Annotated in this window: 50 protein-coding genes (2 of these 50 running past the window's edge); 18 read left to right on the top strand and 32 right to left on the bottom strand. The window is 63.9% G+C overall.

The window, feature by feature from the left end:
• Nucleotides 1-540, top strand: the end of a protein-coding gene (locus AWC19_RS16705) for an LLM class flavin-dependent oxidoreductase (RefSeq protein WP_158090900.1). Its footprint begins 654 nt before the window's first position; the window shows 540 of its 1,194 coding nt (coding positions 655-1,194); its start codon lies off the left edge, out of view; the stop codon is at nt 538-540.
• 172 nt (nt 541-712) lie between these two features.
• Here AWC19_RS16705 and AWC19_RS16700 read toward each other — a convergent pair whose 3' ends face one another.
• From AWC19_RS16700 to AWC19_RS16690, 3 genes are all read right to left on the bottom strand, one after another.
• The gene (locus AWC19_RS16700) at nt 713-1,777 is read right to left on the bottom strand and encodes a hypothetical protein (protein WP_085079165.1); all 1,065 of its coding nucleotides are present in this window, start codon (nt 1,775-1,777) and stop codon (nt 713-715) included.
• 1 nt (nt 1,778) lies between these two features.
• Nucleotides 1,779-3,413: a PEP-utilizing enzyme gene (locus tag AWC19_RS16695; protein ID WP_142281251.1), complete on the bottom strand. Its 1,635-nt coding sequence runs from the start codon at nt 3,411-3,413 to the stop codon at nt 1,779-1,781.
• Between the two features lie 98 nt (nt 3,414-3,511).
• On the bottom strand, nt 3,512-4,825 hold the full coding sequence (locus AWC19_RS16690; RefSeq protein ID WP_085079163.1) for a protoporphyrinogen/coproporphyrinogen oxidase: 1,314 nt from the start codon (nt 4,823-4,825) through the stop codon (nt 3,512-3,514).
• Between the two features lie 233 nt (nt 4,826-5,058).
• Between AWC19_RS16690 and AWC19_RS16685 the strand changes: the two genes are divergently transcribed.
• The 4 genes from AWC19_RS16685 to AWC19_RS16670 all read left to right on the top strand — a co-directional run bounded on the left by AWC19_RS16685 (nt 5,059) and on the right by AWC19_RS16670 (nt 8,110).
• The gene (locus AWC19_RS16685; protein WP_085079162.1) at nt 5,059-5,664 is read left to right on the top strand and encodes a TetR/AcrR family transcriptional regulator; all 606 of its coding nucleotides are present in this window, start codon (nt 5,059-5,061) and stop codon (nt 5,662-5,664) included.
• Between the two features lie 98 nt (nt 5,665-5,762).
• Entirely contained in the window at nt 5,763-6,533 is a 771-nt protein-coding gene (locus tag AWC19_RS16680) for a hypothetical protein (protein ID WP_142281250.1), read from the top strand.
• A complete protein-coding gene (locus AWC19_RS16675; RefSeq protein ID WP_085079160.1) occupies nt 6,530-7,249 on the top strand; it encodes a hypothetical protein in 720 nt (239 codons plus the stop codon). The genes AWC19_RS16680 and AWC19_RS16675 overlap by 4 nt, the downstream gene beginning before the upstream one ends.
• Nucleotides 7,250-7,366: 117 nt before the next feature.
• Nucleotides 7,367-8,110: a hypothetical protein gene (locus AWC19_RS16670; protein WP_142281249.1), complete on the top strand. Its 744-nt coding sequence runs from the start codon at nt 7,367-7,369 to the stop codon at nt 8,108-8,110.
• Nucleotides 8,111-8,444: 334 nt separating this feature from the next.
• On the opposite strand, the gene AWC19_RS16665 is transcribed toward AWC19_RS16670, so the two are convergent.
• The 4 genes from AWC19_RS16665 to AWC19_RS16650 all read right to left on the bottom strand — a co-directional run bounded on the left by AWC19_RS16665 (nt 8,445) and on the right by AWC19_RS16650 (nt 13,109).
• Nucleotides 8,445-9,248, bottom strand: coding sequence for a CbbQ/NirQ/NorQ/GpvN family protein (locus AWC19_RS16665; protein WP_085079198.1), 804 nt, complete (start codon nt 9,246-9,248; stop codon nt 8,445-8,447).
• Nucleotides 9,249-9,296: 48 nt separating this feature from the next.
• Complete coding sequence (locus tag AWC19_RS16660; RefSeq protein WP_158090899.1) at nt 9,297-10,844, bottom strand: nitric oxide reductase activation protein NorD; 1,548 nt, start codon at nt 10,842-10,844, stop codon at nt 9,297-9,299.
• 214 nt (nt 10,845-11,058) lie between these two features.
• Nucleotides 11,059-12,009 carry a spirocyclase AveC family protein gene (locus AWC19_RS16655; protein ID WP_211284941.1) on the bottom strand — a complete coding sequence of 317 codons (951 nt, stop codon included), beginning with the start codon at nt 12,007-12,009 and terminating at the stop codon, nt 11,059-11,061.
• A 269-nt stretch (nt 12,010-12,278) separates the two neighbouring features.
• Nucleotides 12,279-13,109: a mycofactocin-coupled SDR family oxidoreductase gene (locus AWC19_RS16650; RefSeq protein ID WP_085079156.1), complete on the bottom strand. Its 831-nt coding sequence runs from the start codon at nt 13,107-13,109 to the stop codon at nt 12,279-12,281.
• Nucleotides 13,110-13,301: 192 nt separating this feature from the next.
• Here AWC19_RS16650 and AWC19_RS16645 point away from each other — a divergent pair, with 192 nt between their 5' ends.
• Genes AWC19_RS16645 through AWC19_RS16625 form a run of 5 tightly spaced genes read left to right on the top strand, consistent with a single transcriptional unit; the run spans nt 13,302 to nt 17,317 of the window.
• Nucleotides 13,302-13,775 (top strand): PaaI family thioesterase, encoded by a 474-nt coding sequence (locus AWC19_RS16645; protein ID WP_085079155.1) that lies wholly within the window; start codon nt 13,302-13,304, stop codon nt 13,773-13,775.
• A 54-nt stretch (nt 13,776-13,829) separates the two neighbouring features.
• Complete coding sequence (locus tag AWC19_RS16640; RefSeq protein WP_085079154.1) at nt 13,830-14,249, top strand: nuclear transport factor 2 family protein; 420 nt, start codon at nt 13,830-13,832, stop codon at nt 14,247-14,249.
• Between the two features lie 29 nt (nt 14,250-14,278).
• Complete coding sequence (locus tag AWC19_RS16635) at nt 14,279-15,472, top strand: thiolase family protein (RefSeq protein WP_085079153.1); 1,194 nt, start codon at nt 14,279-14,281, stop codon at nt 15,470-15,472.
• 23 nt (nt 15,473-15,495) lie between these two features.
• The gene (locus tag AWC19_RS16630; protein WP_085079152.1) at nt 15,496-16,263 is read left to right on the top strand and encodes an SDR family NAD(P)-dependent oxidoreductase; all 768 of its coding nucleotides are present in this window, start codon (nt 15,496-15,498) and stop codon (nt 16,261-16,263) included.
• Between the two features lie 7 nt (nt 16,264-16,270).
• Entirely contained in the window at nt 16,271-17,317 is a 1,047-nt protein-coding gene (locus AWC19_RS16625) for an acyl-CoA dehydrogenase family protein (RefSeq protein WP_158090897.1), read from the top strand.
• Between the two features lie 70 nt (nt 17,318-17,387).
• On the opposite strand, the gene AWC19_RS16620 is transcribed toward AWC19_RS16625, so the two are convergent.
• Entirely contained in the window at nt 17,388-18,374 is a 987-nt protein-coding gene (locus tag AWC19_RS16620) for a DUF7065 domain-containing protein (protein ID WP_085079150.1), read from the bottom strand.
• Between the two features lie 31 nt (nt 18,375-18,405).
• Complete coding sequence (locus AWC19_RS16615) at nt 18,406-21,006, bottom strand: PEP/pyruvate-binding domain-containing protein (RefSeq protein ID WP_085079149.1); 2,601 nt, start codon at nt 21,004-21,006, stop codon at nt 18,406-18,408.
• Nucleotides 21,007-21,135: 129 nt separating this feature from the next.
• On the opposite strand from AWC19_RS16615, the gene AWC19_RS16610 reads away from it, so the two are divergent.
• On the top strand, nt 21,136-21,834 hold the full coding sequence (locus tag AWC19_RS16610; RefSeq protein ID WP_085079148.1) for a TetR/AcrR family transcriptional regulator: 699 nt from the start codon (nt 21,136-21,138) through the stop codon (nt 21,832-21,834).
• A gap of 147 nt (nt 21,835-21,981) precedes the next feature.
• On the opposite strand, the gene AWC19_RS16605 is transcribed toward AWC19_RS16610, so the two are convergent.
• The 3 genes from AWC19_RS16605 to AWC19_RS16595 all read right to left on the bottom strand — a co-directional run bounded on the left by AWC19_RS16605 (nt 21,982) and on the right by AWC19_RS16595 (nt 25,947).
• Nucleotides 21,982-23,511, bottom strand: coding sequence for a PEP-utilizing enzyme (locus AWC19_RS16605; protein WP_245849050.1), 1,530 nt, complete (start codon nt 23,509-23,511; stop codon nt 21,982-21,984).
• Nucleotides 23,512-23,804: 293 nt separating this feature from the next.
• Nucleotides 23,805-24,797, bottom strand: a complete 993-nt coding sequence (locus AWC19_RS16600) for a hypothetical protein (protein WP_085079146.1) — start codon at nt 24,795-24,797, stop codon at nt 23,805-23,807.
• Between the two features lie 112 nt (nt 24,798-24,909).
• Complete coding sequence (locus AWC19_RS16595; RefSeq protein WP_372508671.1) at nt 24,910-25,947, bottom strand: hypothetical protein; 1,038 nt, start codon at nt 25,945-25,947, stop codon at nt 24,910-24,912.
• Nucleotides 25,948-26,157: 210 nt separating this feature from the next.
• Here AWC19_RS16595 and AWC19_RS16590 point away from each other — a divergent pair, with 210 nt between their 5' ends.
• Nucleotides 26,158-26,802, top strand: a complete 645-nt coding sequence (locus AWC19_RS16590) for a TetR/AcrR family transcriptional regulator (protein WP_085079144.1) — start codon at nt 26,158-26,160, stop codon at nt 26,800-26,802.
• Nucleotides 26,803-26,814: 12 nt separating this feature from the next.
• Here the strand turns inward: AWC19_RS16590 and AWC19_RS16585 are convergent, their stop codons facing one another.
• The gene (locus AWC19_RS16585; RefSeq protein WP_085079143.1) at nt 26,815-29,685 is read right to left on the bottom strand and encodes an MMPL/RND family transporter; all 2,871 of its coding nucleotides are present in this window, start codon (nt 29,683-29,685) and stop codon (nt 26,815-26,817) included.
• Between the two features lie 349 nt (nt 29,686-30,034).
• The gene (locus AWC19_RS16580) at nt 30,035-30,910 is read right to left on the bottom strand and encodes a hypothetical protein (protein ID WP_142281248.1); all 876 of its coding nucleotides are present in this window, start codon (nt 30,908-30,910) and stop codon (nt 30,035-30,037) included.
• A gap of 265 nt (nt 30,911-31,175) precedes the next feature.
• On the opposite strand from AWC19_RS16580, the gene AWC19_RS16575 reads away from it, so the two are divergent.
• Nucleotides 31,176-31,808, top strand: a complete 633-nt coding sequence (locus tag AWC19_RS16575) for a TetR/AcrR family transcriptional regulator (protein WP_158090896.1) — start codon at nt 31,176-31,178, stop codon at nt 31,806-31,808.
• Nucleotides 31,809-31,843: 35 nt separating this feature from the next.
• Here AWC19_RS16575 and AWC19_RS16570 read toward each other — a convergent pair whose 3' ends face one another.
• Both AWC19_RS16570 and AWC19_RS16565 read right to left on the bottom strand, forming a co-directional pair.
• Nucleotides 31,844-32,890 (bottom strand): hypothetical protein, encoded by a 1,047-nt coding sequence (locus AWC19_RS16570; RefSeq protein ID WP_142281247.1) that lies wholly within the window; start codon nt 32,888-32,890, stop codon nt 31,844-31,846.
• 3 nt (nt 32,891-32,893) lie between these two features.
• A complete protein-coding gene (locus tag AWC19_RS16565) occupies nt 32,894-34,528 on the bottom strand; it encodes a PEP-utilizing enzyme (protein WP_085079139.1) in 1,635 nt (544 codons plus the stop codon).
• 300 nt (nt 34,529-34,828) lie between these two features.
• Between AWC19_RS16565 and AWC19_RS16560 the strand changes: the two genes are divergently transcribed.
• From AWC19_RS16560 to AWC19_RS16550, 3 genes are read left to right on the top strand one after another with little or no spacing between them, the layout of a single operon-like run.
• Nucleotides 34,829-36,169 (top strand): hypothetical protein, encoded by a 1,341-nt coding sequence (locus tag AWC19_RS16560; protein ID WP_085079138.1) that lies wholly within the window; start codon nt 34,829-34,831, stop codon nt 36,167-36,169.
• Nucleotides 36,170-36,221: 52 nt separating this feature from the next.
• Nucleotides 36,222-36,935, top strand: a complete 714-nt coding sequence (locus AWC19_RS16555; RefSeq protein WP_085079137.1) for a hypothetical protein — start codon at nt 36,222-36,224, stop codon at nt 36,933-36,935.
• Entirely contained in the window at nt 36,932-37,795 is an 864-nt protein-coding gene (locus AWC19_RS16550) for a TIGR03620 family F420-dependent LLM class oxidoreductase (RefSeq protein ID WP_308207197.1), read from the top strand. Before AWC19_RS16555 ends, AWC19_RS16550 begins: the two co-directional genes overlap by 4 nt.
• A 42-nt stretch (nt 37,796-37,837) precedes the next feature.
• Here AWC19_RS16550 and AWC19_RS16545 read toward each other — a convergent pair whose 3' ends face one another.
• The 4 genes from AWC19_RS16545 to AWC19_RS16530 all read right to left on the bottom strand — a co-directional run bounded on the left by AWC19_RS16545 (nt 37,838) and on the right by AWC19_RS16530 (nt 42,434).
• A complete protein-coding gene (locus AWC19_RS16545; protein ID WP_085079136.1) occupies nt 37,838-38,728 on the bottom strand; it encodes a hypothetical protein in 891 nt (296 codons plus the stop codon).
• A 248-nt stretch (nt 38,729-38,976) separates the two neighbouring features.
• Nucleotides 38,977-40,131 carry an acyl-CoA dehydrogenase family protein gene (locus tag AWC19_RS16540; RefSeq protein WP_085079135.1) on the bottom strand — a complete coding sequence of 385 codons (1,155 nt, stop codon included), beginning with the start codon at nt 40,129-40,131 and terminating at the stop codon, nt 38,977-38,979.
• A 73-nt stretch (nt 40,132-40,204) separates the two neighbouring features.
• On the bottom strand, nt 40,205-40,813 hold the full coding sequence (locus AWC19_RS16535; RefSeq protein WP_085079134.1) for a MarR family transcriptional regulator: 609 nt from the start codon (nt 40,811-40,813) through the stop codon (nt 40,205-40,207).
• Nucleotides 40,806-42,434: a pyruvate, phosphate dikinase gene (locus AWC19_RS16530; protein WP_085079133.1), complete on the bottom strand. Its 1,629-nt coding sequence runs from the start codon at nt 42,432-42,434 to the stop codon at nt 40,806-40,808. Before AWC19_RS16530 ends, AWC19_RS16535 begins: the two co-directional genes overlap by 8 nt.
• A gap of 1,079 nt (nt 42,435-43,513) precedes the next feature.
• Between AWC19_RS16530 and AWC19_RS16525 the strand changes: the two genes are divergently transcribed.
• On the top strand, nt 43,514-45,217 hold the full coding sequence (locus AWC19_RS16525; protein WP_085079132.1) for a phytoene desaturase family protein: 1,704 nt from the start codon (nt 43,514-43,516) through the stop codon (nt 45,215-45,217).
• Between the two features lie 19 nt (nt 45,218-45,236).
• On the opposite strand, the gene AWC19_RS16520 is transcribed toward AWC19_RS16525, so the two are convergent.
• The 7 genes from AWC19_RS16520 to AWC19_RS16490 all read right to left on the bottom strand — a co-directional run bounded on the left by AWC19_RS16520 (nt 45,237) and on the right by AWC19_RS16490 (nt 51,940).
• Nucleotides 45,237-45,428 (bottom strand): ferredoxin, encoded by a 192-nt coding sequence (locus AWC19_RS16520; protein ID WP_085079131.1) that lies wholly within the window; start codon nt 45,426-45,428, stop codon nt 45,237-45,239.
• Entirely contained in the window at nt 45,428-46,813 is a 1,386-nt protein-coding gene (locus AWC19_RS16515; protein ID WP_085079196.1) for an aldehyde dehydrogenase family protein, read from the bottom strand. Before AWC19_RS16515 ends, AWC19_RS16520 begins: the two co-directional genes overlap by 1 nt.
• A 15-nt stretch (nt 46,814-46,828) precedes the next feature.
• Nucleotides 46,829-47,620 carry a coniferyl-alcohol dehydrogenase gene (locus AWC19_RS16510; RefSeq protein ID WP_085079130.1) on the bottom strand — a complete coding sequence of 264 codons (792 nt, stop codon included), beginning with the start codon at nt 47,618-47,620 and terminating at the stop codon, nt 46,829-46,831.
• Between the two features lie 7 nt (nt 47,621-47,627).
• On the bottom strand, nt 47,628-48,893 hold the full coding sequence (locus tag AWC19_RS16505) for a cytochrome P450 (RefSeq protein ID WP_085079129.1): 1,266 nt from the start codon (nt 48,891-48,893) through the stop codon (nt 47,628-47,630).
• Entirely contained in the window at nt 48,890-50,428 is a 1,539-nt protein-coding gene (locus AWC19_RS16500; RefSeq protein WP_085079128.1) for an acyl-CoA synthetase, read from the bottom strand. Before AWC19_RS16500 ends, AWC19_RS16505 begins: the two co-directional genes overlap by 4 nt.
• Before the next feature lie 4 nt (nt 50,429-50,432).
• Entirely contained in the window at nt 50,433-50,837 is a 405-nt protein-coding gene (locus tag AWC19_RS16495; protein WP_085079127.1) for an SCP2 sterol-binding domain-containing protein, read from the bottom strand.
• A gap of 239 nt (nt 50,838-51,076) precedes the next feature.
• On the bottom strand, nt 51,077-51,940 hold the full coding sequence (locus AWC19_RS16490; protein ID WP_085079126.1) for an SDR family oxidoreductase: 864 nt from the start codon (nt 51,938-51,940) through the stop codon (nt 51,077-51,079).
• Nucleotides 51,941-52,124: 184 nt separating this feature from the next.
• Here AWC19_RS16490 and AWC19_RS16485 point away from each other — a divergent pair, with 184 nt between their 5' ends.
• Nucleotides 52,125-52,688, top strand: coding sequence for a TetR/AcrR family transcriptional regulator (locus AWC19_RS16485; protein WP_085079125.1), 564 nt, complete (start codon nt 52,125-52,127; stop codon nt 52,686-52,688).
• 389 nt (nt 52,689-53,077) lie between these two features.
• On the opposite strand, the gene AWC19_RS16480 is transcribed toward AWC19_RS16485, so the two are convergent.
• The 5 genes from AWC19_RS16480 to AWC19_RS16460 all read right to left on the bottom strand — a co-directional run.
• Entirely contained in the window at nt 53,078-54,286 is a 1,209-nt protein-coding gene (locus AWC19_RS16480; RefSeq protein WP_085079124.1) for an acetyl-CoA C-acetyltransferase, read from the bottom strand.
• Nucleotides 54,283-54,537, bottom strand: coding sequence for a hypothetical protein (locus AWC19_RS16475; RefSeq protein WP_085079123.1), 255 nt, complete (start codon nt 54,535-54,537; stop codon nt 54,283-54,285). The genes AWC19_RS16480 and AWC19_RS16475 overlap by 4 nt, the downstream gene beginning before the upstream one ends.
• A gap of 6 nt (nt 54,538-54,543) precedes the next feature.
• A complete protein-coding gene (locus AWC19_RS16470) occupies nt 54,544-55,074 on the bottom strand; it encodes an aromatic-ring-hydroxylating dioxygenase subunit beta (protein ID WP_085079122.1) in 531 nt (176 codons plus the stop codon).
• The gene (locus tag AWC19_RS16465; RefSeq protein ID WP_211284940.1) at nt 55,071-56,261 is read right to left on the bottom strand and encodes an aromatic ring-hydroxylating oxygenase subunit alpha; all 1,191 of its coding nucleotides are present in this window, start codon (nt 56,259-56,261) and stop codon (nt 55,071-55,073) included. The genes AWC19_RS16470 and AWC19_RS16465 overlap by 4 nt, the downstream gene beginning before the upstream one ends.
• A gap of 77 nt (nt 56,262-56,338) precedes the next feature.
• On the bottom strand, nt 56,339-57,671 hold the 3' portion of the coding sequence (locus tag AWC19_RS16460) for a class I adenylate-forming enzyme family protein (RefSeq protein WP_085079120.1). 317 nt of this gene lie beyond the right edge of the window; only the last 1,333 of its 1,650 coding nucleotides appear in the window; its start codon lies off the right edge, out of view; its stop codon occupies nt 56,339-56,341.

The following is a 57,671-nucleotide window of genomic DNA, read 5'->3' as shown; positions in this document are numbered from 1 at the left end:
CAGGCCGCCGAGCAGATCGCGGGCATGAAGCGGACCCTTGCGCGACTCGGGCGCGATCCCGAAGCGTTCGGCTTCGGCCTGTGGTGGATCTGCCTCATTAACGAGGACCCGACGGCTATCGAGATCGCCATGAAAAACGACTACATTCGCTGGATCTCGGCCACCATGGGCAGATTTCACTCGGCCGCCTGGCGCGCCGAAGGCGTCGAACCTCCGAAGGGTGATTCGTGGCACTATGCCACCGATATGCTGCCACTGACGTACTCGGAGCCCGCGATAAACGACGTTCTTGCTCGCGCGACTCCCGAGATTGTTCGCAAATCCTGGCACCACGGCACTGTGCAAGAAATGTCCGATGCCATCGCGCCGTATGTCGAGGCAGGCGTCAACTTCGTCCAGATCGTCGATTTCTTCCCGCTGACCAGGCCCGCACACGAGACGCCCGAAGGGCTACGACGCGCCTTCGAACTCGCAGCCCTGATCAAGGGGGCGAACTCGAGTCCGGGTGGGTCCGAGGTGGGTCTACGCCAGCCCTCGTGATCCCGAAAGGGCAGAGGATTGCTTCATGAAATCCGGTTTATGGTCGGCGAACGTCGGCCCGTGAGCGGCACCGGAACGGATGCGGCAGCGGGTAGACCACGAGGAAGATCATGTTCACCGCGCCGATGATCGACAGCTCACCCGCGCACCAGATGTGCCGCGCCGGTGATTCTTACGCGGAACGGGTCGACCTCGCCCGCGCGCTGCGCTGCTTCATCAGCCGCTGATAATCGTCGAACCACATTTCCTGGGTGGCCGAGTAGCAGACACGGCCGCGTTCGTCGTGCCAGCGATAGACGCTGTCGCGGAACGTGGCATTCGGCCATGTCGGGATGACGCCGACGGAGAGCGCCTCACCGCTGAACCGGTGGGTCCGGCCCGATTCGTCTTCGATCTGCAATTCCTGCCTGGTGGGCATGTGGTTGAACGGGTGGTAGGCCAAAACGTTGCGGGTTACTCGCGTGATGCTGCGAGCAGCGGGGTCACCGGCTGTGTAAACCCACCCGAAGATGGGCTTGCGGTAGTCGTCGGGCAGGTCATACAGGCCCTTCCAAGCCGGTTCACTGTCGGGCGCCTCGAATCCGATGTGGTTGAGCATCAAGTCATCACCGAAACGCATCGGGGTGAGACAAATCGGCGGCACCCTGACGGCACCGCGACGCTCGACGCGAATCTGGTTCCAGGACCGGTCCCGCAAGTCATAACAATCGACGGCGTGCCGGACGCCCCGGACGGTGATCTGACCGATGTAACGCATCATCTGCTCGATCCCACCTTGGGACCGGTCCACGTCGTGGTGCTGCTCCTCCCCGGGCATGATGTACGGCCGGGCAATCAGCGGTGTCACCGCGGTCGCAGTGACGTCGAGATGGGTCAGGTCGTCGCTTTGGCCATAGCGGATTCGGATCACCCGACCCGGGTCGACAATGTCGAAGCGCAATCCGTTGGCCGTGGAGACCGAGCGGTCTCCGATGGTCGGCCACGGCATCGAGATCTCGTAGTCACACCACACCGAGTCGAGCGGGTCAACGGCGTCGAAGTCATCGAATACGACCACGCCCCCGTGGCAGAGGCGAAACTCGGGGTGGCACCGCAAGTAGATGTAGGCCCCCAGGCGAGCTTCCGGGACGGTCAACCCGAAGTAGTTGGTGTGGATGCGATGCGGTTCCCAGTGCTGGCCTTCCGGCGGAGTGAAATAGTAGAGATCGATCTCTGGCGGATGAGCGCCCAGCGGCATGTCAGCTCCTCGTCGATTCTGTTAGCGATTCCACCTCACCGGTGCGCAGTATCGTCACGACTCCAGTGGCGCCATCGACACGGATACGGTCGCCGTCGCGGACGAGCTTGGTAGCCCTGCGGGTGTTGATCACCGCGGGCACCCCCATTTCGCGCGCAACGATGGCTCCGTGGCTCAGTGGCCCCCCGACGTCGATAACGATGGCCGCGGCGAGTTGGAAGAACACCACCCAGCTCGGGTCGGTGGTTTCGCAGACGAGGACGTCACCCGGCTCGAAACCTTCAGCGTTGGCCGGGTCGGTGATGACACGGGCCGTGCCTTCCACGACCCCTGGATAGACCGCGATGCCAGAAAGTGCGGTGCAGTCGTCGTCGACCGGCGCCGGTTTCGGAGGTCCCGTCCACCGCTCCGGCAGCCGCAACCGCTGATACCTTCTGTGCAACGTCCGCCGTTCGGCAACAAGCTCAGCGGCCTTCCCCGGAATTTCCCCAGTGCTGAGTTCGTCCCAGGTCAGAAAGAAGACGTCATCAGGGTCGTCGATGCGGCCTGCCTGGTACAGCTGATGTCCAAGGCCGCGTGCAGCCGCCCGACCGGCATCGATCGCCTGCAGGAATGCGACCTTGCCGACTTCCCGCAATGGCAGGAAGGTCGATGCGGCACGCAACGCGCCGATGGCCGGTGCTCTGCGCAGTATGGGTAACGCGCCCAGCAACCGTCGCTCGGCGCTGCGGCGCGCGGTCAGGCGCTCGTCCGCCCGCGCGAGTGGTGCCTCGCTTTCGGGCATGCGCGCATAAGCAAGCGAAAGTTCATGCACCGGAGTCGCATCCTCGCGCCATGGGCGGCTCGACAACTCGCCCTCGGCGGGCCCGTGGTACCCGTGTCGTTTTAAGAACGCGGCCATCGTGATCGACCCTCGTGACACCTTCCACAGATCGTCCGCGATCAGCGATTCTTCCAGGCCTCCGTACCCTGACATCAGCTGCAGCTCCAGCCCGGGCATGTCCGCCCGAACCGCCAGGCGAGCCAGCTGGTCGTAGCAGGCCTGGGCGACCAGCGAGCAGAACAAGTGAATCCGCAGTGATCGCCGCAGCTGTTCGCGTGCAGCCGCCATCCGCTCAACCGGCGGACCTACCGGATTCGTCACCGCCTGCCGCCACCAGGCGTCCATCTCCGATCGCCGTGTCCTGAGCCGCCGAGGTAGGGTGGCGACCGCTACCGGCATTCGCGTAACCACCACCGGATAACGTCGTCTTGACTTGCCCCGCAGGACACCTGGATCAGCACTGCCGAAGATCTGGATTTCGAAACTCTCTCCCGACGAACCTGGGATGAGATCGCAGAGCGACGCAATGAGGCTGAGGTTGGCCGCGTACCGGCCATAAAACAGAGCCGTCAGACGGTCATCGACGCACGCCGGCGGGGGTAGGTCACGGCGTGGCAGCACGCCGGCGTCAACGAAAGCTCCGCGCAGGCCGATCTCCGCCGGTTCTCGCCAGAATGTCCATCCGAGCGGGGTGAGGACGCCGGGGAGCACTTCGGCCATGTTGACAGTGGTCCACCGCGTCGACACGCCGCTGTGCTCATGTAGAACGTCCACAACGGACATCAGCGTTCCCGGACGATCGTCATCCACCACGACGACAAGCCGTTCCGGGCGAGCCGACCACTCTTGAAGAGGGACCCCTGGCCGCGCGCGCGACGCATCGGCCGTTCGGAAAACGCTACGCCCATCACTCAGCTGGCCTCAAGAATGCGCCGAGCCGCGTGCTCGCCCCAACGTGCGGCAGACTCCATGGAACCCGCCCCGAACAGGTCGCCGGCAATCTGCACCGGGCCCCGGGCAGGCAGCGACTCACGCAGCGCACTGTTGCGGCGCCAAAAGCCCGGCTCCGCCAGGTATCCCGCGTACGGCCAGCGCGTCACCACCGACAGGTCCCGGTTCCCGGCGAGTTCCGGACAAAGCCCTTCGACGATACCGGCGGCCCACTCTTCCAGTTGTGCGTCGGTGTACTCGAGGAATCTATCGGTGACAGCCGTGTCGGTGTAGATCGTGACGAGGCTGTGTCCGCGCGGGGCTCGATCGGGGGACTTGTTGTGCTGCAGAAAGATCAACAGAGCCTCGCGGTGCTCGACGGTCGGAACCAGGACCGTGTAGGCCCGGCTTTTGGTGGGAACCCGGTAGCCGAGCGAGACACTGATCAGCTTGACGTTGCGCAGCTTGTCGCCGAACGCCGGCGATGCTGACATCAACGACGGCCACATGTCGACGGCGCGATGATACATCGCGGCGATGACACACGATTGTGCGTTGACCTCATGGGTGCCGTTGTCGTCGTTGTAAGCGACAGTTACTCCCGATTCGCTTTCGTCGACGCGGGTTACCGTCGCGCCGTAGCGCACGTCCAGCCGCGATGCCAGCTCGTCCGTGACGACCGCCAACCCGCCGCGCAGACTCCGCAGACCGCCGGACCAGGCGCCCAATGCACCGAGCACGTTGACGCTCGACGCCTCCCGGGCGCCGGTGCCAACCGTCAATCGCATCATGGGATCGACGAGATACTCGGTGATTTCACGGCCGAAGTGCCGCACGGCGAAGTCGTACGCCGATACCTTCGGATCGTCCAGTTCCGCCGATCCGCCCATGTCGTAGGAGTCAACCTTTTTGATCGCCTTGCGCAGTCGAATGAATCCGGCCGCCAAGCGCAGTTTGGCCCCCAAGGACAACGCGCGCGTAAACGGTAGCTTCCGCAAATCGGCCGGATCGAGATCGATCAGGCGTCCGCCCCGGACCAGACCGATCACCGCGCTGGTGTCCACCAGCCGGTCACCGAGTCCGAGGTCCTCCACCAACTTCAGATAGCTTGCGTAGCCGGCGGTGAGGGCGTCCGGCCCGGTGTCGACGATGTAACCCTCACGGTGCTCGGTCTTTACGCGGCCGCCACACCCGTTCGCGGCTTCGAGCACCACGACTGTGGCACCCCCCTGCTGCAAGCGGTAGGCGGCAGCCAGCCCTGACAGCCCGGCGCCGACAACGACGACCGACGTCACGACCGACCGGCCCCGCGGTCGGCTCGATCCCCTGCTGGTTTCATCGCACCACTCCGCCCGTCAATGGAGGTCGTGTAAACGATCGTTACCGCGAATCAAAATACCACAGCTGTTGTGCCCGAGACGCCGGGCCGCCGCGCGCACAAAGCCGACGGGTCACATGCGGCGAGCCGGTCGTCCCCAAAAGCGCCCGTGGCGCGGATGCCGGTTTGTGCGCCTTATGCTGACTCGTCATGAGCGCGTTGCGGGAGCGAAAGAAGGCGGCACTACGTGCCACTATCGTGCGCTCAGCCGTCGAGCTGTTCGTGCAGCGCGGTTACGATTCGGTCGGGATGGAGGAGATCGCCCACGCATCGATGTGCTCGCGCAGCACGCTGAACCGATATTTCGGAACCAAAGAAGACGTGCTGTTCCCGGCGGTCCCCGAAGTTGTCGAAGGGTTACGGCGTGCGCTGGACAGCGCGGCGAAAAAGGGTGATCGATGGACGATCGCGCGTGAGGCGCTCACTACGCAACTGGGGCAATTCTTCGAGAATTTTGAGCCAGACCTGCGTGCGACGATCATGCGGCTTTGGTTTACCGAACCTTCGCCGCGCCGGCGCTACCTTGAAATCGCCTATGAATGGGAAGAAATACTGAAGCCATTCTTCTCCGCCGGTTTGCCCAATAACCCCGAGACCCACCTGCGCACCCAGGTGCTCGCCTCAGCGATGGTCTCCGCATTGCGCGCGGTGCTGCATGCCGCGATCGAATCGGGCGACGACATATCCACGTTGGCCGATACGGCGTTCGGCATGCTCGAGGACGGCTTGCCGACGGCGCTGCGACCCGTGCATTGATCAATCCCTTGCCCCGCAATCGGGTTGAGCGGAAAGCCAAGACATTCCATAATTTGACGCATCTGTCCTATTGACGCGCCGTGTCAGGATTTCGTACGGTGGCCGCAACGACGAGGGAGTCAGCGATGAACGCTCGCAGTCAGCGCATCTGCGCCTGGGCCGGGCCGGCGTGTGCCGTCACCTGGATGGTCGGCTTCTTCTTTCTCGCGGGGTTCATTCCGCCACCCTCGCCGAGCATGGACGCCCACCAGATCGCCGCGATGTTCGCCGAGCACGGCGGGCGGATCCGGGCCGGGCTGATCATCGTTGGATTCGGCGGTGCCATCTACTGCCCGTGGGCCGCCGCGATCAGCGTGCAGCTCAAGCGCATTGAAGGCCGATTCTCACCCATGACCTACACCCAGCTCGGTATGGGTTCCGTGTTTGTGCTCATTTTCATCGTGCCGGTCATGATGTGGCAGGCTGCCGCATTCCGCCCGATGGAGAACATCGAGATCACTCACCGCTTCAACGACATGGCGTGGATGCTTTTCATCGGACCGGTCTGCACCATTTTCGTCCAGGGCATCGCCATCACCATCGCCATCCTCAGCGACAAGTCCGAGCGACCCGTGTTGCCACGCTGGCTCGGCTGGTTCAACCTATGGGCGCAGATCATCTACTTGCCCGGCGTGCTGATTCCGTACTTCAAAAGCGGACCGCTGGCGTGGAACGGCCTGCTGGCGTTCTGGATTCCGGTTGTTGTGTTCGCCGTGTGGCTGTGCCTTATCACCGCGATGCTGTTGCGAGCGATCAACGAGCAAGAACGTGCACTCACCAACCAGACGGCCGCCGCACCGGCCCCGACAAGCGCCGGTGCGCCGACATGACCGCACGTGCGCAACGGATTCTCCTGTGGTGGGGGCTGATCTTCACGGCAATCTACGGACTGGTGTGGTGGCTGCTGCTGCACATGATGCCGCCACCCACCGCGAGGTGGTCCGCCGATGCGATTGCCCGGTTTTACGTCCACAACGGCACCGAAATCAAGATCGGTGCCACCATTTGCAGCTGGACCAGCGGATTCATGGTGCCCATCGCGGTGGTGGTCGCGGTCCAAATCGCCCGACACGAGAAGGGCACACCGGTATGGGCGGCTGTCGCGTTCGCCGGCGGCACGCTGATGTCGATCCCACTGATGCTTCCCCCAATTTTTTGGGGCGTCGCGGCATTCACCCCGACCCGGGCGCCCGAGATCACCGCGACCGTGCACGAACTTGCGATGCTGACCTTCGTCACGACCGACCAGTACTACATCTTCATGTGGGTCGCGATCGCCTTCGTCGCGCTGATGCCCAATGCCGTTGTGCATACCCCGTTCCCGCGATGGTTCGGGTACTACACCGCGTGGACGGCCCTGATGTTCGAGGCCGGCGCGATCGCGTTTCTCACCCGCTCGGGTCCGTTTGCCTGGAACGGGTTGTTGGCGTTCTGGTCGCCGGTGGTCACCTTCTTCGCATGGATCGCCGTGATGGCGGTCCTGGTGTTCAGGGCGATCGGGGCCCAGGAACGAGAATGGCCCGCGGAGGTCGCGCTGCACGGGTGACGCGGCGCGGCCGCAGGCTCTGCGTTCACGCGACTGGCTCAAACGTCTTCTTCTGCACACCGTACTGCGTTATCGTGAACGTACGTTCATACGCACCGCGCTTGCCGAGGAGATGTCGTGACACCAATCCAAGCCAAACTTCGTTTGTTCGGTGTCTGGTGCGGCCCCGGATACTTGGTGCTGCTCTTTGTCGGCTGGGGTGCCTTTGCCGGCTTTCTGCCACCAGTTGCGCCGTCGCGCAACGCCGATGAGGTCGCGCGGATCTTCCAGGACAACACCAACGGCATTCGCATCGGCATGGTGCTCGTGATGTGGGCGGCCGGTGTGTTCATCTTCTTCGCAGCCGCGATCGGGCAATTTTTGTCCAAGATCGAAGGCGGCGCGGGCGTACTCACCTACGGCGCGGTCATAGGCGGCTGCGGAAACATGGTGCTGTCGTTTTATCCGGCCATCTGGTGGCTGGTGGCCGCCTACCGCCCGGAGCGGGCGGCTCAATTAACCTACATCTTCAACGATATGGCGTGGCTACAGTTCATCGGCGGTGTCTCCATGTTCGCGGCGCTGCCCGTCGCGATCGCCATTGGCGCGTTCATCGACAAGAGCCCCGATCCGGTATTCCCGTCCTGGGCAGGTTATTTCAACTTGATGGTGGTCATGCTGATCCTGCCCGACCAGCTGTTGTTCTTCTTCCACTCGGGACCGTGGTCGTGGAACGGGCTCTTCGGACTGTGGATTCCGGTAGTGCTGTTCGGCGCATGGTTCCTGGTGACCTTCTTCTTGATGCGCGCCGCCGTGCGGCGGGCCATGCGCAATCCCAGTTCAGCCCACGAAAGCCTCGACGCCATCCCGACCAGCAGGTAGTCGGTCCGCGAAAACGCTCGGAGCATGCCCTGCATCTCCTCGGACGGCTGCCAAACGGATGCCTTGGCCTACTGGACTGGGCGTGCTGTCCCGCCGAGGGATGGGAACGCTCCGCCCTGCGCAGTCGTCGCTGGTGCCCGGGCCGCGCACGCCCCGAGCCGCCACGGGCGTTTGAGGTACGACGACATTCAGAGTGCACCGCATAGAGTTGGTCGGCCGGGCTCGTGACCGCATCCGACGGCCTTTGTCTCGAAATCGTCGCTCACCACGCAAGCCTTCCAGCAACAACAGGTCGACGACGATCTCGCGTGAATCGTCAAAAGGATTGGTTCGCTCAGAGATACGACTCGATCAGCACCGTCAGCTGCTCACGTGTTTCGGCATCGTCGGTAAGCGGACTGGCGATCGCCGACACCGCCGCCGCCCGCGGACCCAAACCGACGCGGACCAGGGTTGCGGTTGCGACCAGCGCGCGGGTGGACGCTGTCTCGCGTAACGCGACATCGTCGAGACGCCGGATCGCTTGCCCCAGCCTGATGATGTCGTCAAGCACGTCGGTGTCAAGCCCGCTTTCCTGCTGCAGGATCTTGCGCTCGACGTCTGGGGGCGGAAAGCCGAGATCGATCCCGACAAGACGCTGGCGCGTGGACATCTTGAGGTCTTTGAGGACACTCTGATAGCCGGGGTTGTACGACAAGACGAGCTGAAAGCCCGCTGCCGCTTGCAGCTTGAGCCCGCCGAGCCGCTCGATGTTCAATTCGCGGCGATGATCGGCGAGTGAGTGCACCGCGACTATCGCGTCTTGACGGGCTTCGACCACTTCATCGAGATAGCAGATGCCGCCTTGGCGCACCGCCTGCGTCAGGGGGCCGTCAACCCACTCGGTTCGCGAGTCGCGGAGGACGAACCGGCCCAACAGATCCGACGAGGTCATGTCCTCGTGACAACACACGGTGAACAGCGGCACCCCGAACTGGTCCGCCATGTGCTCAACGAGGCGGGTCTTGCCGCAACCCGTCGGCCCCTTCAGCATGACGGGAAGACCCGATCGCCAGGCGGCGGCGAACACGCTCACTTCATCACCGACTGGAATGTACGGGCGCTTCCTCTGGTCGCTCCCAACGCTATCGTCACGCATGAAATCCCACTGCTGCACTGTCAATTCGCTCATCCCGACCTCGGAGGTTCACACATAGGTGTTCATTGCATTGCGCTTGGCCGCGTGTAGCGACCGTAGGTATCCGTGGTGCTCTTCGGAGAGCAGTTCGCGCCGACGGCCGTTGCTGCGCGTGACGCTCAGCGCGTTCACCAGGAGGCCGCGCAGGTGTCGCTGAATATCGCTGCATTGTCCGATCACCCTAAAGGATGCGTCCGACCACACGTCCTCGAGAACCTCCGGTTCGGTCGACGAACGGATCCCGATTCCGGCAACCCCGATTCCCTGCAGGACAGCCTCCTTGATCGCCTGCCGCGCGTCGGCCCGCGCATAACGATCCTCGTAGCCATCGTCGTAAGGCAGCCCGTCACCGATCACCAAGAGCACCATGTTCTTCGCCAACGCCTGCGATTCCACGACGTGGGTGGCGTGGCGGATCGCGGCGCCGATGCGGGTAAACCCCGACGGTTGTACCGACTGCAGCCGGCGCTTGGCGGCCGAATCGAACCTTGCATTGAAACTCTTGATCCTCAGAAACCGCACCGCATCCTTGCCGCGTGAATAGAACCCATACGTGCCGACCCGGTCGCCGAGCCTTTCCAGCGCCACGGTGAGATCGCCGGCAAGTCGGCGCTCCTCCTCGAAGACCACTCGACCGCCCGAGTCTTCGGCGGTCGAACCCGAACAGTCCAACAGAACCAGCACCGACAGGTCCCGCTTGGTCAGCCGACTGCTTTCGTAGATGTAGGGGTCCGGGTTGTCTCCGTGCCGGCGGTCGGTTTCGTAGTCGAGCAGCGCCGAGAGATCCAACGAGTCGCCTTCCGCCTGGCGGCGGTGGCGCTCAGGTTCGATTCCGACCCGGGCCAGCGGCCGCTGCAGATAAGACCTCGCGGCGCGGTCATCGTGCGTGGATCCCGCGTCGGCCGGGTCGTATTCGGCGACCGCGCACCAATCCAAGCGATAGACACCCTTGTGGCAGTCCCATTCCGGATAACGCGTCCCGAGAACCGGAGCCGGTTCGAGCACGGCCGACACCAGCCGGCTCAGCGGACCCTTTCTGGCGTTTCGACCGACGGGTCCAAACCGCTGCTTGGCCACCGGAATTTCGGCAGAACCCTGGTTCTTGTCACGACCGCTGCGACCCATCCCCAGCAGCTTCTGGATCGCATCGCCGAGCGGATTGGGTATTCCGGGAGCCGACAGCAGGTTGACGATCTTGCTTTCGTCTGTCTCGTCTTCGGCTCCATCGTCTTGCTGGGAGTCTTCTTCTTCGAGCCGGCCAAGGCGGAAAACGTCACGATCGGTGGGTGCGGGCCGCAGGTCCTCCTGGCTCAGCCGCCTAAGTCGGGACGGCATCAACACGCCAGCCCACCCCGGCGGTGACGGGATGCGCTCGCGGCCCAGCGCACGACTGAATGATTCTTCGCTAGAGGCCGAGACCGACTCCAATCCACCCGATTTGATGCGGATCAGGGTGCGTGCGGGGAGCAAGTTGTCAAGCTGCTCGGCGACGCGCCCGAGTTCCAAAGCGAGGTAGCGCTGCGCCACCGCGGGGCGGTGTCGCGCGAGCCGCGCCATGAGGTCTTTTCGTAACGCTCCAATCGCCAGCAACGCGGCCTGGACTGCGACCGCGTCGCACACGTCCACCGCATCCAAGCCCGCAGCGACGAATACCGTACGCCCGTCCGTGTGCGTCGGTTCGCTGCGCGTTTCTTCGACGGTTAACGGTCGCGAAGCGATCGCGGAGGCGAGGACAGCGAATCTTGTGACTGATGAAATGATCTGTCCCGCACTACTTCCCGCGCTTGAAGGGCACCATGCTTGGCAGTGTGGTGTTTGGCGGCACGACCAGGTTGCCATTGGGGTCCAGGTGTGCGGAACCCCCATTGGGGTCGTGATTGTTATTGCGGAACTGCGGAACCGCCGGACCCGGGCACATCTGGTCGGTTCCCTCACCGCACAGGCCGTTGGTCAAATACGAGCGTTGCTGCAGGTCTGCCGGCCACTCGGCCATGCGCGTCGCGGTCCACGTATTGAGCACGTTGTAAAGGACGAAGAACAACATGTTCACGAAACCGATCATGGCCAGTGCTCGTAGGCCGCTCTTGCGACGATCGGAGACCTTCAGCGACTCGAGACCACGGTCCGCAAGCGTTTCGCCGCGATCGTTCTTGAAGAAACGCAGGATGGCAACGGCCGCGAACGCCGAACCGGCCGTGATCATCTCGGTGAGGGGGAACTTGTGGTAAGTGTTCGGGAAGATATTGAAGTGGCCACCCGGGTACTCCCAAATGCCCAACGGCATAAACATGACGCCTTCCAAGAGGACGTCGAACATCCACATCGCGATGACGCAGATCGCACCAAGCTTGAGCGCGCTCAGCTGTGGCCACCGCTTGCGCGCGGTGCGCATCACCCAGGATCCGGCGAACATCGCCACCACGAAGCAATACACGTATGCCCCGGGAACGATCAGAATCGGCTCCACGATCATCGCTCCGGGCGCGGCCTTGCCGGTGGCGAACGGAATGCTGTTTTCCCAGGAGCCGTAGTTGAGTGCCCAGGCGTTGTAAGTGAACCAGGTGCCGCTGTATGCGGACAGCGGGTCCTGGAACCATACCGTCGCGAACGCGATCGTCAGCGCCCCGTCCACGCTGAGCTTGCCATCCCGTCGCCATGGCTTGACGACCATGAAGTAGAAGCAGGCCAAGACGACCGGAATCGAGATGCCCTCGAAGAACACGACCGCGACCTTCATGAAGGTCGGGACCGGTGTCGGCCCCACCGGCACGGTCTTGAACAACGGGCCGAGGACCCAGTTCGTCAGAACGGCCACCATAAACACCAGGTAGGCAGCGCCAGCGGCCGCCCACCACTTTACCGGTGCCGACGTGCGGGGGGGCGAATCGACCGTTCGAGACGTGGATGTCCGCCGCGGGTGGTCCAGCCTTTCAGCCAGCTGAGTCATCGTTGGCTCCCCCTTCCGGCCTCGTCCAAAAACGACTACGACCGCTACCTGTTATTGGTGAACCCGGCATCCATGACGTACGTACTGCCCGTGATGTAACGGCCCGCGTCCGAAACCAAGTGCATGATCGAGTCGGTCACGTCTTGGGGCTCGAGCAACCCATTGGGCACCGGCAGCGGATTTTGCAGGTTCTGCGCGATCTTCGGAAATTCCTGCACATAACGCCCGAAGGCCTCATTGGCGATCATCGGTGAGTTGACACCGGTCGGGTGAATCGTGTTCACCCGAATGTTCTCTGGTGCGAGCACGTTGGCCCAAGCACGCATCAGGCCGACGACACCGTGCTTGGAGGCGGTGTACCCCAGCACGCCGGGCGAGCCGTCCCCGAGCCCGCCGACCAAACCGGCGGTGGAACTGGTGATCACGATCGACCCACCGCGCCCACCGGCCCGCAGGTGCGGTATCGCCGGCTCCACCGTGTTGAACACGCCAACGAGCATGATGTCGATTCCGGCCAGGAAGGCTTCGCGCTGCAGGCGCTGCTGTCCGGTGATCGCCATTACGCCGGCGTTCGCCAACACGATGTCCAGTCGCCCCAGCTCGGCCACGCCGTCGTCGACGACGCGCTTGACCGCCTCGTGATCACGAACGTCAGCGACCGACAGCAGCGCCCTGCGGCCGAACTTTTCGATCAGCTTGGCCGTCTCGTCGAGATCGTCGCGGGTGGCCAGTGGATATTCCACCGCGTCGTCGTTGGCGCAGATGTCGAAACCGATGATGTCGGCGCCCTCCTCGGCAAGCCGCACCGCGTGCGAGCGGCCCTGCCCCCGCGCCACCCCGGAAATAAAGGCAACCTTGTTATCGACGAGTCCCATAAAGTTAGTGTCCTTGTCTAAGTCCACCCGAACGGACGCTCTTTCCGGCGGGTCACGTTTTTAAGGTTCAATGTCTCATAATTGCCGATTTGGCGGGCTTGTGTCAATGGTCACGTGTGCTTCCGGAATGACTATCATTTGCGGAACGATCGTTTACATTGCCGCAGCAAAACGAGGGAACCGGAGCTGACGATGCCTCAAGAGCCGATCGCGTGCGAAGCAGGGTGGTGGAACCCGGCACCCAGCGAAACGGATGACTGGTTAACGTGGGCCAATACGCTGCCTTACTGCCGGGACCTCGGGCTGGTGTGCGTGGAGTTCAATGCCACGTCGGCAGTCTTCCGCATGGATCGTTCGACGTTGACCCCCAACCCGAACGGCGCCGTGAACGGTGGCACTGTGGCCGCGGCGGCGGACCAGATCATGGGCGCGCTCACCATGCGGATGAGCGCAGCAGGACTCTTGCCCGCGACCGGCTCGTTGCACATTCAATATCACCTACCCGCTCGAGCACCGTTGACTTTCCGCGCAACGGCGCTGGGCGGCGGCCAGCGGACCAAGTTCGTCGAAGTGGTGGTCGAGGACCGAAGCGGCAATCGCTGCGCCACAAGCCAGGGCACCATGATCGCCGGCGGCTCCAAGGGGCCCCCGTTGCCCAGCCTTTAATGAGACGTTAGGGTTCTAAAATATTTTCCCAATCCGGATCCAGTGAGGTACCTGATGTCGCAGCGCCCGAATGCCCAGATTGTCGCCGACTTCTACGCCGCGCTTAGCGGTGGTGATCCTGAGGCGGTAGCGGCTGCAATCGACGACCACTTCGCCGAGGATGCGGCGATCGAGTGGCCGCCGTCGTTGCCGCATGGCGGCCGCGTAGAGAGCAGCCGACGACTGCGCGGGCTGTTCACCGGGATCGCGAAGGCCGGCAACCAGGCCGGCGCCACAAACCTCACGCTGGTGCGGACCATTGCCGACGGCGATCACGTGGTCGCGTGGATCACCTTCGACTGGAAGAACCCGGGTTCTGAGGACGCCGTTCCCAACTCCGCTCTGGAGGTGTGGTCGTTCTCGGGCGGTTTGGTGCGAGAAATCAGAGCGTTCTACTGGGACGCCGCAGCGATCAGCCAGCCGCAGAACGCCTGACGCCACAAGGATGCACGGAGGAGAACAACATGTCGCGTAGCGCAGTCATTGTCGATGCCGTCCGATCCCCCATGGCCAAGGGGAAGCCACCGAAGGACGGACGGCCCGGTGGAGCGCTCAGCGGCGTCCATCCGGTGGACCTGCTGGGGCAGGTGATCGGCCAGTTGATGGCCCGTAACGACGTCGACCCCGCTCGTGTTGACGACGTGATCGCCGGCTGCGTGAGTCAGGTCGGCGAACAATCCGGGCCGGTGGGGCGCTGGGCCTGGCTTTCGGCGGGGTTGCCAGAGAGCGTGCCGTCGGTGGCGGTGCATCGCGCCTGCGGGTCCAGCCAGCAGGCCGCCGACTTCGCCGCGCAGGCCGTGATAGCCGGAGCGTGCGACATTGTCGTGGCGGCCGGTGTCGAGTCGATGAGCCGGATCCCCATGTTCACGGCGCGAATCGGGCAAGATCCCTACGGCCCGGCAGTGACGCGGCGCTACGCGCCCGGATTGGTGCCGCAGGGCGTGTCGGCGGAGCTGGTGGCCGCCCGCTGGAAACTCGATCGCGAGTCCATCGACGAGTTCTCCGCCCGCTCCCATCGCAATGCCGCCGCGGCCGACTTCAGCCCCGAGATCGTGCCGATCACCACGCCGGATGGTGACGTGGTCAGCACCGACGAGACCATCCGGCCCTCGACCACGGTCGAGGGGCTGGCCGCCCTCAAGTCGTCGTTCTACTCCCCCGAGATGGCGGAACGCTTCCCCGAGATTACGGACTGGCACATCACTGCGGGCAATTCATCCCAGCTCTCCGATGGCGCGGCGGCGGTATTGATCATGGGCGACGACACCGCCGAGGAGCTGGGTCTTGCACCGCGGGCGCGCTTCCATGCGTTCGGGCTCGCCGCCGATGATCCGATCACGATGCTGACCGGCCCCATCCCGGCGACTGAGCGGGTGTTGCGTCGCTCGAATCTTTCGCTGGCCGACATCGACCACTACGAAGTGAACGAGGCGTTCGCTCCGGTACCGATGGCCTGGGCACGGCACTTCAACGCCGATCCCACCAGGCTCAACCCGCGCGGCGGCGCCATCGCTCTGGGTCATCCGCTAGGGGCATCCGGCGCCCGGCTGCTGACCACCATGCTGCACGCGTTGGAGTCCAACGGCGGTCGCTTCGGGTTGCAGACCATGTGCGAGGCCGGCGGAATGGCCAACGCCACCATCATCGAACGGCTCTGAGGCCACGAAAGGAATAGCACACCATGCGGATTGACGGAATCAGCGCGATCGTCACCGGCGGCGCGTCCGGGCTCGGGCGTGCGACCGTCGAACGACTTGTTTCGGCCGGGGCCGCCAAGGTTGTCATCGCCGATCTTCCGTCCTCGAACGGGGAAACGGTCGCCAAGGAGCTCGGCGATGCCGTGCAGTTCGTCGCAGCCGACGTTCGCAGCCCTGAAGGCGTCACCGCGGCGATCGAAGCCGCCACCGAGGCGGGACCGCTTCGGGCGGTCGTGCACTGCGCCGGACGCGGCGGCCCGGTGCGCGTGGTCAACAAGGATGGCTCGCCCGGTTCGCTGGAGACCTACTCCGACGTCATCGGCGTCAACCTTATCGGATCGTTCAACGTGCTGCGCTTGGCGGCCGCGCAGATGGCCACCAACGAGCCAATTGACGGCGATCGCGGCGTGGTCATCCTGACCGCATCGGTCGCCGCGTTCGAAGGCCAGATCGGGCAGATACCGTACGCGTCGTCCAAGGCCGGCATCGTCGGCATGACGATCGTCGCCGCGCGGGATTTGGCGTCCAAAGCGATCCGCGTCTGCACCATCGCGCCCGGCACCTTCGACACGCCACTGCTGGCGAAGGTTTCCGACGAGGTGCGCGCGTCGTTGGCGAAGACCGTGCCGCATCCGAGCCGGTTGGGTTCTCCCGACGAGTTCGCGCGGCTGGCGCTGTCGATCATCGACAACGGCATGCTCAACGGCGAGACCATCCGCCTCGATGGCGCGATTCGCATGGCGCCGAGGTGATTCGAGGGTGATTCCCAAGCGGCGGGGCATCTTCGATGGCGACCATGCGGCGTTTCGGGACAGCGTAAGGCGTTTCATCGCAACCGAAGTGGCACCGAATGTGGACGCATGGCGTGACGCCAACGAAACGCCACGCAGCGTCGTCGCCGCGGCCGGCGAAGCGGGTTTCCTCGGTACTGCGGTGCCCGAGGAGTTCGGGGGCGGCGGCGTCGAGGACTTCGGCTTCCTTGCCGTCCTGATCGAGGAGACGATCGCCGCCGGCGCGACCGGCCTGGCAGTGCTATGGGCACTGCAGGCCGGGGTTGCGATCCCTTTCCTGCTCGACCAGGCCGCCGCGGCGGACAAGCAGCGTTGGCTGCCCGGGCTCAGCAGCGGCCGGTTGGTGGCCATTCCCGCTCCCGCGACGCTGTCGGGTGTCATTGCCGCGCGCGTCGCCGACGCCCTTCTGGTGCCTACCGACCACGGCCGGGTCGCGCTGGTCGCGCTCGACCAGCCGGGCGTGACCATCACGCCCACCAAGCCGTACCTGGCCGGGCGGGACGCCGGAATGGCCGATGTGACGTTGGGCGACACCGTGACAGATGCCGACTTCGCCTCCACCGGCGCCCTGCATCGCGACCTCGACCTGTGGTTCGCGGTGTTGGCGCTGGCCAGTGCGCGCACCGCACTGGCACTGGCCGTCGAGTACGTCCACGCCAGAAAGGTATTCGGTCGTCCACTGGCGGAATTCGAGAACACCCGGTTCCGATTGGCGGAGCTCTGGGCCGAGATCGCCGGCCAGACCGCGTTTGTCGACTCTTGCGTGCATGCCCGCAGCGTCGGCGCGCTCGACCTCGCCGATGCCGCGGCCGCGTGCCTTAACGCAGGCAGGGTCTGTGAGCGGGCCGTCGACCAGTCCCTGCAACTGCACGGCGGATACGGATACATGCGCGAATACCCCATTTCGCACGCCTTCGCCGACGCCCGCTTCCTTCAGGTCCTGGCCTCGGCTTACTCCAATCCCCGTGAGACGTTGGCATCGAGCGTGGCTCTAAACTCCATGTCTCTGTTGTGAATTCGTACGACCCACAGACCGCGCTGGGCGCGACGCCTGCCGCTGGTGCCCGGCTGAACCAGAGCACGTCTCAGAAGTGCCCGGCGCGCAGCTTGCGCAGGAACGTGCGTGAATGATGCAGCGGCCAGTAGTCCTGGCCTTCACCTAAAGCTGTTTGACCGTCGAGTTCCCACTCGACCAGAGACCAAAAAGTCGTCAGCCACGCATATCCCTGCCAGTTGAACATGTTCCGCACTCGGCCGGTAGCCTCGAGACGCCGGCCGAGCGAGTCGGTTGCTCGGACCCGGTAGGTGGTGGGTCGGCCGGATTCGTCGCGTCGGGTCACAGCGATCGTGTTGCCTTCGGTCAGTGTGAGATCGCCGTAGCGGCCGTCACGCAGGTAGTAGCCCAGGATGACGTCTTCGGTGGTTCCGATCACCGGATCGTCTTCAGGTTTGCGGAAGCTCACGGCGAGCGCATGAAAGCTACTGTTCTCTCCCACCGCCCAGACCATCTGGCCGCGCGGGTTTTTAACGATGTCGCGAATGCCCCACGAGCGATCGCGCTGGGCCACACAGTCAATGGCGATCACCTCGCCGTCGACGCGCAGGGTGCCCGTCATCCGGCCCGGCTGATCGTAATGGCCCTTGCCCCATTCTTCGAGGCCGCCGGGGAAACCCGTGCCGTGCGGTTCGCGGTCGCCGACGAACTCGAGGTCGACCGCGACGTCCGCGTTGAAGGCGGTCTGACCCCGGTAGGTGAACCGGTAGTGGCGCAGCGGCTCGAGCAGCTCGACGCGCAACCCGTTAGCCAGCGAGAAGTCAAACATCTGTGCGCCTTCGGGAGTCTGATAACCCTCACCCCAGTCGTACAGCAGGCAGTCGTAGGTCTCGCTCCCGTGGTTGTCCCAGGCCGCTATCCCGCCCACGGTGTAGCCGATATTGGGCCGGTGATACAGGTAGACGAAGCCGGACAGGTCGCGTTCGGGAACCATGAAGGAAAACCAGCTGGCCTCGTTCCAGAACGGCTCGCCGGGTGGGGCCTGATGAAACAAGTCGTCTTGGCCCGTGATGCTCATCTGTCCTCCTCGTAACGTGATCGGGTTTTGCTCACGTCGCCCGTTCGAGCACCTCCACGGTGCCGCTGGCTCCGTCGACGCGGACGCGGTCGCCGGTGCGCAACTTCCTGGTACCGGTACCGGTGTTCACAACACACGGGATGCCCAGCTCTCTGGCGACGACAGCCGCGTGGCTGAGCGTTCCACCGATGTCGACTACGAGCGCCGCCGAGATGAGCATCACCGACGCCCAGGAAGGATCGGTTGTCGCCGCCACGAGAACGTCTCCGGGCTGCACCTCCGACAAGCTCGGGTCGGTGATCACGCGCGCGACACCCTCGACGACACCGGCACTGGCGCCTATCCCGGTCAGTTCGGCGCTGGATTCCCCCGGTTCGGTCGACGTTGCCACGATAGGTTCGGGCACGCCCCAGAACGCCGTCGGGATGTCAAACGACCGGTAGCGGAGATGTTCTGCCCGACGTTCAGCGACCAGGGTGCGCGCATCGTTGGGGATGACGCCGGAAATCTCGTCTGCAGTCAGGTACATGACGTCATCGACGTCGTCGAGAACTTCAGTCGCAACCAGGATTTCGCCGATGCGACGGGCGGCCGCACGAGCGATGTCGAGCGAACGCAGGAAGTTGGCTTTGCCGATGCCGCGCATGGGCATGTTGCGGCGCACCAACCAGAGGACGATCCGGGCCCGCATTCGGCTGGCAGGATTGGGCATCCGCGACAGCAGCTCGGCTTCCGCCGCCTTGCGCTCAACGGCTCGCCGCGCCGCGGCGCGGCGAGGATCCTTGTCATCAGGCTGGTCTCGATAGATCGCCGCCAGTCGTCGGACGGGGGTGGGATCTTCGCGCCAGACCCGACCAGCGATATCACCCTCCAACGTTCCGTGAAAACCGTGCCGGCGCAGGAACTCTTCCTCACTGATGCGTCCCCGCCCGAGATCCCACAGATCAATGACCACTTCTGTTTCAGCGTGGTCGCCACCGCCGGCTGTCAACACGCCGAATGAGTCCTCCATGCCCGCACGTGCGACGAGCTTGCGGAGCGCGTCGAAAACCGGTGGCACCCCGACGATGTTGCCCTGGGCCTGCAGCGCGGTCGCTGCCTGAAACCGTCGGTTAGCTTCGCGGAATTGTGCTTGCGCACCAGCGAGATTTAGCGTCGGCGAGCGGAGCAGCTCGGCTGTCCACCATGGCGTGATCTCTTTATTCTGGCGTACCAGAGCGGCTTTGGCGCGAGCGAAGTTGCGCGGCATGTTCCACGCAACGTGCGGATAGCGGCGTCGGGTCGCAGCCTTGGTCATGCCCTCGGGCACGCTGCCCAATAATTGTTCAGCGAGCATATCTCCACTGGCACCTGGAATGCGTTCGCCCATCGCGTAAAACGCACTGACCGAGGCCACGGCGCGGCCATAGGCGATCTGGATGATCCGGTCATGCGGGTCGTGTGGGACCCCGGAGCGAGAGCGTTCCAGCACACCCATCTGGACGAAGCCATAGCGGGCGGCGATCTCCGCAGCAGGACCCCACACCGACCATGTCAGTGGCGACAGCACGCCGGGTGCGGCCTCACCGAGATTGGCCGTGGAGTAAAACTGTGCGGGGTCTAGGTCGCCGTGCATGGTGCTGGGAGTGCCGAGCGCGGGGCGATTACTCCAGACAGTCTCGGGACGGGCCTGCAAGAGCAGCAGAGCACCGTCTCCGTCGAGTGCCCATTCGATGTCCATCGGGCGACCGAAGGCGGTCTCGATCGCGGCGCCGAGTTCGGCGAGCGACCGAGCTTGGGAAACGTCGAGACTGGGCCGCGCGCCGACAACGGGATCGAGAGGTTGCAAAGTGACCCGCCCAGCAGCGTGGTCAAACGCGTATTGAGCGGACTGCGCGCTGATCCGCATTTTCACCGGTTCTTCGAGGGCGTCCTTGGCGAACCAGAATCGGTCGGCCGCAACGTCACCGACCACCACACCCTCGCCGAGCCCGTATGCGGATTCAATGAAGATTAAGCCCCGGTAACCAGTGACCGGCTCTAGCGTCATCATCACTCCGCCGGCGACCGCCTGGACCATACGCTGTACCACGACGCCCATGGCCGCCTGGTCGGCGTCGACCTGGAAGCGGCCGCGGTACCCGATCGCACCGGCGTTGTAGAGGCTGGACCAGCATCGTTTGATGTGTTCGTGCAGCGCGTCGCGACCCTCTACCCACAGGTAGGTGTCGTGTTGGCCGGCAAAGGAGGCGGCAGCGGTGTCCTCAGCGATGCCGCTAGACCTCACGGCGACGGGGCCACCGCCGAGATCGTCGTAGGCAGCGTCGATCTCGGCGGCCAGATCGACCGGTATGTCCACAGCACAGAACAGTTCGCGGATCGCCGACGACTTCTTGTCGTCGTCAAGGTCTTGCCGGGCAAGCACGTCGGTGATACGCGGACCGATACCGGCGGTCGCGATCACACCGCGGTACGCGTCGGCGGTGATGGCGAAGCCGGCAGGCACTGGCAGGCCGAGTTGAATCAGCGAATAAAGGCCTTTGGCTTTACCACCGACCTGATCCGTCCGTTCGGGCGAGCAGTGCGAAAGCGGAAGCACAACAGGCGCAAGCGATTCGCCGTCTCGCAGCTGTTGCGCGTCACGTCCGTCCATGTCTCGTCCCTCACTGCGCGTCGACTATGACACCGGCCACGGCTAACTGTACACAGCGTGGATAGATCGCGTAGCGGGGCCGTCCCGCGGGTCTTACGATGTGCATGTTCTGTATCCCCAGGGAGGGCCATGGCGTCGCCGCCGCACCAACGAATCCCACCGGGCCCGAAGCCGCGGCTCAGCCGTGACGAGATCGTCGACGAGGCGCTGCAGGTCTTGGCGGTCGGTGGACCCGATCAGCTGTCACTGCGCCGACTCGGAACTCGGCTGGGCGTGACGGCACGCACGCTGTATGGCTATTTCGACTCGAAGGATTCGTTGGAGTCGGCGCTGGTGGAGCGCGTCATGCCACCGCCGCCCCCGCTAGACCCGAACCAGCCGTGGGATCAGCAGCTTCGCACCTATGTGATGCGAATCCATGACGCCTTTGTGGAGCAGCCCGGAGCGGCGCAGCTTTTCGCGGCGCATTCGGCACGCAGCGACGCGATGGACCGGGTACGCGAATATCTGCTAACCCTGTTGGTCGACGGCGGCCTCGCCCACGCCGACGCGATCGCGGCCCTCGGGACGTTGAGTCGCTACTTGATGGGTTGCGTCGTCATCGAGGCCGCGCGTCGCGCCGAGGCCGGCGTCGAAACCAATCGGTTCGCCGGGCTTTCTCCTGAGACCTTCCCTGTGCTGGCATCCTTTGCCGACGAGTACGCCGGGCGCAACTCGGAAGAGTCCACACGCTACGGCCTAGACTTGATCCTGACCGCGCTGCGCGGGGCCGCTGGACAGCCCGGATCAGTCAGGACGCCGCCGGCTAGTGAATCGGCACAAACATGAGGCCACGGTCAACCAGAGTCAGATTGAACCGGGTCAACGTCGAAACGAAGTCAGAGTCGAGGCGACGTTGGTGCTGACGCCGTGCGAGCCGTGGGCGATCACCGCATGGCATTGCAATCCACGTTGAGAAGTGGCTGTCGGCGCGCGTCAGGGTGTCGGCGTGCCGCTGAGGATCTCGACACGACCGGTGGTGCCGTCTACCCGCACGCGCATGCCGTCGCGCAACGTGCTGGTCCCGTTGCGGGTGCCGGCAACGCAAGGGAGGCCCAATTCGCGGCACACTATGGCGGCGTGGCTCATGGCGCTACCCACGTCGGTGACTACCCCCTCGGCTAGCGGGAACACGGATGCCCAGCTGGGATCGGTTGCCCGGCACACCAAGACGGTGCCCTCGTCGATGTCCGCGTCGTCGAGATCGCGAACGACGCGCACAATTCCCTCGGCGATGCCGGCGCTCACTCCAAGGCCCTCCACCACGTCAGGACAGCGGTCCGCCGCCACCACGACGGGCAGCGCAGCGGTGATCTCGAAGTCGGGCTCGCCGCGAAAGACGTGCGGAAGCGAGATCCGCTCGAACATCGCATGATGCGCCCGACGCTGATCGATCAGGTCGGGCCAGCGGTCGCGGTCGCCGCCGGCGATCTCGTCGATCGTCAGGAACCGGACATCCATGGGTTCGGCGAGCACACCAGCGTCGGCGAGATCACGGCCGATGATGCGGGATGCCGCGCGCGCGACGTCGACGGCCCGCAACATGCTCGCGCGGCCGGTCTCGCGCCACATCGGCGCATGCGCGGCAAAGCGGACCAGAGCCCGTGCCGGGATCGACCGGATCGGACCGAGAGCGCCCTCGAGGCGCTTGACGGCGGCGGCATGTTCGCGGCGGCGCCGCTGTACCAGTTGGTCCACATTCTCGGTGCGTCGCCGGGCACGGTAGGTGGCAACCAGCTCGACAACAGCTCGCGAATCCTCCCGCCAAACGGCCGATTCCACCAAACCCTCGCGAGGTCCGTGGTAGCCGTGCCGACGCAGAAAATCCTCGATGGTGATCTCGTCATCGGACAATTGCCACAGGTCGCGGACCAAATCGAACTCGGCTGTGCCCTCGTCGCTCCTGATCAGCTCGTGCTGCAGTCCGTCGAGCCCGGCGTTGGTGGCCATGGTTTCGACCCGGCCCATCACGCCCTGACACGCCATGGACAGCACCATGTGTATCTTGAGAATGGTCTCAAACCGACGGCGCGCCTCGACCAACGTGGCCACGGCCAAATCACCTGTCAGTGCGCCGGATTCGAAGACCGTAGCCCGCCACCATCGGGTGGTCTCTGCGGCACACGGGTCAAGACCGCGCATCGCGCTTCGCAGTGCGCGGGGAAATTTCGCCGCGACGAACGGATAGCGGCGCATCTTCCGCAGGCCGGTAGGCTCCGGATCACCGCCGCCCTGCACGGAACCGAAAAGCTGCGCCTCCATCAACGCGGCCGAGCCGCCCGGCACACGTGCGGCCATTCTTCCCATCTGGTCGAGGTTGGCGATGGCACGACCGTAGGCGACGGAGAGAAAGCGAGCATCGACGTCGTCGGGAATCGGCCGCTGTGATGCCGGCAGTACACCGAGATCCACCCAGCAACCGCGCATTGTCGCCTCGGTCGGCGGGAAGTACATGGACCAGGTCAATGGCGTGACGGTGCCCGGCAGGCCCTCGTCGACATTGGCCGTGGTCCAGCGCAGCCGGGTCCCGGGGCGATGGACCGGGCTGGCGGCCAGCTCCGCGGCGGTGAGGTCGATGGCGGGTTGTGGCGAATTTGGCGGCAATTAGGCTCCTTTATCGACGAAGGCGCCCCGCCGTCGTCGGTCACCAGGCGCGCCTTGTTTTGCCGACAAAGGCGTGCCGACGTAGAATATAATTCTTGTTAAATTTCGGCAACGGGCGGGCTTGGCAGTCGGCGCGCGGTGCCTTGACGGAATTGTCAGCGGCCACCCGCGCGCAGCAAAGCCCGTGCCTGTTCGGTCGGCATGCAGGACCAGTCCTCACCCCCTGCGGTCACACCGTCGAACGTCCATTCCATCCCCGCGCACAGCTGGTAGGTCCTGTCGTACACGGGCCACACGAGCGTGTTCAGGTTCGTCCCCGTGGCATCGAGCTTGCGGCCCAGCTCATCTGTGGCATGCAACTCTGCGCGCCGGGCACTCAGGTCGTGTCCACGCTCGACGACTCGGCATGTTCCGCCGGTGACGAATGCGCCCATGGCGTCACGGCAGTAGAAGCCGAAAGCGACTGCGTCATCTACGGCGAGGACCGCATCCGCCCCGGGCGGATTTGCACTCACGGCAAGCACCGAGAAGTAGTTCCGCTCCGAAGCGCAGCACCACATCAGCTCCATCCGCCGCGCGGCGACTGCGTCGCGCGGACCCCACGATCGGTCACGGATCGACGGGTGGTCGACCACGATCACCTCGCCACCGACGGTCACCGTGCCGGTCATCCGACCGTACTGTTGATAGTGGCCATTGGTGAAGCCCTCGGATTCCGTCGTCCAACCGTCAAGACCTTGGTTCTGCCCAAATGCGTAGGGCTCGGTCAGTTTGCGCCACTCGAGATCGAGGTGCAGCGCGCCGCGGTGGCGAATCCGGAAGTGGCCGAACGGTTCAAGCATCTTTACCGACAGCCCGTTGTCGAGCGTGAAGTCGAACATGTCCGCGTCGTAGGGCATCGCGAGATGACGGTTGTAGTCGTAGCCCAGGCAGTCGTATTCGCTGCGCCCGGAGGGATCCCAGACCTTCACGCCCCCGGCCGAAAGACTCATGTTGGGACGGTGGAAGAAATACACATAGACGGTGGTCTGGCGCTCCGGCAGGACGACGCCGAACCAGGCGCTCTCGTTCCAGTGCGGATGGCTGCTGCGGGGATGAAAGTGCTCGTCCGCGGCGTCGATCCGAATCGCATGGGTTGCCTGGTCCATCTCGCCCCGCTGATCGCCATCGTCATTTGAATGCTTTGTGTCATGGGAGGACTGCCGTAGCTCCCGGCCTGCAAGCATGCGAGCAACGATGCCGCTTACCGCGGCGCGTCACTTAGACCGAGGCTTCGTGGCGACGCGGCTTCGGATCTGCCCCGTTGGCGAAGACGACCGTCGGGCCGACCATCAGTGCCTGAGTGGGGTCCTCGGGATCGGTGGCGATTCCGTCGGCGGGGCCTACGCCGCCTTCCTGGCACATCTTCTGCCACATCGCCATTCGCGTCGCGCGCTTGGGTGTCAGCTTCCCATAGGCGAAGATCCGCCACAGCGTCCAGTTAGGCGCCGGCAGGGACCGTGGGCGCCCGACGAGCTTGTGTAGGACTAACATCCAGCCGACCATCATCGCCATCATGATCGTCGTCGCCACCCAGCGCGCCGCGACCGGCAGCGTCGAGTTGTGGGCGAGCAGGTGAATCCAGCCGATCCCGAAATAGTTCATCATCATGCCGGTCGGCGCCACCAGCAACAGCCACAGTTTGTGGGCGCCCTTAAGGCGCGGTACGGCGAAGGCCAGCATCGCGCCGATGGTGACGAACGAGGCGCCGTTGATGAAGCCCCACCAGTAGGGGAAGTTAAGGAATTTGTACGGCTGCACGCCGTAGTACTCGTAAGTCCGCAAGTTGATGCCGATCGTCTCCATCAGCGCATCGGTGACGATGCCAAGGCCCAGCATCATAACGAAGTGCCGGGCGTGGGCTCCATTGCGGATGACGAAGTAGCAGAAGTAGGACTCGAGGCCAAGGAATGCCACGTAGCACAGTGGGATCAGCGCGGGCACCGTGATGCCGAAGTTGGTGAACGCCGGCACCAGGTTCTTGGCCCAGTGCAAGTGGCCCAGCATGTCGAGCATGGGTTCGCACTGGCTACAGATGAGTCCGCTGGCGAGGACGAGCAAGGGAACGTAGTTTCGGCTCCGCACAGCGGCCCTGATCGCCCACGGCATCGCGAAGATCACGGCTGCGGCGCCAGCCACGAAGAAGAAGGTGATCTGGGCCGGAGCGCTGGCAATGAAATCCCCCGGGCTCGGCTTGATGTTGGGAGGCCAGCCCTCGTCCCCAACGAGAGGCCACCAACTACTGCTACTACTCAGCATCGAAGTCATCGATATCGGACCTTTCTGGCTAGCAATGCCCTACGCCACCGCTGAAATGCCGTTTTCCCTGCCAGCAGCGACTGGCGAGCCCCCCGACAGGTGTGGATCAGCTCACACTAACACGTTGTCCATACAACGTGTATACCTGTTTGCAAAAACGCTTATATTCCGGTGGTGAGGGCGAGATGAGATGGCCGGGTCGCAGGTAAGATGTCGGCGATGACCGATACGACGCGGCGTGCGGTCGGTCGACGACGGGTGGCGGACACCGAGACGTCCGCAGCCGAAAGCATCTTCGCGGCGACCACGCGCTTGTTGGCGCGCGAGTCGTTCGGCGACGTCAGCGTGGCGCAGATTCTCACCGAGGCGGGGGTCTCGCGGGCGACCTTCTACTTCTACTTCTCCTCCAAGTTCTCGGTGCTCAGTGGCTTGCTGGAGCGCGCGATGAACGACATCTTCGAAACGGTGCAACCGTTCCTGGCCCGATCTCCCGACGATCCGCCGACAGTGGCCCTGCAGCGCAGCATTCGGGCCGTCACGCAGGCCTGGCATCGGCACCGCCCGGTTCTCCAAGCGGCGAATCATCACTGGCACAGCGAGCCGGAACTGCGCAGCCTGTGGTTGGCGATCACGGAGCGTTTCATCACCGCCGGAGCTGCGGAGATCGACCGCGAACGCGCCGCCGGAATAGTCACTTCCCGGGTGCCGAGCCGGACGCTGGCGGCAACCCTGTTCTGGGGCACCGAGCGAGTGCTCTACATAGCTGGGACCGGAGTCGAACCGACCCTTGCCGACGAGGAGTCCGCAGTCGACGCGTTGGTCACCATGTGGCGAGGCACCCTATACGGGCAGTGACGGCCGCAATACCTAGTGCTGCAACGAAATCGACAGATCCCGCGCGTCAGTAGTCGATACTTTAGGCCGGCGCACGTTGTCGGACCCACGTGGGTGAACGATTTGCGGCCACCAGAACCACCGCCCCAGCAAGGTGGCGATCGAGGGCATGAACAAGGTCCGAACGACCAATGTGTCCAGCAGCAGCCCCAGTGCGATCGTGGCGCCCATCTGGGCAACGATGCGATCGTCGCTACCGAGCATCGCCGCCATCGTGAAGGCGAACACCAGTCCGGCTGAGGTGACCACCGAGCCCGTTCCGGCCATCGCCCGGATGGTTCCCGTCTTGAGTCCGGCGTGGATCTCGTGCCTGATGCGGTGGACCAGGAGCAGGTTGTAGTCAGAGCCGACGGCCAGCAGCACGATGACCGCGAACAGCATCACCGAGAAGTGCAGCCTGACGCCGAACAGATCCTGCCAGATCAACACGGAGAGCCCGACAGACGCCGCGATCGAACTGGCCGCGGTCCCGACGATCACCAGCGCGGCCACCAGGCTGCGCGTGAGCACCAGCATGATCATGAAGATCAGGGTCAACGAGGCCACCGACGTGATCATCAGGTCATAGATGTTGCCGTCGTGCATGTCCTTATAGGTCGCGGCCGTACCGCCCAGGTAGACCTTGGCATTCGACAGGGAGGACTGCTTCAGGCCCTGCTGCGCCGCGGCGCGCTCCCCATCCACCCGCGAGATGCCTTCCGGAGTTGCCGGATCGCCCTCGTGGTTGATGAAAAAGCGAGCGGATTTGCCGTCCGGCGACAAAAACAGCTTCAGGCCCCGCTGGAACTCCGCATTGTCAAACGCCTCCGGAGGCAGATAAAAGAAGTCGTCGTTTCTGGCGGCATCAAAACTTTGCCCCATGACGATGCCGGTGTTGCTCATCGCCTCCATCTGGTTGATCATCGCCTGGAGGGTGCTGTGCGACGCCAGGATCAGTCCCCTAGTGGATTTCATGCTGGCTATCATCGGCGGCAATAGCTCGGCCGTTTTATGCGTGAGCACGTCGGTGCGTTGGATGTGCTTTGTCAGCTCGTGCAGCTTCTCGCTGACCTGATCGATCCCGTCCAGGCTTTCGAATATCGATCGAATCGACCAGCAGATGGGGACGTCATAGCAATGCTTATCCCAGTACAGGTAGCTACGGATCGGTCGCCACGTGTCTTCGAAATCCGCAATATGATCGCGTAAATCATCCGTGATGGCCGTCGTATCCTCGGTGTCGTGCGCGGTGTCGTGCGTGGCGTCAGCCAGCTGGTTGGTGATTTCATACAGCCGCTGCATGGAGTCAATTGCGACCTGCTGCTCGTCGGCCATCTTCAGGATGTCGGCCAACCGCTCTTTCAAGAAGGACATATTCTGCATCGTCGTCTGACTTTGCATGCTGTTAAGAAATGGGATCGAGCTGTGCTCGATCGGAATCCCCAGCGGTCGGGTGATATCTTGCACCATCACAATGCCTGGGACGCGCAGCACGTTTTTGGCCACCCTGTCCAGCACCAACATGTCGGCGGGGTTGCGCATGTCGTGGTCGGCCTCGACCATCAACAAATCCGGATTCAGCCGCCCCTCCGAAAAGTGCCGCTGTGCGGCCGCATACCCAACATTGCCCGGTGTGCTGTCCGGCAAGTAGTAGCGCTCGCTATACAGCGTGTTGTATCCGGGCAGCGCGATCATGCCGATCAGGACAGCCACCGCACTAGCCGCCAGGATCGGAACGGGCCATCGCACGACGGAGGTACCGACGCGCCGCCACAGTCGACCCTGCTTGGCGCGCTTTGGCTCCAACAGGCCAAAGCGGCTGGCCACCACCAGTACCGCCGGGCCCAGCGTGAGCGCGGCGGCGACGACGACAATCATGCCGATCGCGACCGGAACCCCCATCGTGGTGAACCAGGGCAACCGGGTAAAGGTAAGGCAGTACGCCGCCCCGGCGATCGTCAGACCAGAACCCAGTACGACGGGGCTCACACCGTGAAAGGTGGTGTAATAAGCGGTCTCTCGATCCTCACCCGCCGCGCGCGCCTCTTGGTAACGCCCGATCAGGAAGATCCCGTAGTCGGTTCCGGCGGCGATTGCCAGCATCGTCAGAAGTGAGGTGGCGAATACCGCGAGCTCGATGAACCCGTAGTTGCCAAACACCGCGATGACGCCACGCGACACCGCCAATTCGGTCAGGGTCATAAATAGCTGGATCAGTGTGGTCCCGATCGAGCGATAGACCAGAAACAGCATGATCGCGATCGCGGCAAGGGTGAACAAAGTGATCTTGTTGATGCTTGCGTTGCCGATCATGTACTCGTCGTAGCTGTGCGCCGCTGATCCGGTGACGTAGGCCTTCACCCCGGGCGGCGAGGGCGTAGATGCCACGACCTTGCTGACGGCTTCCACGGATTCGTTCGCCACCGTCGTACCCTGCTCGCCGGCGAGGTTCAGGATCACGTAGGCGGCTTTGCCATCGGCGCTTTGGACTCCCGCCGCCGTTAACCGATCGGCCCAGAAGTTCTGAATGTGCTGTACGTGCTGGCGATCTTGCTCCAGCTGATTGATGATGTTGTCGTAGTAATGGTGTGCGGCGGCGCCGAGTTCCTGTTGACCTTCCAGCACAATCGTGACCGTGCTGTTGGAGTCGAATTCTTTGAAGTTGTGGCCCAGACGCATCATTGCTTTCATCGACGGCGCGTCCATCGGGGCCATCGGCGCCGCGTGCCGCTCGCCGACCACTTCCAATTGCGGCGCAATCACGTTCACGACGACGGTCAACGCGAACCAGCCGATGATTATCGGCACCGCCAACCGACGGATCACCCGTGGCAGGAGGGGACGCCCCGTGTCTGAGCTGGTCATCCCAACGTCTGCTCGCCGGGCATCCGCACTCTTGGCGCGATCGACATCTGCTCTCGTGTCTGACGTCACGGTCCAACCCCGGGGCTTCGGAGTTGGTGGCTTCCAACGCTGCGGATGAGCTGTCGCAGCGCCACTCCGGTCTGCCTCGGCGAACCGTTCGCTTTAAGCAAAATTAAAAACACGGTGGCTGGTTTCTACCACGGGTCAACTGGTGTGGTCCAGCCTTTGGCCGGCGCCCTAGCAAACTCAGAAAGGGCGAGGTTTCATGGCCGCCGCCACGGCCTGTGTCCGGCCAAATCCGGTCTGGTTTGCGTTGGACGATGCCCACGGTTGAGCGGGTCCGGCTGGATCAGCTGCCCTGAGCCGGCGCGGGCTGCCTGCTCATGAGCTGCCGAATCGATTCCAGCTCCGAGGAGAGTCGATTGACCTGGTGCTGGAGATCGGACTCGAATTCGACGATGCCTGCTGGCGTCGCGTTTAGCTCGTCCTCCTGGTCGTTGATCGCGGCCAGCAGCACGTACGTCATGACGAAGATCCACGCCACGAACACCACTACCGGGATCCAGAAGGCGACGACGCCGTTCCAGGCCAACGGGCCGGACTTGAAGGCGTAGATGAGCGCTCCGGCGAAGAACAGCAGGACGCACCAGATGTTGAAGTAAGCCACCCAGCGTTTGAAGACCGGATTTGGCCGGATGTCTCGCAATGTCACGATGGCGATCGCGATGCTTTGGATGAACGCGGGTGAACCGACTCCGACGAAGGGAAACCAACCGAGGTCGTTGGCGAAACGGGTGAGTTCGGCAGGGCGTTCGTCGGGCCGGAACGCGGCGCTCGCCCATGCCATCACCGGCATGATGTAGAGCAACGGCAGCGCCACCCCCGCGATGAGCTGACTGAGCGCCATTGGGCTCCACCGCCCCTCGATGCGCTGCATCTGTACGGCGATCGCCACTGCCCACGGGAACGCCAGCCCGCAAGACACCACGGTCAGGATCAGTCCGACCCTTATCCTCGTCTGATGGGCGATGTACATCTCACGGATTTGCTCGGCGCTGGCACTGGGCGACGGTGGCGGGATGAAACCCATGACCAGCCAGATCGCTGAACCTGTGAGAACAATCAGCAGGGGCCCACTCCACACGCACAATCGCTGAGTCAGAAGGCTTTTCAGAGCGAGCTGGTGAGCGCTGACGGCCCCGTGAGTCAGTGTCGCGTCGATCATGATCGCCTCCCTGTCGGGCGGATCCGGTCCGGACGGAAGATCGGCGTGGCTGGGACCCCCATCATTTCGGACATCTATAGTCTGATATATAACGAAGCAGAATGCGCACTGTCAACCCCGCATGCTGACCGGGCGCGCGATAGGGTCTTTTGGGTCCGACGAACGGATGGCAAATGAAGGACGTCGATCTGCAGATCGCACCCAGGCACGGGAAGGTTCCACCGTCGCAACGCCGTGCGGCCGCAGTTCAGGCGGTGGTGACAGCGTGACCGTGCCGCCTGAACGCGCCCCCGGCCGGCCCCGCAATCCCGATATCGATCAACGAATTCTTGAGGCCACCCTGGACATCTACGCCCAACGTGGTTGGTCTGGGCTGACGATGCACGCCGTTGCCCGGCGGGCCGGCATCGGCAAAGCGGCCCTTTATCTGCGCTGGTCATCGAAAGAAGATCTGCTCAGCGAAGCGTTCGCGACCGGGTCCCCGAAGTTCGCCCCCGAGGATGCCGAGCTGGCGCCGCGGGAACTGTTGCTGGACATCGGCATTCAGATGCGTCGCCAATACACCGGCCGGTTCGGGCGCGCGCTGATCCGCCTTGCGCTCGACGCCGAGCAGGTTCCCGACCTCTATCAGCGCCTGTCGCAACGGTTCTACGAAGAGCTCGATTTCGGCATCCGCGCGCTCGATGCCGCCGGCGCGGCCGCCGCCCTTCCGCCCAATACCGGAGCGATCGCATTGATCGAGGCGCTGGGCGGAGCCATCCTCATGCGCACGCTGTTCACCGCGCGCTGGGACGATCCGCACGGTATCGACGCCACCGACGAATTCGTCCGCGGAGTTGTCGACATGCTCGCCTTCCCGCCGACATCGGAACCGCACCAGCACGCCGCGAAAGACTGAGGCTCGCGACGTATACGGTGTGCGAAAAAGTGACCTCAAGCCGGGCGTCGCGCGCGGTCGAGGCGAATCGCCCGCTCGAGGTGCCCGTAGCCGATCCGTCCGCTGTCGTCGCGTATACGAATCGGTGATTCACCCAGCACGACGGTATCTCCCGGCAGGTCCCAACCCACGCCGTTGAGGTTGTCATGCGCTTGGGTTACGCAGATGGTGCAGCCGTGCAGGACTTCGACGCCGAAGCGGCGAACCTCGCCCGCGTCGTTTACGAGCAGCTCGAATTTGCTTGGCTTGCCACTGATGTCGTAGTCAGGATGCCGATGCGCGGTGACGTCGCGGTAGCCCCGCTCGTCAAACCAGGCACCGGTGGTGAGGATGGGTTCGTCATCGGCGTTCCACACGTTGATCACATGGAAGGTATAGCCAGGCATCACGGCGACCACCCATTGGTCGCCGGCGAAGTGCGTCAGATCTCGGACACCGCGCGAGTGGTCGTTGCAGCCGATGCCGTCGAGGCCGTACTCGACCCCGTTGACCGTGACCGCGCCCTTGACCCGGTAGGTCTGTTGGGAGTGGCTCGACTGTGCGAAATCGGGCATCTGACCGTCGGGTGGAGGCCGCAGGTTCCAGGCGGGTCCCGCGGCATCGGCGTCGAGGCGCCAGCGCACCGGGATGTGGATGCCCGCCCCGGACAGCCCCCGGGTCAGACGGTGGCTCTCGGTCAGCTCACCGGCACCGTCGTAACGAATCACCCAGCGGCGCAACGGGTCCGTGACCTCGATGCCCAAATTGCCGGTATCGGCCCCGGCGCCCGGATTGCGACCCCAGTGCACGTCGGAGGTGACCTTCCCGTCGGGCAGATATGTGATCGCCTGGCACCACCACAGGTCGAGATCTTTCGGATAACGGCCCATGTGCAGGAACACTCCGACTCCGGTCTCCGGCGACCACGCTTCGAAGAACGTCGTCTCGTTCCAGCGCACCACATCGTGCCGGGGATCGCCGAAGTGATCAGCGTCGGGCGGAACCCGCAGCGGGTTGGACACCTCGGCCAGGCCGAGATGCGACGTCGAGAACATTGTGGACAACTGCTAGCTCCCTGCCCGTGCGAGGACTTCGACCACTCCGCGCCCGCCGTCGACCCGGATCCGGTCGCCGGTACGCAGGACCTGCGTACCGGTTCGGGTCCCGATCACACACGGGATGCCGAGCTCGCGGGCCACTATCGCGCCGTGGGAAATCGCTCCGCCGATGTCGATCACCAGCGCGGAGGCCAACATCATCAGTGACGCCCAGCTGGGGTCCGTGGTCTTGCACACCAGGATCTCCCCCGGCTCGAGTTCGTCATCGCCTTCGGGGTCCAAGATCAGCTTGGCAGTGCCCTCCACAATTCCGGGCGACACGGCGGCGCCGCTGACCTGATCGTCCGACCGCTCCATCCTCGATTCCAGGAGGAACGGTTCGGGGGTACCCTGCCACCCCTCAGGTATGCCAAGTTTGCGATATTCCTCGGTCACCGCCCGTCGTGTGGCGATGAGCGCCGACAGATCCGGTGGCAGCGACGCGCTGGTGAGCTCGTCGACCGTCAGGAAGAACACGTCTTCGGGTTCGGCTAGCACGCCGTCGAGAGTCAGGATCTCACCGCACACTCGCGCGGCGGCGCGAGCGACATCAAGGCATTGCAAAAACGACGCTTTGCCGACGCCGCGCAACGGAATCAGTTTCGCCGCAATGGCGAGCAGCGCGCGTGTCGGCCCACGCTGCCAGCGCGGCAGCGCTGTCAGAAGCTCGGCCTCTGCCCGACGGCGCTCGACGCCGCGCGCCGTGACGACATGACGGGGATCGCGGTCGTCCGGCATCTCGCGGTAGGCGCTCACCAGTCGGTCGAGCGGTGCCCGATCGAGCCGCCAGACCCGTGCGGAGAGCTCGCCTTCGTTGGGGCCGTGGAAACCGTGTCGGGTAATGAATTCCTCAACGGACATCCGATCGCGGGAGACGGCCCACAGGTCGGCGACCACGGCCGTTTCGGCCATGTCGCCGTACCCCGTCACCACAGAGATCTCCAGCCCAGGCCGCTGCGCGCGTGCAGCCGCCGCGCGGATCTGGTCATACAACGATTGGCACAGCATTGCGGCCAGGGTGTGGGGGCGCATCACGCGCTCGAACCTCACCACCGCCTCCCGCAACAAAACTCGGGCGCTGGTCAGCTCATCGGGCCGCCCGACGCCGACCGAGCGTTGCCACCAGGGGTAGATGCTGGCAGTGGCCTCGCGCAGCCGCGCTGCGCACCGCGTAGCGTTGTAGGGCATCTTGACCGCAACGATCGGGTACCGGGTATAGACCTTTTTCGACGTAACGCCGGGGCGGACGCGGCCGAAGATCTGCTCCTCCACCGCGTCGCCGCTCGTGCCAGGGGTACGGTCGCCGACGAACCGAAACGTGTTGAGGTTGCCGGCCGCCCGTCCGTACCAAAGGGCCCACAGTCGTTGCTCCGTACGCTCGGGCACCACGCATTCGGATTCACGCAAGACGCCCATGTCGGCGAAGGCGCCCCGCATGGACCGTTCGACGCCGTCACCGAAGATCGACCACGTCAACGGCGAAGCCACTCCGGGCAACGCTTCGCTGGCGTTGCTGGTCGACCAGCCGACTGAGGCGTCGCAGCTGCCGGCGTGGATCGGGTTGGCCGTTCGAGCAGCCAGGCTCAGATCGAGGCGGTCTCGCATCCGGTGGTGGTCCCTTCTGGTGGCGTGAAACCGATCGGTTACCGCGGTCCGGCGTGGATCCGAGACGCATCCAACACGCGTGCGTAGTCAATGTCCACGTCTGGGCCCACATCTCAGCCACGCAAACCTTGTTTCGGACACTCGGTGTCTGTTATATATAGGACCACGCCGCAGTGTCAACAGAGCTCGTGGCCTGCTCGCCAGCGCCATGCCGAGACAATGTCGCGCCCGCCTGCGCCGCCTCCGCAGCCGATCAATGGAGCCGACGCAATCGGGACGGCCTTATCGAGAGGACCGAGAATGTCCGACTACACCGCGATGTTCACCGATGCGGAGCTGCGCACCCTCGCAACGGCACCTGGCGACCGGGCGGCCGCCGCGCTCGACCATGGCGACGTCGACGGCGCCCGCGACACAGCTAAGAACAACATCAACAAGCACTTCGTGCTGCGCGACATCTATGTGAGCTGGAATGCGTTGACCCTGGGCTATATCGAGCGTGAGTTCGGCTCCGCTGCGTTGACCGATGCAATTTCCGCCGCGCTGGCCACCATCGCGCGACCATGGGCGGAATGGTTCCGCAATGGCGTGTCCCGCGAGGCCGTCTCGTCGCTGGCGATGATTTTCCGGATGGATGCCGGTGAGCTCGCGGCCGTGGAGGAGGATGAGGACACCATAGTGCTCGTCTCCGAGCAGTGGGCGGCGGCGCGCGCCGACGCGATTCCCGGCGCACCCGATCTGCGTCTGGTCACATCCGAGATCGAGCGGTTGTGCTGCCAATGGCTGGGATATCCCCCGTTCGTGTTCGAGGCCGGAACCGGTGGTGCGCCACTGCGTTTGACGATCCATAAAGATCCGCTCAATATTCCCGCGACGGTGTTCGAGCGCCTCGGCATGCCACGCGATGAAGCCCGGATCGGGGCCGCGTTCTCGGTCTCGGGTGCACTCCTGTTCGACGAGGACGAGCGCGAAGCCATGTGCCACCCTGCACTCGTTCTGGCGCTCACAGCAATCGACGCGGGCGACTTCGATCTGGCCCGGCGGCACTTTGCCCTTTCGAAGACCGAGTGGTACCCAGCACATCACTTCGCCCGTGACCTGATTGCCGCATTGACCGGTTGGATCTATGAGCACCACGGTGTCGAGCACTGTTGGGAGTCGGTCGAGCAGTGTTACAACCGCCCGGCGATGGGTCCGATGATGGCGCAGGTCGCGCAGATTCCGATGCGCGAGCGCGTCATTATGCTTGCCGACCTGTTCCACCAACACGGCATGAAATACACGATGACGGAAATGGAGGGCGGAGTTCGGATGCACACCGCCCCCTGCGGCAGCGGGGGACGCCTCATCGACGAGGGCGCGTATGCGCCGCCCAAGGGCCTTCCCATCGTGCGCGGCAAGGGAGTCGAGACTTTCAGCCTGGACGAGATGCCGGTCTACTGCATGCACTGTCCGGCCACCAACAAACTCGTCCTGGAAAGCGATGGGCCGTACTTTCTGCTAGTCGAACCGGGCCTCAAGGACGGTCGGATCACCGGGCATTGCGATTTTTATGTCTTTCATTCCGAAGCCGATGTGCCCCAAGCGATGTACGACCGGGTCGGAGTCACTCGCCCGAGTGCTGTTACCAACGGGGCCTGAGGCGCCGCTCGCACCCGATCGATCCGACCCACGACAGCACAAGGAGCCTAAGTTGAACGTCACCAATCAGCGATGGATGGCCGCCTGTGGTTTTGTTTCGATGATCATCCTGCTGATCGGGCTGTGGGCGATTGCCGGTTTCGTCCCGCCGCCATCACCGAACAATACTATGCAGCAGACGGTGGCGATCTATGCCGAGAGAAAGACCAGCATTCGCATCGGACTAGTCATCTCGCTTTACGGTGCGACCTTGCTGATGCCGTGGGCTGTGGTGATCTCCGAACAAATGCGCCGAATCGAAGGTCCCTCCGCACCGCTGTCCCGCCTCCAACTGACGCTGGGCGTGATGCTGGTGATGGAATTCCTCATTGCGACGATTTTCTGGCTCGGAGCCGCGTTTCGTCCCCTTGAGTATCCCGAGATCACTTGGCGCCTTCACGATCTCGGCGGAATCATGTATGTAGGCCTGCCGGTGACCACCATGCTCGAAGCGACCGCGCTGGGCATCGTCATCCTCATGGATAGGCGCGAACAACCTGTGTTCCCGCGCTGGCTCGCCTATCTCAGCTTCTGGGCTGCAGCCAGTTTCACCTTCGGCTCACTGAACTACTTCACCCACACCGGGCCACTGGCCTACAACGGAATCCTCGCTTGGTGGCTGGGTTTGGCCGCATTCACCATCTGGATCGCCGCCGTCACCTTCTGCCTGCTGCGTAATGCGATACCAAATCAGATCGCCGAGAACGCCGAAAAGATCAGCCGGTGATTGACCTCGGACGGCTCGGTGTATGGAGCGCCGGACTGCGGTTCGGCGATCCCGGTGAAGCCCGGGAGGCCGCCGCCGAGTTCGAGGTACTCGGATACGGCGCGTTATGGTTCCCGGGCTACGCCCACACCGGAACACTTGACGTGGCCGCCAATTTGCTCCGCGCAACCACGAACGTCCCCGTGGCAACCGGCATCGTCAACATCTGGGTCGAAGACGCTGCGACGATCGCCGGTCAGGCCGCTGCACTGCGCGCGAGGCACCCGGGTCGGTTCCTGCTCGGCATCGGGGTCAGCCACGGACCGCTGATCGGCGAGAAATACATGCACCCGCTGCGCGCCATGAACCAGTATCTCGACGACCTCGACGAGGCCGACTCCCCCGGGGCGATCCAGGACCGGGTGATCGCCGCGCTTGGACCTCGGATGCTAGACCTGGCCCGCCGTCGCTCAGCCGGTTCGCATACCTACCTGTCCTCGCCGGAATGCACGCGCTTGGCTCGCGACAAGCTCGGCCCCGGCAAGCTGCTCGCCGTCGAACAGACGGTAGTACTGGAAGCCGATCCGAGTCGGGCGCGTGAGGCGGCCCGCGAGTTCCTGGCACCGTATCTGAGCCTGCCAAACTACACCGGCAACCTCAAGCGCGCCAACGGCTTCGACGACGCCGACTTCGCCGGCGGCGCTAGCGACCGACTCGTCGACGCAGCCATCGCGTGGGGTGACGAAGACGCTATTCGCCGCAGAGTCAAGGCCCATCACGACGCGGGTGCCGACCATGTATGCGTATATGTCGCCTCGGCCCCAGAGGAGCTCTCCCGCGAGTCACTGCGGCGCCTGGCCCCCGCGCTGATCGACGCCTGACCAACGATGGTCCGAGTGACTGCCGGATAGGCAACAGGCCGATCAGAACACCCGATGCAGGATGCCCTGCTCGAAAAACCCGGCACCCGAGTCATTTCCACTTTGGAGCGACATGAAGTCGTCATAGGTACCGAATGCGGGCCCCTCAGATTCCACGCCCATCGGCACGAAGAAACCGGCCAGCCTCGACGAGACGGTGACCAGCCGGCTACCGCCCTCGGCGTCGCGGATCCGGGCCAGCCGGAACTGCCCGGCGGCGTCGCGGCCGAAGTTGACGTCGGTAATGGTGCGTGACCGGTCCGTGTCGATGAGGAATCCGTCGGATCGCAGCGTGCCGTCCGCTCCCAAGAATTTCATGACCGTAATGAAAGAGTCGCCGATGATGGCCACCAGGCCCGCATACTCGATCCATTGTGCCGATTCGTCACGGAAGCCCCAGGTCCGATCCCGCATCCCGCGGGCCTGCACCGGCGACTCCTCACCGTCAAGGACCAGCGTGCCGGTCATCTCGCAGGCCTGCTGGAAGTGCTGCAACGGTTTGCCCTCGACCAATTCGGGGACGACTCCGCCCACCGCGTAGTCGGCCGCGACGAACAGCGGTGCGTTGACCAAGTCAGCCTGCAACCGCGGATGCCGCACCGTGATAACGCCGTCCAGCCCAAAGTTGATCGAGGAGCTGGCAAAGCTGCCCGGTGCCAGGTCCTCGATGATTTCAAGAACCTTGCCCCGGACCGAAATGCTGCAGCGTGCCCGTCGTCCCCCCGCGCAGTTCGGCGACGTCGAAACGTGAAAGCTGCCGAAAACTTCGTTCGCGGTATCCCAGTATGAGAGGTAGGCATTGTCCTTCCATACGGGGTCTGTCGCTCCGGCGGCGTCAAGGTGGATCGGCTCGGCCAAAGGACCCCAGGCATCAGCGGTCTCAGTGACGGTCATCGGCGTACTGCTCCTGTTCGTTGCGTGATATCGACCGCTGCGTTACCGCAGTTTTCTTACCGTAGTTAAAATTTATCATGCGGCATCCCTGCCCAACAGCCCCTTTGTTCAAACGCTTGGACGTGAGCGCATCGAGCCGCGGGCGCAGCTGTCGCAGTTCATCCTCGAGTCGGCCAGACGTTATCGGTCCCGGCGTCGGCGGCCGACAATATTTGAGATACTCGGTGCCAATAGGTGGCGCCACCCGGTCAGATGCCCCCACGCGCGACGAGTTGGGCCGCAATCACGTTGCGCTGGATCTCATTGGTGCCTTCGCCGACGATCATCAACGGCGCGTCACGGAAGTAGCGTTCGACGTCGAACTCCGTGGAATAGCCGTAACCACCGTGGATCCGCACCGCATCCAGGGCGATCTCCATCGCGACTTCCGACGCGAAGAGCTTGGCCATGCCCGCCTCCATGTCGGAGCGCTCGCCGCTGTCATAACGCGCGGCGGCATACAAGGTCAGTTGTCGGGCGGCGGTGAGTTTGGTTGCCATGTCGGCGAGATAGTTACCGACCGATTGGTGCTTCCAGATCGGCTTGCCGAAACTTTCCCGCTGCTGCGCATAGGCAAGTGCGTCCGCGAGGGCCGCGGTCGCCACTCCGAGCGCACGGGAGGCAACCTGAATGCGTCCGGTCTCCAGGCCCTTCATCATTTGCGCAAACCCCTTGCCGGGCACGCCGCCGAGTATCGCCGACTCGCCGATCCGGTACCCGTCGAAGGACAACTCGCAGCTCTCCACACCCTTGTAGCCCAGCTTAGGCAAATCCCGCGAAACAGTGAGGCCCGCACCATGTTCCACTAACACAATGGAAATGCCGGCATGCTTCGGTGTCGCCTTCGGATCAGTCTTGCAGAGTAGAGCGATCAGCCCCGAGCGACGCGCGTTGGAGATCCACGTTTTCGTGCCGGTGATCACCAGGTCTTCGCCGTCACGAAGGGCGGTGGTCGCCATATTCTGCAGGTCTGAGCCACCGCCGGGTTCGGTAAGCGCCATCGTCGCCCGTACGTCCCCGGCAGCCATCGCCGGAAGATACTTCTTCTTCTGCGCCTCGGTACCGAACAGCGTCAGCAGTTTGGCTACCACGGTGTGCCCGCCCATGGCGCCGGCCAGGCTCATCCAGCCACGCGCCAATTCCTGGGTCACCAGCACATAGCAGGGCATCGACACCGGCGAGCCGCCGTACTCCTCGGGTATGGCCAATCCGTAGATCCCGATCTGCTTCATCTGATCGATCCACTTTTCGGGATACTCGTTGGCGTGCTCGACCTCGCGGACCGTGGGTCTGACGTCACGGTCGATGAACGTCCGCACCGTCTCGACCAGCAGTGTCTCCTCGTCGGTCAACGCAGAGCTCACGCTTATCACCCCTCAGCCAGAAATTTATTCTAAATTAGACACCTGGCTGGGACGTTGAAGCTCCGGGTGGTCGCTAACTCGCGTGCCCAGCCCTGGCTTCCTCCTCGCGAGTGAGACCCGATGCGGCGATCAACTCTTCGTGCAGCTCGAACCAGACAGTGTGATAGGAGTCGATAATCGGCCGGGCCAACCAGGTCGTGTCGCCGGCCTCGACCTTGGCCAGGGCCGAGTCGAGCTTCTTCGCGTATGCGCCAAGCCGTGGCAAGCTTGCGGTGACCGCCGCGACGATGGGCAATGCGTGCTGATGCACGTCCTTGAGGCGGTTCAGCACCGCAGCGTCATACTCGGAATCGTCGTGCGAGTTGGGTTGACCGTCCTTGATCTGCCAGTCTGACATCACCGCTTTGAACTCATTGTTGACGGCCCGAAAGTCCTCATACGCTGCCGCCAGGGCTTTCTGGTCGACGCCCGAACGCTCTTCCTCCAGCAAGGCGTTGAGGCGCTCGCGCCCCTCGGGGCTGATCCGAAGCGTCTTGCCTTGAATCAGCAGACCGCTTTCGGTCAATTGCGCCACCGTTGCCGAGACGTCATCGGGGTTGTCGTCGACGAGCGTGGCAACGAGATCCGCTTCGCTCAGGCGACCTTTGAGTCGGACGGCCCGCAACACGGTCAACTCAGACATTCGCCAGTCCCTTCTCGTCTTCGTTCAGTCGTAGCGCGATCAGCATGGTGATCAGCGGGTGCGGCGAGACGACGTCCTCATGCCCGGCGGCGAGCGCCTCGGCCACCGCCGCCGGCGACGCGTCGGCAAGCGCCACGTGCTCGCCACGCGCGTGAGCGCGGATCGGGCTGACGCGGCGGGCGATCTCGGCGAGCTCGGCCAAGTCGGGAGAATCAGTCTCTGACCAGGTAGTGCGCTCGAGAATTCCCTCGCGCACTTCGCCTTCGTGGCCGTCGACGGTGATCATCTTCCCGGCGAGCGCCGCGACCACGCCGACGCCGCATCCCACCACGGCAGGCCGGCCTATCTCCCTGCTCACCACGGCGGCATGCGAGGTCGCTCCCCCGATCTCGGTCACAATGCCGCGGGCGGCGAGCATTCCCTGGACGTCGTCGGGGCTCGTTGCCGGACGGACCAAAATGACGTCTTCGCCCTCTTCAGCAGCGTCAAGGGCTTCGTCGACATCCGTGTAAGCCCTACCCGATACCACACCCGGGCACGCCGGCAGGCCTTTCGCCAAAAGCCTCGCCGCAAATCGGGTTTCCGGCTGCACCGACGGCTCGATCAGCGCCTCGATATGCGCCGGGGTCACTCTGCGCAACGCCTCCGCGTCGTCAATCAACCCTTCGCGGCGCAACTGTAACGACAGGCGCACCGCGGCCTGAGCTGACCGTTTGGCCGTCCGGGTCTGCAGCAGCCAAAGCTTGCCCTCTTCGACGGTGAATTCGATGTCCTGTACGTCGGTGCTGGCGCGCTCCAACGACCGCGCCACGGTCATGAGTTGCTCGTAGACGGCGGGTTGTTCGTCGCGCAACGCGGCGATGGGTTGCACGTCTTTGCTGCCGGACACCACATCTTCGCCCTGGCCGCGGGACAGCCATTCACCGAACGGCTCGTTGGCTCCGGTGATGGGATTGCGGGAGAAGAGGACGCCGGTTCCCGAGTCGCGCGCCAGATTGCCGAAGACCATGGCTTGCACGATGACCGCGGTGCCCGCTTGCTCATCCAAACCGTGATGTGCCCGGTAGCTGATCGCCCGGGGGCTCTTCCACGACGCGAAGACGGCCTGGATCGCTCCCCGCAGCTGCGCCCAGGGATCGGCGGGCACCTGGGCGTTTGGGTCACCGCCCAACACGATGCGCCGGTACATGTCGATGAAACGGTCGCGGGTGTCGCGCGCGAACTCCGGGGACCCAGCACCCGCGAGTGCCTCTTCGACGGCGTCGTCGATGCCCAAATCGAGCACCGTGTCCATCATCCCCGGCATCGATTGCGCCGCCCCGCTGCGCACGCTGACCAGCAACGGCCGCGGACCGCGCCCGAAGGTGCGTGACGTCTCCGCCTCGAGCCAACCCATCCTGGCGCGCACGTCTCCCCAGATGTCGTCCAGGCAGCGGTCTGGGTCGGCGAAGAACCTGGCACATACCTGTGTCGTGATGCAGAACGCCGGCGGCACCGCCAATCCCTGCCGCCGCATCGCATCGATGCCATAGCCCTTGTTGCCCAAAAGCTCGCGGGGCAGGCAGGCGCTACCGTCCAACGTCACAACCAAGGCAGGTCCTTCAGCCGTAGGTTTTGACATGGAATTAGATTCTAACCGACGGGTTTTCACTCGGTGCATCGACCGTCGGTTTAGCCAGGTCCCCGTCGCAAAGCGCCCGGTTTCCGCTGCTGGGCGCCACAACGGGTACCGGTGGCGGGTACGCGATAACCTCGGCAGGCCGTGGGTCGATCCAAATTCCGCTTGGGACAAGCAAAACGACACGGCGACGCGCGACCTGCACGGCACTTTCGTGCGTTGTCGAGCTCGTCATCGCCTGACCGACATCCCTCGACGAATTCCGGCAGAGCCCGATGCCGCGTTGCAGGAGGGGCCTTCGAGCGGCCGCAGCGCCGACGTGCTGCGGCCGCTCACCGCCACATCCTGGGTCACACATTGCTCGACCCGCTGCGTCCGCGCCAGCCCGCCGGAAAAAACTGTGCGCTGGCCGCGTGGTAATAGCGCAGGCCGGTGAACCGCGTCCGGAGCCATCGTTCGCTGATGTTGGTGATCTCCGTCGGGGATCGGGAGCAGGCGGAGGGCCCGCCCCCACAGTTGTTGGCTTGTCGCTGAACCCGTATCGGGGCAGCGGGGGAATGACCACGCGGAAGGCGTCGCCGGCGTGACCACCGAACCGTTCCGGTTCGGTCAGCGGGAGCGATCGCGTCAAGAATTCGACCACCGAGCCGGCCAACCGTGGGTCACGGTTAGCGGCCGGGCGTCGGATGCGGCGAGCGGACCTGCAAGAAGTGGATGCCAAGCCCACCGACAGTCGCGTAGAACTGTGGGCACGCGAATCTCGGCCACGGCGTCAAGGTTCCCGTCCGGATGGTTAACGGCCTCTTACTGGGTCTTTGCTATATATTCCGGCCGTTTTATCCTTTATTGCAATGAGCCGTAATTCCCTTATGCGGGCGGTCAAGAACGTTCGTTCCCATGGATGCAGGGCCATCCGCAATGGCCGTTGCGTGCCTGGATTTCGACACATGACGAACAGCACCGTCGGACCAAATGCCACAGATGGCGTCATCGACATGGCAAAACCATTCCGATACTCTTTTAACGGCAGTTAGATTAAGGTGAGCGTGGGTCGCCCGCTCCTGGCAACCGAAGGACTGGTTATGAAGGACGCTCCCCCACCACGTGAGGCTGACGTTGTGGTCGTCGGATCCGGGCACAACGGTCTGGTCGCGGCCGCATACCTGGCCAAGGCCGGCCTCGACGTCCTCGTTGTGGAGGCTGCCCCCACGGCCGGCGGTATGACATCGACCAATCCCTTTGCGCCGGAAGCACCGGAATACACGATCAACGAGGCGTCGATCCAGGCGTCGCTGTTCCGCACCACCACCATCGACAGGGACCTGGGCTTGTCACGCCACTACGGGTTGCGCCAGACGGTGATCGACCCAGCACATTTCCAACTGTCGGCGGATGGCGCGTCGCTGGGCCTGTGGCGTGATCCGCGCAAGACCGCGGCGGAACTGGAGTACTTCTCGAAGAAGGACGCCCGCGCGTTGCTCGAACTCTATGAAGTCATCGACGCCGCGGTTGAAATCGGCCTACCGCTGATGCAGACCAGTGTCACCGAGCCGGAGATCAAGAACATCCTGAAGTCGGCGCGGGCGGTGGTGAAAAATCGCAAGCAACTGTCCGCTCTCGGGCGCTGGATGTCGAGCTCGCAGGCCGAGGCCATCGAAGAGAGCTTCGAACACGACATGATCCGTGCACCGCTCCTGACGGGTCTGCCCTTCATGCCGTTCGACGCTGACATGTCTGGCTGGTCGCTGATCTACCTGGGCGTGCTGAGCAAGTACGGCGTGGCGATGTTCCACGGCGGCACCGGGTCGCTGCCCAAGGCGCTGATCGGCGTCATCAAGGACAACCACGGCGACGTGATCACCAGCTCCCCCGTCGAGGAGCTGATCGTCACCAACAACCGATGCACCGGCGTGCGAGTCAGGGGCGGCATCGAAATCCGGGCCCGCCGAGCGGTTCTCACCGCATGCAGCCCTAAAACCACGCTAACCCGGCTGCTGCCCCGCGGCGTGCTGGAACCCAAGAAGCAGAACGCCGCCGACCACATCCCCACCCGCAAGCGCGGCATCGCCGACGCCAAGGTCAATGTGGCGCTGTCCGGGCGCGTCGACATGTCCAAGCACGAGAAGTGGCGCGGCGACGGGATCGACCTGCGACTGGCGTGCAACTGCTACCACACCTACGAGCAGGCGCTCGAGGCCGCGCGCTCCTGTGTGCGCGGCAAAGTGCCCGACGCCATTCCCGGCCTGGCTCAGGTGACCAACTCATTCGACCCGTCGATGTCGCCTCCCGGCAAGGACCTCTGGTGGTTCTGGACCGGGCTCACCCCGTCCTACCCCGAGGACGGCTGGGACGTCGCCCGCAAGAAGATCACCGACAGCATCATCAAGGACGCCGAGATGTACTACAAGGGCGTCGAAGACATGCAAGTCGCCATCCGTCCGCTGGTGCTGCCCGACATCGAGGAGCGGTTCTGGGCCATCGACGGTTCGGTCTACCACGTGGATCCGACCATCAGCCGATTCGGCCCGAACAAACCGGTGGCGGGCTTTGCCGGGTACAAGACCCCGGTCGAGGGGCTGTACCTGACCGGGTCGGGCACACACCCGGTCGCCGGCATCAGCGGTATGCCCGGCCAGAACGCGGCGCGCATCATGCTCAAGCACTTCCGCCTTGAGGACAGGGGTGGCCGGCTGGGCGTATTCAAGGAACTGGTTGCGCGACGCGCGAAGGCCGACGCCGACCCGTACTCCAGCGGCCAGAACGACCCCTTCCCGGGCCACCTTTGATAGCGATAGCCGTTGTCTGTTAATCCTGAATTGACAATGCGCCGGTGGGGCATTCGCTCACGGCCTGTTCGACCGCGCGGCGTTCGCTTTCCGGCGGTTCGGGATCGATTGCTCGCGACTGGCCGTCGTCACCTACCTCGAACACCGTCGGCGCGGTGACCTCGCACAATCCGATTCCGGAACACTTGGTGGCGTCGACTTTCACCCTCATCAAAACATCCTGCGCATGATGTTCAGGGCCCGTTGGCTATACGGCGGATACATTAGGCGAGGATCGGGCTTGGCCGGTTTGGACAGCACGGCTCGGCGGTGGCTGAGCGTCTCGAAGCCCCACCTGCCGTGGTAGGCGCCCATGCCGCTGGTCCCTACGCCGCCGAACGGTAGCGAAGAGACGAGGCAATGCATGGCGACGTGATTGATCACCGCGCCACCCGAGGGGATGCGGTCGACAAGTTCGCCGGCGAGCTTTCTGGAAGCGAAAATGTACAACGCCAATGGTTTCGGGAGCCCGTTGACGAAATCGATTGCGTGGTCCAACGATTCGGTCCTCAAGACCGGCAGCAGTGGGCCGAAGATCTCGTCGGCCATCACCGGATCGGTGGGCGATGGGTCGAGTATCAACGTTGGTTCGATCCGCAGCGAGGCGCCGTCCGACCGTCCCCCGGCGACCACCTTGCCGTCGGTGGTGCTGATCAACGAAACCAATCGGTCGAACTGCCGCTGATTGACGATCCGGAGCCCCGAATCCGCCTCCTCGGAACGGAAATCGCGGAAATTCGCGACGATCTTGCCGACTAGCGCATCGGCGATTCTGCGATCGGCGAGCACATAATCCGGGGCGATGCACGTCTGACCCGAGTTCAACAGCTTCACCCAGGCGATGCGTCGTGCGGCGACGTCGATGTCGGCATCCGCCGCGACGATCACCGGACTTTTACCGCCCAATTCCAGCGTGACCGGGGTCAGCGTGGGCGCCGCCGCGGCCATGATCTTCTTGCCGACTTCGGTGCCGCCGGTGAACAAGACGTGATCGAACCCAGCAGCCAGCAATTCCTGCGTGACGGCGGCAGCGCCCTCGACCACCCGCACGGCCTCGGCATCGACGTAGTGCGGAAGCAACCGCGCCAAGAGCGCCGACGTGGCGGGCGCCAACTCCGACGGTTTGATCACGGCGCAGTTGCCTGCCGCCACCGCGGCGACCAGCGGCGCCAGGCTCAGGTAGATCGGATAATTCCACGGCCCGATGAGCAGCACCACACCCAGCGGGTCGTATTGCACCCAGGCGCGACCAGGCAGTTGCGCCAAAGGCAATGACTCCCGCCGCCTGCGCATCCATTTCTTCAGATGCTTTTGCGCGTAAGCGGCTTCGCCCTTGGTTGACGCGATATCGCCAAGCCACGCCTCCACCGAAGAGCGACCCAGGTCTTCGGCCAACGCCGCGGCGATGTCCGCCTCCCGCTCTCCGACGAACCGCTCGATGCCGCGCAGTTGGTCCAGGCGCCATTCCACGGCGCGGGTGCGGCCGGTGGCGAAGACCCTGCGGAGGTCTGCCAGCACACCGGCGCTGTCGGCTGTCGTTATCGCGTGCACGGTCACGGATTCTCCCGGCACTCAGATTTCGGGGGGCGGCACTACGCCACTCGCCACCGCACCGCTGATGCCGCCGTCGACTGCGAGCGCCTGGCCGTTGACCCAGCGGGCATCGTCAGAGGCCAAAAACAGCACCACACTGGCGATATCGTCCGGATCGGCGTGCCGCCCCAGCAAATTCTTCAATCCATCGAGGGTGTCTTTGCCCATCGACTCCTCGAAGTCAACCAGAATCGGCGTCTCGACCGGTCCGGGCAGTACCGCGTTGATACGAAAACCCATCTCGGCCAGAGCCAAACCCATCGACATCGCGTAAACGGTGCTCACTTCTTTCGAAAAGTTGTAAGCATTGCCCTGCTGCGGATTGGCCTTGAACCAGGCCGCACCCTCCTCGAAGGTATTGGTCGCGAGCAGATCCCGGATCGCGTCGAGCCGCTGCGGCCAACCGAAACCGGCGGTCGACGACACGATGGTGACCGAACCGCCCGGCTTCAAGCGCTCGAAGAACAACTCCGTCAAGTGGCGCACCGCGAGACTGTTGACGGCCAGCACCAAGTCGGCCGGCGCGGTGCCGGGAATCCCGGCAATGTTTAGCAGGCCGTCGAACTCGCCGTCGACTTGTTCCACGGCCGTGTCGATGCTGTTCGGGTTCGCCAGGTCGACCTCGATGTGTTGGGTCACCTTCGCAGTCGGCGGATTGCGGTCCAGACAATAGACCTCCGCGCCGGCGGCCAGCAACCGCTCGGCGACCGCGTGGCCGATGCCTGATGCCGCGCCGGTGACGACGTATCGCTTGCCCGAAAAATCAGCCATGGTTCTCCTAGTCGAGGGTGTAAGGCAGCGATTTCACTGCCGTGATGAAGTTTCCGGTCAGATACTCGGGCTCGCCGACCCGTAGCTTTGGCGCTCTGAAGATCAGTTCGCGGAAGATCGATTCGAGCTGCATCTTCGCCATGAATGCACCCATGCAGAAGTGCGGGCCACCGCCACCGAACGCGACATGCGGGTTGGGCGATCGCGTGATGTCGAACTCGTACGGATTAATAAAAACTCGCTCGTCACGGTTGGCCGAGGAGTAGACCATCGTGACCCAATCGCCCTCGCGGATCTGTCGGCCATGCAGTTCGGTGTCCCGGGTTGCGGTGCGCCGGAACGTCATCACGGGCGTCGTCCAGCGGACGAATTCTTCGACGGCAACCTTGATGTGACCGTCGAAGTCTTTTTCCAACAATGCTTTTTGGTCCGGAAACTGTTGCAGCGCAATAGTGGTGAAGGCCGTGGTGGTGCGGGTCGTGTCGTTGCCAGCCACGGATAGCAGGACGAAGTAGGGCCCCAGTTCGTCGTCGGTGAGGCGCCGCCCATCGACCTCGGCCTGGACCAACGAGGTCATCAGGTCGTTCTGCGGATGCGCACGTCGCGCCTCGGCCAGACCAATTCCGATGTTGAGCAGCCCCACAAGGGAATCGCTCAGAACTTGTGCGGGTTCGCGACCGGCGGCGACGTCTGGGTCGGCCCAAGCCACCATGCCCTCGGCCAGGTGGGCCGCCTCGTCGCGCTGCTCCTCCGGAAGGCCGAGCATCTCGTAAATGGTCCACATCGGCAGGCGTTTGGCCACCTGCTGGACGAAGTCACCCTCCGTTGTCTTGATCAGATCGTCAACGATCGACTTCGCCTGGTGCTCGATCTGGTCCTTGATCTTGGCGACTTGTCGCGGGGTGAAGACCGAACTGACGAGCCTGCGCAGGCTCGAGTGCTTCGCGCCGTCCATGCCGAGGAAGGACTGGGTGGCGTCCAGCATCTCTTCGGGAACGGCTTCGAATGTGATGCCTTGTCCGGAACAGAAAATCTCCGGGTTCTTGCTGACGTAGCAGACGTCCTCGTGGCGGGTCACGACCCAGACACCGTCGATCTCGGGCTCCATCATGGAACCCTCGGGTGGGCGGTGCCAGCTGACGGGACGTTCATCGCGCAGAACCTTGAATGCCTTCTCGCGATCATCGAAGCTTTGCGCCCAGAAATCCAGCTTGGAGATGTCGACCGGGTCGAAGGGCGGACGTTCGATCTTCTGAGTTGCCTCGGCGGTCATGCGCTTGCCTCCGTGTAACGGGCTTTGATGCTTCTCTTGACGAGCTTTCCGGTGGCTGTCCGGGGCAGTTCGTCAACGAAGTCGACGGTGCGCGGGGCTTTGTAGTGTGCGATGCGGTCCCGGACGTATGTGATGATCTCGTCAGCCAGTTCAGCGGACGGTGTTGTGCCGCTGCGCAATTGGATTACCGCTTTGACCTGTTCACCCATCTCCGGATCGGGCACGCCGATCACCGCGACATCGAAAACCTTCGGGTGCAGCGCCAGCACATTCTCGACTTCCTGCGGGTAGATATTGACCCCACCGGAGATGATCACGAACGCCTTGCGATCGGTCAGGAACAGGTAGCCATCCTCGTCGACATAACCGATGTCGCCGACCGTACACCAGTTCGGATGCGCTGGATGCCGTGCGGCAGCGGTCTTTTCGGGATCATTGTGATATTCGAACGGCACGTCATCGCGTTCGAAGTAAACGGTGCCGACGACCCCGGCGGGCAGCTCATTGCCGTCGTCGTCACAGATGCGCAGGACGCCAAGCGCGGCTTTGCCAACCGATCCACGCTTCTTCTGCCACTCAACGGTGTTGATCACCGTGGTGCCGTGCTGCTCCGTCGCACCGTAGTATTCGACCAGGATCGGGCCCCACCAGCCGATCATTGCGTCCTTGACGTCGGGCGGGCAGGGGGCGGCGGCATGCACAGCCATTCGCAGCGAAGAGACATCGTAGGCGTTGCGCACCGTGTCAGGCAGTTGGAGCATCCGGACGAACATCGTCGGGACCACTTGGGTGACCGTCACACGATACTTCTGGATAGCCGCCAGCGCTTTCTCTGCGTCGAAGCGCTCCATCAGAACCACCGTGCCGCCCAGCGCCTGAACACCGGCGCACCACTTCAGCGGTGCGGTGTGGTAAATCGGCGCAGGAGAAAGGTATACGTCGTCGCTGGAGATTTTGAACGCGTGTGCCAACAATCCGACAAGAGGGTCTCCCGGCTCGTCGACCTCGATCGGCAACAGATGCGGCTTGATGCCCTTCGGTCGTCCTGTGGTTCCGGAGGAATACAGCATCTCCGCCCCGCGCGGCTGATGGGTCAGTCGTGGTTGCGCTCCGGCCAGCAACTCGTCATACGACAGATAACCGGCGATATCCCCGCCGAAGGAATACCAGTGCCGCACGTCAGGAGCCAGGCCGCGCACTCGCTCTGCCAGCTCCCGCACCCCGAAGGAGGCTATGACTACTTCAGCCCCGCTGTCCCGCAGAATATATGCCGCTTCGTCGGCAGCCAGGTGCCAATTCACCGCTGTGATGTACAGGCCGGAACGTAATGCAGCCCAGTAGATCTCGAATGCCTCGGCGGCGTTGTCCGAAAGCATGGCGATGACGTTGCCTTTGCGCAGGCCCATTGCATGCAATGCCGACGCCAGCCGAGCCGATTTGTCGTCGAGTTCGCCGTAGGTCAGGGCCCGGCCCGACTCGGCCATGACCACGGCCGGCCGATCGGGCACAGACGCCGCGTGGGTGCCCGGAAACATGCGATCAGACGAGCAGGTCGTCGCGACCGTCGTTCTTGAGTCGCTCGATATAGCTCGGATACAGCTTCTTGCCCAGCGGGGCCAGTTTGAGCAGGCTTGCCACGTTGCCTTCGACCTTGATCTTTTTCTTGGCCATCGCGAGCGGAAGGTTGACCTTGCCCTGCCAGTAACCGTTGCCGGTGTCGGCCGTCATGGACATCGTCGCCGTCGGCGCCGGTCCGCCCTCCAGCCCTTCGCGCACCGACTTATTCGCCATGTCGATGACGACGACAGCCTCAGGATCGGTGAATTCGAACGCCACCACGAGTCCGGTACCGACGAGCTTGGGACCGATCTCTTCATCGTCGAAGGCCGTTTCGAAGATACCACCGATGTACTTCCTGACCTCGGCCGAATCCTTAAACCCCATCGTTCTCCTAATTTATATTCTTTTAAATTTCGTAGCGAGTCGGCCGCGAAGGCGCCGATCGATCCAAGGAGCTGCCACCTATGACCCCCGTCACAGAGACGCTACCATGAGTCGACTTATGGTCAAGGGGCCCGAGGCGTGGGGGAAGTGATGCACGCCCTGTACCGCGCGCCCGGGCGACCGCGTCGTCGGCGCCTTACCGATATGAGCCGCTCGTTGAGCTTGGATCGTGGGCGTTGCTATCCCACCGGATTGGTGCCGAGCTTCGCGTCCGACATGTCGCTGATTTCTGCCCAACGCTCGGTGATCTCTCCCAGACTCGGCGGTGTGTTGAACGTGACACCGTTGTTCTGGAACTGGGCCACCCGCTGCACCAGCCCACCACCGACGACGAACACCGAGCCGGACTCCTGGTTCTCTTCGGAGAGCAGGTAACCGACGGCCGGCGCGACGTGCTCCGGGTCCAGCTTGTCCAGGACCTCCTGCGGCGCGATATCCGCAGTCATACGGGTGGCCGCCATCGGGGCAACCGCATTCGCCGTAATCCCGCACTTGGCACCTTCGATCGCCAGGGTGTTGACCAGGCCGACCAATCCCAGCTTGGCGGCCCCGTAGTTGGCCTGGCCGAAATTGCCGTAGATCCCGCTGGTCGACGTCGCCATCACGAGGCGCCCGAACTTTTGCTCACGCAAGTGGGGCCACACCGCGCGAGTCACGTAATAGCCGCCGTAGAGATGGACCTTGATGACGGCATCCCAGTTCTCGTCGGCCATCTTGTGGAACGCACCGTCACGCAGAATGCCCGCGTTGTTTACCACACCATGCACGGCTCCAAAGTGCTCGAGCGCGGTGGCCACAATCGCCTCGGCGCCTTCCCGAGTGGCCACGCTGGAGTAGTCGGCCACTGCGTGGCCGCCGTCATCGCGGATTTCAGCGACGACCGCGTCTGCCATGCTGGTACCCGATCCGGAGCCGTCTCGGGCTCCGCCGAGGTCGTTGACGACAACGAGGGCGCCGTTGGCGGCAAGAAACTTCGCATAGGACCGACCCAGCCCCCCTCCGGCTCCGGTGACGATCACGACCTTGTCTTGCAGTCCGGGCACTTCTATTCCTTCACTGTCGTCATTGCGCGGCCAACTGAGTTTAAGCGATTTTAAAATCCTGGGGTGTGCCGCTTGGACCTGTGACCTCCGAGCCTGACGCGTCAGGGGCCACGGATCGGGCGAGATATCGGTGTTTGTGACGGGAGGACGTCCCGCTCGGCTGTCACCAACTAGAGTCCCGGGCATGGTGAGCGGCGTGTCCCGCGTGGCGTACTTGGAAACGGGCCTCGACGTGCTCTCCGACCGCGGTTATGGCGGGCTCAAGTTGGCCGAGGTGTGCAACCGGCTCGGCGTCACCACCGGTTCCTTCTATCACTACTTCGACAACTGGCGCACGTACACGAAAGAATTGGTCGAGCACTGGCGGCAGGCCAACACCGTAAGGCTGGTGGAATGGATCCGGACAGAACCCGATCCCCGCCGACGCATCGACAGAATCATCGATATCGGTTTGAACTTGCCGCACCGCGCTGAAGCGGCGATCCGCGCGTGGAGCAGCGCGGACTCCGATGTGCACACGGTTCAGGTTGAGGTCGACAACGAGCGACACCAGATCCTGCGCGAGTCCGCGCTGGAGATCTTGCGGGACGATCGGCAGGCGCAGCTATTTGCCGACTGGGCCGTGTACCTGCTCGTCGGCTACGAGCAGGCGACGCTGCCACCCGACAAGGCCGCCTTGGAGTGGATCGTCGGTCAGCTGCTCGATACCCTGGATGCGGGCCGGTTCGCCTCCGCCCCCCGCGACTGAATTCGCATTCTGCCCGGTAACGCCCCGGGAACGTCGTTCACCAGCGGCGCCGCGCCGGCATTCGGCGACCCAGTTCAAAGCTCCGAGGACCAGCAGTCTGTCGTTTGCTCAGCATCTCGGGGAGCTGACCCGAATTCCGGATGGAGGCGGTGCAGTGGTCGGAGAACTGCAGCTCGTTCCGGAGATGTGTCTCAACAGCGGTCCCCGATCCGGTCCATCGGAGACGTGTCGGCGGGCAGCGCGTCCAGCGTCTGTTGCGGTCGCCGACGCATGTCGCTGACTCCGCGGTACATGGACTCGGCGGCGTCGAGTATCCGCGTGCGAGTCCGTTCGAACTCGCTGTCATCGTTCGCAGTGTTTGCCTTGGCAACAAATGGCACCTGGGATATTTAGGTGGCTCCGCGGAAAATTGCGGCCACGCCCTGCCCGCCTCCGACGCACATTGTCTCCAGCGCCAGGCCTCCGCCGCGGCGGCGTAGCTCATGCAGCATCGTGACCAGGATCCGCACACCGGTCGCTCCGATGGGATGGCCCAAGGAGATGCCGGAACCGTTGACATTGAGCCTGTCCTCGACGTCATCCAGCTTGACGCCCCAACCCGCAAGCACCGCGAGCACCTGCACCGCAAACGCCTCGTTGATCTCAATCAGATCCATGTCGTCGAGCGCCAAGCTCGTTCGGCCCAATAGCTTCTCGACCGCACCGACAGGTCCGATCCCCATCCGCGAAGGCTCGCAACCGACCGCCGCCCAGCCTTCCAGGTAACCTAGCGGCTCCATGTCGAGATCGTCGAGCCGATCCTCGGCCACCACTAGGCACGCGGCAGCCGCGTCATTCTGCTGACTCGAGTTGCCCGCGGTGACGGTGCCGTCGTTCATCAGCGGGCGCAGCCGACGCAGCGTTTCAGGGGTGGTGTCAGGACGGATGCCTTCATCCCGATCGAACTGCACGGCTTCGCCTTTGCGCTGCGGCACCAGCACGGGAACGATCTCGTCGTCGAATCGCCCCGCGCGCTGTGCCGCCGCGGCACGCTGGTGGCTGCGAGCGGCGAAACTGTCGGCGGCCTCGCGGTCGATCCCGTACTCGGAGGCCAGGTTTTCGGCCGTCTCGATCATGCCGCTGATCCGCCCGAATCGCCAGACCGGCTGTGACAGTTCGCGACCCCGGTCGAGCCGGTCGTACAGCATCTGGTTGCCGGAGCGCGAGCCCCACCGCGCGGTCGTGGTGTAGTGCTCGATATTGCTCATCGATTCGACACCGCCTGCCAGCACGACGTCGGCCGCTCCCGTCTGCACCATCATTGCTGCGGTGACGACGGCTTGCAGGCCGCCGCCGCAGCGCCGATCGATCTGCGATCCGGGGACGCTGATCGGAAGGCCCGCGTGCAGGGCAGCCCAGCGTCCGATGCACGGTGCCTCGGAGTTGGCGTAAGACTGGGCGAGTACGACGTCTTCGATGGCTGTCGGGTCCACGGCACTGCGGTCGACGACCGCCGCGATCACCGTGGCGGCGAGGTCTTCGGCCCGCAGCGGCCGCAGACTTCCGCCGAAGGTCCCGACGGCGGTTCGAACCGGGCTGACTATGGCAGCGCGCCTCATGTATCGCCCCGCCAGCGTCCGGCGGAGGGATCGAGCAGAGCGGTCAGCCGCTCGTCGGAAAGCCAGATGATCGTCTCCAGTTCCAGCGCGTCAAGGTAGCGGACACGACCGGAGCGAAGATCTTCCAACCTAAGCCGTGCGGAATTGCCGGAAGTGTCGAAATTGACTGAGACTTGGGCGAATTCATTGCGGATGACCGGGCCCACCTTAGGCAAGTGCACGGAATCGCCGCCACCGAATTCAATGGTCATCGCACGTCAGATGAGAAAGCCCAGAGTCGGGATGGGCTGGTCATTGTTCACGAGCACGACCTTCTTGTACGCCAGACGCAAGTCGCCGTCCTGGCGTCGGAGACGGTAGGTGGCCCGACCGGCCCACAGGTTGTTGCCGCGCGCGCGAGACTCCAGCACGATGAAGTTCGCCGCTACCTCCAGGTCGACCCCACCACTGGAATTGGCTCGGCCACCCAAAAATTCGATGTTAGACAGCACTCGCCTGAGGTTTGACGGTGGCGCCTGCGCGTAGCGCTTGCCGGTGCGGAACTGCTTCAGCCTGGTGGCAATGCGGCTGCGGTTGTCATAAATCACCGACATCGTGCGCGATGGGTCGTCGGTCGTGCCCACGGGAACCCAGTACAGGGCGTCTTCGGTCCACAACGCCTCCCAGGCGTCGTAGTCGGATTCGTCGGCATACCGGGCTTCGCGGTAGAGGAACTGCTGCACCTCGCCACTGTCGAAGCCGTCGGGCACTGGGCCCAGAGTGGCCGGGCTGTCAACCGTGCTGGTCACGATTCGGCCTCCATCAGCGTCTTGTAACGCGACCAGAAACTCCGCATGCCTGTTTCATCGGTGGCTCCACCGACGGTGAAACCGTTCTCATCGACGCGTTCGCGATTCAGCCCGCGCCGGATGTCCAGCCATTCCGGCGTCAGGCACTCTAGCCCGAGCTGGTTGCGTTCGTACATCTCGGTGTCGTCGGCCAATAGCATTCCGGCGGGTCCCACCGAGCCCATGCACTGCGACACCATGCGTTGGTTGAGCTCTGGCGCACCTGCCATCTGGATTGCCGTGGAGTACTGGATGCACTCGCCGACGGCGACCGGCTGGATGTTGAAGACTTGGATTTCGGCGATAAACAAGTTTGGGAAGATCATCACGTGCGGGGCGCCTTCGATCATGATTTTCTCGGCGTCCTCGCCGTAGCGCTTGCGCATCGCCGCGACATACTCGGGCACCCGCGCCTCGGTGGTACCGAACCACCGCATCGGCTCGGCAAACTTCCGGAATTCCGGGCGCAGGTCGTTTTCGCTATGACCCTGGCCCAAGTCTCGCGTGACCGCCGTGGAAGTGTCGCTGTAGAGGGCACCGATCGGGCTTCCTGTGACGCCGAAGATCGAGCCGTGCACAAACTGGGGGTGGTAACCATCGGTTTCGTTCTCCACCAGAAGCTTCCAGTTCGCCCGGGTCTGGTGCTGCAGCCATCCCGCGGTGAGCTGCACCTTTCCTTCCGGTGACAGTCGGACCAGCCGGTCGATCTCGCCCGCCGCCGCCCCGAGGTGATCGACCAGTCCGGGGCCGTCCGCGGCGAAGCTGGCGAACACGAACCCTTGGTAGGTATCCACCCGGGGAACCCGCCCCAGATTGAGTTCCAACTTTCGCTGGCCGTAGCCCTTGAAGAACGGGAATCCGACGAGTTCGCCGGTGTTGCGGAACGTCCAGCCGTGGTATGGACAGCGAAATGTGGACGAGTTGCCCTGGCCCTCATCGCAGATCTGATTGCCGCGGTGCGCGCAACGGTTGAGCAGCAGGTGCAGCTCACCGTCACGATCGCGAGTCAAGATCACGTCTTGCAACCCGAGCCGCTTGCGCACATAGTCGTTGGGCTGAGGTACTTCGCTTTCGTGGCCGATGAAAACCCAAGTGCGGTACCAAATTCTGCGCAGTTCTTCGACGAAGATGGCCGGGTCGGTGTACATGGACCCGTGCACCTTGTCTCGTCTGATCAGGTGGTCATAGCCGCTGCGCGTGGTGGCGGCCGGCTCGATGAGCGAGGTCACTGGCGGGACTCCTCTCGAAATAATTCGCGCACGCTGCCCTGCGCGATCAGTTCGCGAATCGCGAACCTTCGTACTTTCCCGGTCGGCGTCTTGGGCAATTCGTCGGCGGCGAACCAGCGCTGCGGAACCTTGTGCGGCGTCAAGTGTTTGCGGGCGTGGGCGCGCAATTGGTCGACCGTATCGGGAACGAGGGGACGATGCGCCACCACCACCACTGCCACGATCTCGCCCAGCCGATCGTCGGGGAGGCCGACGGCGCAGGCTTCGGCGACGACCTCATGCTCGGCCACGCACGCCTCCACCTCGGCGGGAGCGATGTTCTCGCCGCCGCGGATGATCAGCTCTTTGAGCCGACCCGTAAGGGTCAGGTAGCCGCGTTCGTCCATCACACCAAGGTCTCCAGTGTGCACGAACCCGTCACCATCCACGGTGGCCGCGGTGGCGGCGGGGTCGTGGAGGTAGCCGATCATCTGCTGATAGCCGCGGGCGCAGATCTCCCCCGGCTGGCCCACGGGCACGACCGTGCCAGTGGCCGGGTCCACAACTTTGCAGTCAACCTGGGGGAGCGGCCGGCCCACGGTGCCCAATCGGTCGGCGCGGTTGTCGCCGGGCCGGGTAACGGTCAGCACCGGCGACAGTTCGGTCTGGCCGAACACTTTGAGCACGTTCGCCCCGAACGTGGACTCGGCGGCCTCGATGAGCTCGGCGGAAACCGTGGACGCGCCACCCAGACAGATCGACAGTCGCGGCGCCGGGTCCGCGGAATCGCGCTGCGCCGCAACGAGAGCCGACAGCATTGTAGGAACGAAGAACAGCACCGTGACGTGTTCACGGTGCATTGCGGTGAGCACAGCAGTGGGCTCGAACCGCTCTACCAACACCTCGGTGCCGCCGATCCACAGCGGGCCAAGGGTGCACGTCACGCAGCCGCCGGTGTGGAACATCGGCAAGGGGTTCATGGTGACCGCACCCGCCGGGATGCCGGCAGCCTCCATGGTCAATCTGGCGACGTTGACCAGCGAACGGTGGCGTAGCAGCACCCCTTTGGGTGTGCCGGTGGTTCCCGAGGTGTACTGCAGCATCACCGGTTGCTCGGAGTCCGACGGCGCTCCGCGGATGACCGCGGCGTCGATGGCTTCGCTCCGCCACTCTGCACGGGTAGACAGGCTGATGGTGCGCACACCGAGGGAGCGCGTATCGACTTCGCTGACTACGGCTGCCGTGTCGTAGTTACGGCTACGGTCCGCGTGGATCAGCACCCTGGGCCGGCAATGCTGCAGGGCGTATTCCAGCTCGGCACGACGAAGCGCCGGGTTCAATGCGACGAGG

Source organism: Mycobacterium palustre (assembly GCF_002101785.1).
GTDB lineage: Bacteria > Actinomycetota > Actinomycetes > Mycobacteriales > Mycobacteriaceae > Mycobacterium > Mycobacterium palustre.
Note: the sequence above shows the minus strand (reverse complement) of the source record. Positions and strands in the feature narration are given on the sequence as shown.

Coding starts and splice junctions, on each gene's coding strand:
- AWC19_RS16465 (WP_211284940.1), bottom strand. CDS start 56,261: ATGTACACCGACCCGGCCATCTTCGTCGAAGAACTGCGCAGAATTTGG.
- AWC19_RS16635 (WP_085079153.1), top strand. CDS start 14,279: ATGTCGCGTAGCGCAGTCATTGTCGATGCCGTCCGATCCCCCATGGCC.
- AWC19_RS16660 (WP_158090899.1), bottom strand. CDS start 10,844: ATGGCGCGGCTCGCGCGACACCGCCCCGCGGTGGCGCAGCGCTACCTC.
- AWC19_RS16475 (WP_085079123.1), bottom strand. CDS start 54,537: ATGACCATTGAATTCGGTGGCGGCGATTCCGTGCACTTGCCTAAGGTG.
- AWC19_RS16485 (WP_085079125.1), top strand. CDS start 52,125: ATGGTGAGCGGCGTGTCCCGCGTGGCGTACTTGGAAACGGGCCTCGAC.
- AWC19_RS16700 (WP_085079165.1), bottom strand. CDS start 1,777: ATGCCGCTGGGCGCTCATCCGCCAGAGATCGATCTCTACTATTTCACT.
- AWC19_RS16640 (WP_085079154.1), top strand. CDS start 13,830: ATGTCGCAGCGCCCGAATGCCCAGATTGTCGCCGACTTCTACGCCGCG.
- AWC19_RS16495 (WP_085079127.1), bottom strand. CDS start 50,837: ATGGGGTTTAAGGATTCGGCCGAGGTCAGGAAGTACATCGGTGGTATC.
- AWC19_RS16650 (WP_085079156.1), bottom strand. CDS start 13,109: ATGGGACTCGTCGATAACAAGGTTGCCTTTATTTCCGGGGTGGCGCGG.
- AWC19_RS16630 (WP_085079152.1), top strand. CDS start 15,496: ATGCGGATTGACGGAATCAGCGCGATCGTCACCGGCGGCGCGTCCGGG.
- AWC19_RS16585 (WP_085079143.1), bottom strand. CDS start 29,685: ATGACCAGCTCAGACACGGGGCGTCCCCTCCTGCCACGGGTGATCCGT.
- AWC19_RS16520 (WP_085079131.1), bottom strand. CDS start 45,428: ATGAGGGTGAAAGTCGACGCCACCAAGTGTTCCGGAATCGGATTGTGC.
- AWC19_RS16560 (WP_085079138.1), top strand. CDS start 34,829: ATGTCCGACTACACCGCGATGTTCACCGATGCGGAGCTGCGCACCCTC.
- AWC19_RS16480 (WP_085079124.1), bottom strand. CDS start 54,286: ATGAGGCGCGCTGCCATAGTCAGCCCGGTTCGAACCGCCGTCGGGACC.
- AWC19_RS16505 (WP_085079129.1), bottom strand. CDS start 48,893: ATGACCGCCGAGGCAACTCAGAAGATCGAACGTCCGCCCTTCGACCCG.
- AWC19_RS16530 (WP_085079133.1), bottom strand. CDS start 42,434: ATGTCAAAACCTACGGCTGAAGGACCTGCCTTGGTTGTGACGTTGGAC.
- AWC19_RS16500 (WP_085079128.1), bottom strand. CDS start 50,428: ATGTTTCCGGGCACCCACGCGGCGTCTGTGCCCGATCGGCCGGCCGTG.
- AWC19_RS16615 (WP_085079149.1), bottom strand. CDS start 21,006: ATGGACGGACGTGACGCGCAACAGCTGCGAGACGGCGAATCGCTTGCG.
- AWC19_RS16565 (WP_085079139.1), bottom strand. CDS start 34,528: ATGCGAGACCGCCTCGATCTGAGCCTGGCTGCTCGAACGGCCAACCCG.
- AWC19_RS16545 (WP_085079136.1), bottom strand. CDS start 38,728: ATGACCGTCACTGAGACCGCTGATGCCTGGGGTCCTTTGGCCGAGCCG.
- AWC19_RS16600 (WP_085079146.1), bottom strand. CDS start 24,797: ATGGACCAGGCAACCCATGCGATTCGGATCGACGCCGCGGACGAGCAC.
- AWC19_RS16610 (WP_085079148.1), top strand. CDS start 21,136: ATGGCGTCGCCGCCGCACCAACGAATCCCACCGGGCCCGAAGCCGCGG.
- AWC19_RS16685 (WP_085079162.1), top strand. CDS start 5,059: ATGAGCGCGTTGCGGGAGCGAAAGAAGGCGGCACTACGTGCCACTATC.
- AWC19_RS16510 (WP_085079130.1), bottom strand. CDS start 47,620: ATGGCTGATTTTTCGGGCAAGCGATACGTCGTCACCGGCGCGGCATCA.
- AWC19_RS16590 (WP_085079144.1), top strand. CDS start 26,158: ATGTCGGCGATGACCGATACGACGCGGCGTGCGGTCGGTCGACGACGG.
- AWC19_RS16535 (WP_085079134.1), bottom strand. CDS start 40,813: ATGTCTGAGTTGACCGTGTTGCGGGCCGTCCGACTCAAAGGTCGCCTG.
- AWC19_RS16595 (WP_372508671.1), bottom strand. CDS start 25,947: ATGCTGAGTAGTAGCAGTAGTTGGTGGCCTCTCGTTGGGGACGAGGGC.
- AWC19_RS16665 (WP_085079198.1), bottom strand. CDS start 9,248: ATGCGTGACGATAGCGTTGGGAGCGACCAGAGGAAGCGCCCGTACATT.
- AWC19_RS16645 (WP_085079155.1), top strand. CDS start 13,302: ATGCCTCAAGAGCCGATCGCGTGCGAAGCAGGGTGGTGGAACCCGGCA.
- AWC19_RS16620 (WP_085079150.1), bottom strand. CDS start 18,374: ATGAGCATCACGGGCCAAGACGACTTGTTTCATCAGGCCCCACCCGGC.
- AWC19_RS16675 (WP_085079160.1), top strand. CDS start 6,530: ATGACCGCACGTGCGCAACGGATTCTCCTGTGGTGGGGGCTGATCTTC.
- AWC19_RS16525 (WP_085079132.1), top strand. CDS start 43,514: ATGAAGGACGCTCCCCCACCACGTGAGGCTGACGTTGTGGTCGTCGGA.
- AWC19_RS16580 (WP_142281248.1), bottom strand. CDS start 30,910: ATGATCGACGCGACACTGACTCACGGGGCCGTCAGCGCTCACCAGCTC.